This is a genomic window from Actinotalea endophytica (genome assembly GCF_025717005.1).
Taxonomy (GTDB): Bacteria; Actinomycetota; Actinomycetes; order Actinomycetales; family Cellulomonadaceae; genus Actinotalea.
Window position 1 is genome coordinate 56,585 of record NZ_JAOVZU010000008.1, and the last position, 42,717, is coordinate 99,301.

Annotated in this window: 33 protein-coding genes (1 of these 33 running past the window's edge); 14 read left to right on the forward strand and 19 right to left on the reverse strand. The window is 73.4% G+C overall.

The window, feature by feature from the left end; translation table 11 throughout:
- Nucleotides 1–299 carry the 5' portion of an SHOCT domain-containing protein gene (locus OEB99_RS14180; RefSeq protein WP_263577933.1) on the reverse strand. Its footprint begins 88 nt before the window's first position, so 299 of the gene's 387 nt are visible here — the first part of the coding sequence; it begins with the start codon at nt 297–299; its stop codon lies off the left edge, out of view.
- Nucleotides 300–403: 104 nt separating this feature from the next.
- Nucleotides 404–1,063, reverse strand: coding sequence for a phosphoribosylglycinamide formyltransferase (purN, locus tag OEB99_RS14185; RefSeq protein WP_263577934.1), 660 nt, complete (start codon nt 1,061–1,063; stop codon nt 404–406).
- A 61-nt stretch (nt 1,064–1,124) separates the two neighbouring features.
- On the opposite strand from purN, the gene OEB99_RS14190 reads away from it, so the two are divergent.
- Nucleotides 1,125–1,529, forward strand: coding sequence for a hypothetical protein (locus OEB99_RS14190; RefSeq protein ID WP_263577935.1), 405 nt, complete (start codon nt 1,125–1,127; stop codon nt 1,527–1,529).
- 6 nt (nt 1,530–1,535) lie between these two features.
- On the opposite strand, the gene OEB99_RS14195 is transcribed toward OEB99_RS14190, so the two are convergent.
- The 4 genes from OEB99_RS14195 to OEB99_RS14210 all read right to left on the reverse strand — a co-directional run bounded on the left by OEB99_RS14195 (nt 1,536) and on the right by OEB99_RS14210 (nt 7,129).
- A complete protein-coding gene (locus OEB99_RS14195; protein ID WP_263577936.1) occupies nt 1,536–2,900 on the reverse strand; it encodes a cell division protein PerM in 1,365 nt (454 codons plus the stop codon).
- Nucleotides 2,901–3,029: 129 nt separating this feature from the next.
- A complete protein-coding gene (gene sucD / locus OEB99_RS14200; protein ID WP_263577937.1) occupies nt 3,030–3,926 on the reverse strand; it encodes a succinate--CoA ligase subunit alpha in 897 nt (298 codons plus the stop codon).
- Between the two features lie 27 nt (nt 3,927–3,953).
- Nucleotides 3,954–5,120, reverse strand: a complete 1,167-nt coding sequence (gene sucC / locus OEB99_RS14205) for an ADP-forming succinate--CoA ligase subunit beta (RefSeq protein WP_263577938.1) — start codon at nt 5,118–5,120, stop codon at nt 3,954–3,956.
- Nucleotides 5,121–5,626: 506 nt separating this feature from the next.
- Nucleotides 5,627–7,129 carry an MFS transporter gene (locus OEB99_RS14210; protein ID WP_263577939.1) on the reverse strand — a complete coding sequence of 501 codons (1,503 nt, stop codon included), beginning with the start codon at nt 7,127–7,129 and terminating at the stop codon, nt 5,627–5,629.
- Nucleotides 7,130–7,291: 162 nt separating this feature from the next.
- On the opposite strand from OEB99_RS14210, the gene OEB99_RS14215 reads away from it, so the two are divergent.
- Both OEB99_RS14215 and OEB99_RS14220 read left to right on the forward strand, forming a co-directional pair.
- Entirely contained in the window at nt 7,292–7,933 is a 642-nt protein-coding gene (locus OEB99_RS14215; RefSeq protein WP_263577940.1) for a TetR/AcrR family transcriptional regulator, read from the forward strand.
- 42 nt (nt 7,934–7,975) lie between these two features.
- A complete protein-coding gene (locus OEB99_RS14220; protein WP_263577941.1) occupies nt 7,976–9,361 on the forward strand; it encodes a chloride channel protein in 1,386 nt (461 codons plus the stop codon).
- Nucleotides 9,362–9,418: 57 nt separating this feature from the next.
- On the opposite strand, the gene OEB99_RS14225 is transcribed toward OEB99_RS14220, so the two are convergent.
- Complete coding sequence (locus tag OEB99_RS14225; protein ID WP_263577942.1) at nt 9,419–11,986, reverse strand: UvrD-helicase domain-containing protein; 2,568 nt, start codon at nt 11,984–11,986, stop codon at nt 9,419–9,421.
- Between the two features lie 101 nt (nt 11,987–12,087).
- On the opposite strand from OEB99_RS14225, the gene OEB99_RS14230 reads away from it, so the two are divergent.
- The 3 genes from OEB99_RS14230 (at nt 12,088) to OEB99_RS14240 (ending at nt 16,458) form a co-directional block, all read left to right on the forward strand.
- Entirely contained in the window at nt 12,088–12,381 is a 294-nt protein-coding gene (locus OEB99_RS14230; protein ID WP_263577943.1) for a UBP-type zinc finger domain-containing protein, read from the forward strand.
- A gap of 179 nt (nt 12,382–12,560) precedes the next feature.
- Nucleotides 12,561–14,786: a PAS domain S-box protein gene (locus OEB99_RS14235; RefSeq protein WP_263577944.1), complete on the forward strand. Its 2,226-nt coding sequence runs from the start codon at nt 12,561–12,563 to the stop codon at nt 14,784–14,786.
- Nucleotides 14,787–14,796: 10 nt separating this feature from the next.
- Nucleotides 14,797–16,458 (forward strand): FAD-dependent oxidoreductase, encoded by a 1,662-nt coding sequence (locus tag OEB99_RS14240; RefSeq protein WP_263577945.1) that lies wholly within the window; start codon nt 14,797–14,799, stop codon nt 16,456–16,458.
- Between the two features lie 29 nt (nt 16,459–16,487).
- Here the strand turns inward: OEB99_RS14240 and nhaA are convergent, their stop codons facing one another.
- The 3 genes from nhaA to OEB99_RS14255 are packed head-to-tail and all read right to left on the reverse strand — an operon-like array spanning nt 16,488 to nt 20,350.
- Nucleotides 16,488–18,395 (reverse strand): Na+/H+ antiporter NhaA, encoded by a 1,908-nt coding sequence (nhaA, locus tag OEB99_RS14245; protein ID WP_263577946.1) that lies wholly within the window; start codon nt 18,393–18,395, stop codon nt 16,488–16,490.
- A 54-nt stretch (nt 18,396–18,449) separates the two neighbouring features.
- Nucleotides 18,450–19,106, reverse strand: coding sequence for a LuxR C-terminal-related transcriptional regulator (locus tag OEB99_RS14250; protein WP_318011421.1), 657 nt, complete (start codon nt 19,104–19,106; stop codon nt 18,450–18,452).
- Nucleotides 19,103–20,350, reverse strand: a complete 1,248-nt coding sequence (locus OEB99_RS14255; RefSeq protein WP_263577947.1) for a sensor histidine kinase — start codon at nt 20,348–20,350, stop codon at nt 19,103–19,105. Before OEB99_RS14255 ends, OEB99_RS14250 begins: the two co-directional genes overlap by 4 nt.
- A 147-nt stretch (nt 20,351–20,497) precedes the next feature.
- On the opposite strand from OEB99_RS14255, the gene OEB99_RS14260 reads away from it, so the two are divergent.
- Nucleotides 20,498–22,000, forward strand: coding sequence for a PspC domain-containing protein (locus tag OEB99_RS14260; RefSeq protein ID WP_263577948.1), 1,503 nt, complete (start codon nt 20,498–20,500; stop codon nt 21,998–22,000).
- A 1-nt stretch (nt 22,001) separates the two neighbouring features.
- Nucleotides 22,002–22,274: a hypothetical protein gene (locus tag OEB99_RS14265; protein ID WP_263577949.1), complete on the forward strand. Its 273-nt coding sequence runs from the start codon at nt 22,002–22,004 to the stop codon at nt 22,272–22,274.
- A 115-nt stretch (nt 22,275–22,389) separates the two neighbouring features.
- On the opposite strand, the gene OEB99_RS14270 is transcribed toward OEB99_RS14265, so the two are convergent.
- Both OEB99_RS14270 and OEB99_RS14275 read right to left on the reverse strand, forming a co-directional pair.
- Nucleotides 22,390–22,839 carry an aromatic ring-opening dioxygenase LigA gene (locus OEB99_RS14270; protein ID WP_263577950.1) on the reverse strand — a complete coding sequence of 150 codons (450 nt, stop codon included), beginning with the start codon at nt 22,837–22,839 and terminating at the stop codon, nt 22,390–22,392.
- Between the two features lie 191 nt (nt 22,840–23,030).
- On the reverse strand, nt 23,031–24,152 hold the full coding sequence (locus OEB99_RS14275) for a glycosyltransferase family 4 protein (RefSeq protein WP_263577951.1): 1,122 nt from the start codon (nt 24,150–24,152) through the stop codon (nt 23,031–23,033).
- Nucleotides 24,153–24,215: 63 nt separating this feature from the next.
- On the opposite strand from OEB99_RS14275, the gene OEB99_RS14280 reads away from it, so the two are divergent.
- A complete protein-coding gene (locus OEB99_RS14280; RefSeq protein ID WP_263577952.1) occupies nt 24,216–25,715 on the forward strand; it encodes a GGDEF domain-containing protein in 1,500 nt (499 codons plus the stop codon).
- A 20-nt stretch (nt 25,716–25,735) separates the two neighbouring features.
- Here OEB99_RS14280 and OEB99_RS14285 read toward each other — a convergent pair whose 3' ends face one another.
- From OEB99_RS14285 to OEB99_RS14300, 4 genes are all read right to left on the reverse strand, one after another.
- Nucleotides 25,736–27,076 (reverse strand): CotH kinase family protein, encoded by a 1,341-nt coding sequence (locus OEB99_RS14285; protein ID WP_263577953.1) that lies wholly within the window; start codon nt 27,074–27,076, stop codon nt 25,736–25,738.
- A 196-nt stretch (nt 27,077–27,272) separates the two neighbouring features.
- Nucleotides 27,273–28,886, reverse strand: coding sequence for a glutamine-hydrolyzing GMP synthase (gene guaA / locus OEB99_RS14290; RefSeq protein ID WP_489667140.1), 1,614 nt, complete (start codon nt 28,884–28,886; stop codon nt 27,273–27,275).
- Nucleotides 28,887–28,895: 9 nt separating this feature from the next.
- Nucleotides 28,896–29,288: a DUF3817 domain-containing protein gene (locus tag OEB99_RS14295; RefSeq protein ID WP_263577954.1), complete on the reverse strand. Its 393-nt coding sequence runs from the start codon at nt 29,286–29,288 to the stop codon at nt 28,896–28,898.
- Nucleotides 29,289–29,438: 150 nt separating this feature from the next.
- Complete coding sequence (locus OEB99_RS14300; RefSeq protein ID WP_263577955.1) at nt 29,439–29,759, reverse strand: putative quinol monooxygenase; 321 nt, start codon at nt 29,757–29,759, stop codon at nt 29,439–29,441.
- Nucleotides 29,760–29,866: 107 nt separating this feature from the next.
- Between OEB99_RS14300 and OEB99_RS14305 the strand changes: the two genes are divergently transcribed.
- Together OEB99_RS14305 and OEB99_RS14310 are read left to right on the forward strand one after the other, a co-directional pair.
- On the forward strand, nt 29,867–31,714 hold the full coding sequence (locus OEB99_RS14305; protein ID WP_263578106.1) for an ABC transporter ATP-binding protein: 1,848 nt from the start codon (nt 29,867–29,869) through the stop codon (nt 31,712–31,714).
- Nucleotides 31,695–33,428, forward strand: a complete 1,734-nt coding sequence (locus tag OEB99_RS14310; protein ID WP_263577956.1) for an ABC transporter ATP-binding protein — start codon at nt 31,695–31,697, stop codon at nt 33,426–33,428. The genes OEB99_RS14305 and OEB99_RS14310 overlap by 20 nt, the downstream gene beginning before the upstream one ends.
- A 19-nt stretch (nt 33,429–33,447) precedes the next feature.
- Here OEB99_RS14310 and OEB99_RS14315 read toward each other — a convergent pair whose 3' ends face one another.
- The gene (locus OEB99_RS14315) at nt 33,448–34,212 is read right to left on the reverse strand and encodes an SURF1 family protein (protein WP_263577957.1); all 765 of its coding nucleotides are present in this window, start codon (nt 34,210–34,212) and stop codon (nt 33,448–33,450) included.
- A 429-nt stretch (nt 34,213–34,641) separates the two neighbouring features.
- On the opposite strand from OEB99_RS14315, the gene OEB99_RS14320 reads away from it, so the two are divergent.
- The 3 genes from OEB99_RS14320 to OEB99_RS14330 are packed head-to-tail and all read left to right on the forward strand — an operon-like array spanning nt 34,642 to nt 40,460.
- The gene (locus OEB99_RS14320) at nt 34,642–37,107 is read left to right on the forward strand and encodes a phosphoketolase family protein (RefSeq protein WP_411910696.1); all 2,466 of its coding nucleotides are present in this window, start codon (nt 34,642–34,644) and stop codon (nt 37,105–37,107) included.
- A 21-nt stretch (nt 37,108–37,128) separates the two neighbouring features.
- Nucleotides 37,129–39,270, forward strand: coding sequence for a phosphate acetyltransferase (gene pta / locus OEB99_RS14325; RefSeq protein WP_263577959.1), 2,142 nt, complete (start codon nt 37,129–37,131; stop codon nt 39,268–39,270).
- The gene (locus OEB99_RS14330) at nt 39,267–40,460 is read left to right on the forward strand and encodes an acetate/propionate family kinase (RefSeq protein WP_263577960.1); all 1,194 of its coding nucleotides are present in this window, start codon (nt 39,267–39,269) and stop codon (nt 40,458–40,460) included. The genes pta and OEB99_RS14330 overlap by 4 nt, the downstream gene beginning before the upstream one ends.
- 103 nt (nt 40,461–40,563) lie before the next feature.
- On the opposite strand, the gene ptsP is transcribed toward OEB99_RS14330, so the two are convergent.
- The gene (ptsP, locus tag OEB99_RS14335) at nt 40,564–42,252 is read right to left on the reverse strand and encodes a phosphoenolpyruvate--protein phosphotransferase (RefSeq protein WP_263577961.1); all 1,689 of its coding nucleotides are present in this window, start codon (nt 42,250–42,252) and stop codon (nt 40,564–40,566) included.
- A gap of 1 nt (nt 42,253) precedes the next feature.
- Entirely contained in the window at nt 42,254–42,517 is a 264-nt protein-coding gene (locus OEB99_RS14340) for an HPr family phosphocarrier protein (protein ID WP_263577962.1), read from the reverse strand.
- Nucleotides 42,518–42,717: the final 200 nt, after the last annotated feature.

The window sequence follows — 42,717 nt, forward strand, 5'->3', positions numbered from 1 at the left end:
AGCCGCTCGGTGACGGTGTGCTCGGGTGCGGACGCCGGTGCTCGCTCGGGTGCGAGGAGGTCGCTCTTGAGCAACTTGGCCTGCAGGTCGACGTCGGCCACGGTCGGGTCGATGCCGTGCTGCACGTAGCGCGCACCCCGGCGGATCGCCAGGACGATCACGACGACGAACCCGATCCCGATGATCACGGGGACGGCCGTGAACATCGCGTCCATCCCGGTCGGTGCGAGCGGGTCCACGCCGAAGTCCGTTCCCTCCGGCGGGACGAAGACATCGAGCAACAGCGACCAGCGGGTCATCACGGCGCTCCCCTTGCTCGAGCCCCGACGGGGCCGAGTGCGTCGATGGTAGGGCCGCGCGACGTCCGACGCCCAGGTCCCGCGCGAGACCCGCGGGGCGCGCGTCAACCGCCGATCCGGGCCCGTCGCCCGTCGAGGCCCACCCCGTGCCGGGCCAGCGCCGCGACGGTCTCCACGAGCAGCGTGCGCTCGACGACCTTGATCCGCTCGTGCAGCGTCGCCTCGTCGTCGTCAGGCAGGACGTCGACCGCACGCTGGGCGAGGATCGGACCGGTGTCGACGCCGTCGTCGACCAGGTGCACCGTGCAGCCGGTCACCCGGACACCGTGCGCCAGGGCGTCGCGCACCGCGTGCGCGCCCGGGAACGACGGCAGCAGCGCGGGGTGCGTGTTGACCACGCGTCCGGCGTGCTCGGCCAGGAACCCGGGCCCGAGGATCCGCATGAAGCCCGCGCACACCACCCAGGCGGGGTCGACCGCGGAGACCGCGCGGGCCAGGCCCGCGTCCCACGCCGCACGGTCCGGGAAGTCCGCGGGCCGGACCACGACCGTCGCGATCCCGGCCGCCCGCGCGACCTCCAGGCCGCCGGCCTCGGGCTTGTCGCTGATGACCGCGACCACCCGCGCCGGGAAGTCCGCGTCCTGCTGCGCGGCGAGCAGCGCCGCGAGGTTCGACCCGGCCCCGGAGATCAGCACGACGAGGCGCGCGGTGCGCGGCACGGTGGCCGGCCGCGGGGCCGGCGGCTGCGGGTCGTCGTGGCTCACGGGCCGAGGCTAGCGGGCGCGGGTGCGAGACTGTGCCGCGCGGACCGGGAGGAGGTGACGGGTGGACGGCCCGGACGAACACGTCGTCGTCGCCTCGCGACGCATCCAGCACTTCGCCGTGCTCGCGCTCGCCGGCCTGGTGACCGTGCAGCTCCCGTTGCCCTGGGCGTTCGCGGCGCCGGCCTTCTCGATCGTGGCCGTGGTGGTCGGCGTGCGCGCGGTGGCTGCGGCGCGCAAGGCCCGGATGCGTGGTCTGGTCATGGTGGCCGTGTCGACCGGGATCGGCCTCGCGGCGGTCATCGTGATGAGCTTCGCGAGCGTCGTGGCCCTGTGGCCCCTCCAGCTCGAGCTGCAGGAGTGCGAGCGCGGTGCCCTGACGATCTCGGCCGAGCACCAGTGCAGGGCCGACTTCCAGCAGGGCGTCGAGGAGCGCCTCACGGAGCTGCTCGGCTCCCCGTCCGGCTGAACCGGCTCAGGCGTCGACCTCGACGGTGCCCTCCGACTCGCCCGGCTCCGCGCCGCGCAACCGGCGCCAGCCGCGCCCAGCGGCTCGTCGCACCGCGTCCCGGACCAGCGGGGACGCCGGCACCGCGACCAGCAGACCGGCCAGCAGCAGAACCGCGCCGTCCATCGCCACCAGCAACGCCGGTGGTCCGACCACCGTGAATCGCCCGGGGCCCACCGGGCCGCCGGACGCGGCGGCCAGCAGGCCGAGCACCACGGCGCCGACCAGGGCCGCCACCACGGCCGAGGCGAGCGGCTGCCAGGCGGCGTCCTCGTCGATGGAGCGGTGCAGCCACAGCGCGAGGAGCACGCCGACGGCCACCACCACGGCGGGCACCCACACCAGGGGCCCACCGGCCTGGGTGGGCAGCGAGCCGAGCAGCGGGAGGGCCGGCAGCGGCCCACCGGCCAGCTCCGACGGCGAGAACAAGGTGCCCGCGCCGACCGAGAACCCCGTCCCGACCAGCCAGGTCACCGCCCAGATCACGAGGTTCGGCACCAGGGTCAGCTGGGCGAGCCCGAGCATCGCACCGCCGAACGCGTCGACGCCGAGCGCTGCGACCACGTCGCCGGTCGTCGCACGCCCGGCCAGCGTCCAGGTCAGCACCACCGCGCTCGCGGCGGCGACCAGGAGCGCCGGCGCGATCAGCCCCGCGCGCACCGCGACCCGGAGCCAGCGCGGCAGGGGGGCCGCGCGGCGGGCGAACCAGGCGAGGACGGTGCCCCGCCGGGCGATGCCGAGCCCGAGCCCGACCGCGGAGATCGCGGTCGCCCCGACCAGGGTGCGCACCACGGCACCGGTTCCGACGCCCATCGGCCCGGTCTGGCCCACGGAGAGCAGCGCGACCACGACCACCGCGAGGTGGCCAGCGATCGCGGCCGGCCACGCGGCGACGACCGGGTGCGCCGAGCGCCGCGCCGACGCGTACGCGGCGAACCCGACGAGCCAGGTCAGGCCGAGCGGTACGAGGGCGACCCGGGCGCCGTCGGCGGCCAGCTCACCGCCCTGGCCCAGCAGCCACAGCGCCGCTCCCACCGCGACCGATCGCGGCCAGCCGATCGCGTCGTTCGACGGGTCGGCCGAGGTCGCGACGTAGGCAGCCATGGCGGGCACGACGACCACGAGCAGGGACAGCACGGCGCCCTGGACACCGGCGAACAGCCCGGACGTCCAGTGCGGTGCTCCGTCGGTGACGCGTGCGGCCAGGCCCCCGGCCCGGCGACGCGCTCCGTCGACCGCTGCGCGGGTCCGCCAGCCCCGCCGGCGCGGCGCCGTGGCGGGCACCTCGGTGACCGGCCGGGCAGGCCGGATCACGGGCGGGGTCTGGGTCACCCGGTCATCGTCTCCGGATCAGGCCCGGATCCCCGGCAGGCGGCGGGGCGTGTCCGCCACGAACGACGGCGCGGACCCTGCCCCGAGGGGCGGGGTCCGCGCCGGTGGGGGGGCGGGGTGGCCGGGGGGTCAGACGCGCGCGCTGTGGAGGGCCCGCCTGAGCTGAGCGGTCTCGCTCGGTGTGCGGCCGACGGTGACCCCAGCGGCCTCGAGGGCCTCCTTCTTGGCCTGCGCGGTGCCGGACGAGCCGGACACGATCGCGCCGGCGTGGCCCATCGTCTTGCCCTCGGGTGCGGTGAAGCCGGCCACGTAGCCGACCACCGGCTTGGTCACGTTCGCCTGGATGAACGCGGCCGCCCGCTCCTCGGCGTCGCCACCGATCTCGCCGATCATCACGATCGCGTCGGTGTCCGGGTCGGCCTCGAAGGCGGCCAGGGCGTCGATGTGCGTCGTGCCGATGATCGGGTCGCCGCCGATCCCGATGCAGGTCGAGAAGCCGAAGTCCCGGAGCTCGTACATCATCTGGTAGGTCAGCGTGCCGGACTTCGAGACCAGCCCGATCCGCCCGGGGCCGGTGATGTCCGCCGGGGTGATGCCCACGTTGGACTTCCCGGGGCTGATGACGCCGGGGCAGTTCGGGCCGATCAGCCGCACGCCCTTGGCCTGCGCGGCGGTGAAGAACTCGGCCGTGTCGGCCACCGGGATGCCCTCGGTGATGATCACCGTCAGCGGCATGCCGGCGTCGATCGCCTCGAGCACCGCGGCCTTGGCGAAGGCCGGCGGGACGAAGATCACGGACACGTCGGCACCCGTCGCGGCCATCGCCTCGGCCACCGAGCCGAACACCGGGATGTCCGTGTCGCCGTCCGGCGTCGGGAAGGTCTGGGTGGTGCCGGCCTTGCGAGGGTTCACGCCACCGACGATCCGGGTGCCCGCAGCGAGCATCCGGGTGGTGTGCTTGGTCCCCTCGGACCCGGTCATGCCCTGGACGATGACCTTGGAGGCCTCGGTCAGGAAGATCGCCATCGTTCGGTTCCTTCTCTCGTCTCGGGCTCAGGCGTTCGCGAGCTCGGCCGCGCGGTCGGCGCCGCCGTCCATGGTCTCGGCCAGGGTGACCATCGGGTGCGCGGCCTCGGTGAGGATCCGCCGACCCTCGACCACGTTGTTGCCGTCCAGGCGCACCACGAGCGGCTTGGTGGCCTCGTCACCGAGGATGCCGAGAGCCGACACGATGCCGTTGGCCACTGCGTCGCACGCGGTGATGCCGCCGAACACGTTGACGAACACGGCCTTGACCTGGGGGTCGTTGAGGATGACGTCCAGCCCGGCGGCCATGATCTCGGCCGAGGCGCCGCCGCCGATGTCCAGGAAGTTCGCGGGCCGGACCCCGCCGTGCCGCTCACCGGCCTGCGCGACCACGTCGAGCGTGCTCATCACCAGGCCGGCGCCGTTGCCGATGATCCCGACCTCGCCGTCGAGCTTGACGTAGTTGAGGTCGTGCTCCTTGGCCTTGGCCTCGAGCGGGTCGGTGGCGGCCTTGTCCTCGAGCTCGGCGTGGTCGGCGTGCCGGAACTGGGCGTTGTCGTCGAGGGTGACCTTGCCGTCCAGGGCGATGATCGCCCCGTCGGCGGTCTTGACCAGCGGGTTGACCTCCACGAGCGTCGCGTCCTCGGCGTGGTACACGGTCCACAGCTGCTGGAGCACCTCGGCGACCTTGGGTCCCGTCTCGGCGTCGAAGCCCGCGGTGGCCACGATCTCGGCGGCCTTGGCCGCGTCGATGCCGACCGCCGGGTCGACCGCGACCCGGGCCAGCGCGTCCGGGCGCTCGACCGCGAGCTGCTCGATCTCCATGCCGCCCTCGACGCTGGCCATCGCGAGGTAGCGACGCTCGGCGCGGTCCAGCAGCAGCGAGACGTAGTACTCCTCGGCGATGCTCGCGCCCGCGGCGACCATCACGCGGTGCACGGTGTGGCCCTTGATGTCCATGCCGAGGATCTCGCCGGCCTTCTCGGCGGCCTCGGCCGGTGAGTGCGCGAGCTTCACGCCGCCCGCCTTGCCCCGGCCGCCGGTCTTGACCTGGGCCTTGACGACGACGGTCCCGCCGCCCAGCTTCTCCGCGGCCGCGCCGGCCTCCTCGGGCGTGGTCGCCACCACGCCACCGAGCACGGGCACGCCGTGCTTCTCGAAGAGGTCCCGTGCCTGGTACTCGAACAGGTCCACCCTGTCTGCCCTTCGTTCGCCTCGCCCGACGCCAGCGTCCCTGGCTGCGTGCCGATGGTAGCCCGGCAGGTGGGGAGATTTCTCGACGTCGAGAGACTTTGGTCCCGCAGTGCGCGCGATGCGCGCCGGTGCACGCCCGGCCGGGCAATGCGTTGCCACCGTGCCATCGGCAGCCCTAACTGGACGACCTCATGCGCAGGGTGTCGGCGTGAGCGGACGTGATCGGCCCCGACCCAGCCTCGAGACAGGGGTTTCGGACCGAGATAGGCGCGCAGACGCCCCCATCTCGGCACAAGGCCCCTACCTCGGCGCAGACACCCTGCCTCGAAGGCCCAGCAGCGGGCCTCACACCTGGGCATACCTGGTTGAGCACATCGGCTACGAACGGACGTTCCGAAACACGGCAGCCGAGCCACCGCCGGCCTGGGGGCGGCGTCCTGACCGCGGAGCCGCACGGGGCCCGGGCGATCCGTACGCCCGGGCCCCGCGCGTGCAGCACGCCGCGCTCAGTCCATCGCGGGCACAGCCGCCGGAGCAGCCTCGGAACCGACGGCCGCGGGGGCAGGCTCCGAGCCAACCCTCGCCCGCGTGCGGGGCAGCGTGAACGCGAGCAGCAGCACCGTCGCGGCGATGAACACCGCACCCGCGAAGAACGCCCGGTCCGCCCCGACCACGAACGCGTGCTGGGCGATCTCGGCCGCACTCGCCCCGACCTGCGACGCACCGGCCGCCGCGGAGCTGCCGACCGTCACCAGAATCGCCAGGCCGAGCGAGCCACCGACCTGCTGGGCGACGTTCACCAAGCCCGAGGCCGCACCGGCCTGCGCCGGCTCGACGTCCACCAGCGCCGCGTTGGTGAGCGGGACGAACGCCAGGCCGTTGCCGGTGCCGAACAGCAGCAGCGGCACGAGCACCGCGAGGTACCCGCTGTCCGCGGACAACCGCGACAGCACCAGCAGCGCCGTGGTCGACAACAGCAGGCCGCCGATGATCAGCGGACGCATGCCCACACGGGTCATCAGCGCCGCCGAGACCCTCGACATGGCGAACAGCACCGCGGTCAGCGGCAGGAACGCCAGGCCCGCGTCGAGCGGGCTGTAGCCGAGGACCTCCTGGAGGAACTGGGTGAGGTAGAAGAACATCCCCATCATCCCGGCGACCAGGAGGACGCGGCCGACCAGGGCCGCCGCACGGGTCCGGTGGTCGAACAGCGCGAGCGGCGTGATCGGTGACGCGGTGCGCATCTCCACCGCGACGAACAGGCTGATCAGCGCGATGCCGACGGTGAAGGCGGTCTCGGTGCCGAGGTCGGTCCAGCCGTCGGAGGCGGCCCGGACGAAGCCGTACACCAGGGCCGACACACCGAGCGTCGAGGTCAGCGCACCGGCGAGGTCGAACCGGCCGCGCGTGCGCGGGGTCTCCTCGAGCGCGAACCGGCTGATCGCGATCAGCGCGAGGCCGATCGGCACGTTGACGAAGAACACCCAGCGCCAGGACACCCACTGGGTCAGGGCGCCACCGGCGAGCAGGCCGACGGCCGAGCCGCCGATCGAGACCGCGGAGAACCAGCCGAGGGCACGGGCGCGCTCGCGCCCCTCGGGGAACCGGCCGACTAGCAGCGCGAGCACCGACGGCGCGGCGAACGCGGCGCCGATCCCCTGCACCGCGCGCGCGGCGAGCAGCTGGGCGGAGTCCTGCGCGAGGCCGCCGACCAGCGAGGCGAGCACGAAGACCGCGATGCCGGCCAGCAGCACGCGTCGGCGACCGAGCAGGTCACCGGTGCGGGCGCCGAGCAGCAGCAGGCCGCCGAAGGTCAGCGTGTAGGCGTTGATGACCCAGGACAGCGCGGTCGGGCTGAACCCGAGCGCGGCCTGGATCTCCGGAAGGGCGACGTTCACGATCGTCGCGTCGAGCACCAGCATCAGCTGGGTGGTGAGGATCGCGGCCATCACGAGCCACGGGGCCGCCCGGCGCACCTCGGCGCGGGCTGGGGTCGAGAGTGAGGACACTGAGGCCTCCGAGTCGTAGTATGGGAGCAGAAGTGGAAGGAGCCTCCGGTAAGGAACTATACGGAGGTGCCCTCCGTTTATGCAACAGGAGGAGGCATCCTCCGTTTCAGAGCACGACTCTCGACCACGTCGCGCAGGGCGCGGCGACAGGAGGTGACCGCCGTGGCCAGGCAGGCGACGGCCCGCGGCGACGAGCAGGCGACCGGCAGCGCCGAGGCTGCCGAGACCGCCGCCAAGCCCCGCAAGCTCCGCGCGGACGCGGCCCGCAACCGCGAGAAGGTGATCACCGCGGCCGCCGACGTGTTCGCCGAGGGCGGCACCGACGCCTCGCTCGAGGAGATCGCTCGCCGCGCCGGAGTCGGGGTGGGCACGCTCTACCGGCACTTCCCCACCCGCGCCGCCCTCATCGAGGAGGTCTACCGCGGCGGGGTGACCGCGCTGTGCGCCCGGGCACCCGAGCTGCTCGCGACCCTTCCGCCCGACGAGGCCCTCGAGGAGTGGGTGCTCGGCTTCCAGGCCTACGTCGGCCGCAAGCGGGGCACGGCCACCGCCCTGCGCGCCGCCCTCGGCGACGAGTCGACGGCCGTCTTCGCCGACACCCACGAGCAGCTGCGGCAGGCGAGCAGGATGCTGTTCGACGCCGCGCACGCGGCCGGCAAGATCCGTGGCGACGTCGATCCGATGGAGGTCATGCGCACCGTGAGCGGTGTGTGCAGCGCCGGCGCCGACGCCAAGGACCCGGCGGCCGGTCTGCGGATGCTGCGCCTGGTGCTCGACGGCCTGCGGTACGGCGCCGAAGGCTGACCCACCGGGGCGGCCGCTCACGCTCACCCAGCGCGGCACAGCATGGGGCCCTGCGCCGCGCGGCCCCTGGCGCCGCCGCGCGGCGCACGCCAGGCTGACCCGGGGTGCCCGTCCTCCCCGACGCCCGAGCCGCCCCCGCTCCGGCTTCGTGCCGAGCTCGCCCTGGTCGCGGCCGGCGCCGGCGTCGGCATCGCGGCATCGGCCGCGGCCTACGCGTTCACGGTCCTCGCACACGAGGCCGAGGCCTTCGTCTGGCACACCGTGCCCGGATGGTGGGGAGCCGAGGAGGCACCGTGGTGGTGGGTCCTCGCGCTGCTCGCCATCGGCGGCGCGGCGGTGGCTGCGGCCATCCGGCTGCCGGGGCACGGCGGCCACCACCCGCTCGACCCGTTGTCCTTCGACATCCGGCCGTCGGCGCTGCCGAGCACCCTGCTCGCCGCCCTGGCCACCCTCGCCGCGGGCGCGGTGGTCGGCCCCGAGGCGCCGCTGATGGCGATCGGGACGGCGATCGCCTTCGCCGTGGCCCGCGGGGCGCTCGAAGGCGTGGCACCCGTCCTCGCGATGTGCGGTGCCGCCGCCGCCCTGGGCGTCGTGATCGGCAACCCGATGATCACCGCGATCCTGATCCTCGAAGGCGCAGTGATCAGCGCGCGCGTCGCCCATCGGCGCACCGTGGTGCTCGTGCACCTGCTCCCGGTGCTCGCCGCGCTCGGCGCGGGCTACCTGATCCGGGTCGGGGTCGGCACCTGGACCGGCGTCTCCAGCCATCCGCTCGAGCTCGGCGAGATCGCGCCGTACCCGACTCTCCTCGTTCGCGACCTCCTGCCGACCGTCGCGGTCGCCGTCGTCACCGCGCTGCTGCTGACGATGACCACCCGCGCAGCCGGCCAACTGCGCCGGCGGCTCCCCCCGCGGCTGGCCACCGCGGGCCTGGTGGTCGGCGGCCTGGTCGTCGGCGGCATCGCACTGGTGGTGCGCGCCGCGACCGGCGAGCCGCTGTCGACGGTGCTCTTCTCCGGCCAGAACGACCTCGGCACGGTGCTCGCCATCACGTCGGCCGGCGCACTGCTCCTGGTGGCGCTGGGCAAGACCCTCGCGTACGGCGTGAGCCTCGGCGTCGGCTTCCGCGGCGGCGCGATCTTCCCGGCCATCACGGTCGGTGTGGCCCTGGCCACCGCCGCCCACGCCGTGATGCCCGGCACCTCGGTGGCCCCGCTCGCCGCGGCAGGTGTCGGCGCCGCGGTCGGCGCCGTGCTCGGCCTGCCGTTCACGTCGGCGCTGTTCGGCCTCCTGCTGCTGTCCCCCTCCGGCGAGGCCGTGACCGTCGCCGCGGCCCTCGGTGCGGTGGCCGGCGTCCTGGCCGAGGCGTGGGTGGACGACCGGCTCCGCGTCCAGCCCGAGGACGAGGTCCAGGCGCCGCAGCACTGAGGCCGGCTCGTCCGGCCCTCGGCCGGTGCGATCCCGGGCCGCCGGCCGGGGACCAGGTCAGAGCTTGGTGACCGGTGAGTAGCGCAGCAGGAGGCGCTTGGTGCCCTGGGCGCCGAAGTCGATCTTCGCGGTCGTGTTCGGGCCGCTGCCCTCGATGCCCACGACGCGCCCGAGGCCGTACGAGTCGTGCGTGACGCGGTCCCCCACCTCGAGCGACGGGATCGCCGTGTTCGCCTTCGGGCTCGAGGATCCGGGCGTCGTGCGGGGCGGCGTGCCGGACCGGCTCTGGGTGGACGTCGACCCGGGCGACCGCCCGCCGCCGATCACCGTCCCGCCGTCGTCGTCGCGTCGGCCGTAGCCACCCGAGCCGTAGCCGCCGGAACCACGACCACCCCAGGCCGAGGCGCCGCCACCCCAGCCCGAGCCGCCGGCCCGCAGCGCAGCCATCGACGACTCGCGACGCCGCCAGTCGACGAGCTCGTCCGGGACGTCGTCGAGGAACCGGCTGGCCGGGAACTCGTTCGGCACGCCCCACGCGGTGCGCACCGCCGCGCGCGAGATGTACAGCCGCTGACGCGCCCGGGTCAGCCCGACGTAGGCGAGCCGGCGCTCCTCCTCGAGCTGCGCGGGGTCGGACAGCGAGCGCATGTGCGGGAAGGTGCCGTCCTCCCACCCCGTGACGAACACCACGGGGAACTCCAGGCCCTTCGCGGTGTGCAAGGTCATCAGGGTGACCACGCCCTGGTCCTCGCGCGGTCCGGCCTCGGCGGCGCCGTCCGCGACGTCCTCGGCCGGGATCTGGTCGGAGTCCGCCACCAGCGAGACCCGTTCCAGGAAGTCCGCCAGGTCCCCGTCCGGCTCGGCCTGCTCGAACTCGGTCGCGACCGCGTGCAGCTCGGCGAGGTTCTCCACCCGGGACGCGTCCTGCGGGTCGTCCGACGCGCGCAGCTCCGCCAGGTAGCCGGTGCGGTCCAGCACCTCGCCGAGCACCTCGGCCGGGCCGGCCCCCGAGTCGGCCAGCTCCCGGAGGCCGCCCATCAGCTCGCGGAAGCCGTGCAGCTGGGTCACTCCACGGGTGCCGATCCCCGGCGCCTCGTCGCACCGCTCCAGCGCCTGCCCGAAGGAGATCCGCTCGCGCTCGGCGAACGCCGCGAGCATCGCCTCCGAGCGGTCGCCGATGCCGCGCTTCGGCACGTTCAGCACCCGCCGCAGGTTCACGTCGTCGTCCGGGTTGGCGATCGCGCGCAGGTAGGCGATCGCGTCCTTGATCTCGCGGCGCTCGTAGAACCGCGTGCCGCCGACGACCTTGTACGGCAGGCCCACCCGGATGAGGACCTCCTCGAGCGCCCGAGACTGGGCGTTCGTCCGGTAGAACACCGCGACGTCACCGGGCCGCACACCGTCGGAGTCCCCGAGCCGGTCGATCTCCTCGGCGACGAACCGCGCCTCCTCGTGCTCGTTGTCCGCCACGTAGCCGACGATCTGCGCACCCTGGCCGGAGTCCGTCCACAGCTTCTTCGGCTTGCGGCCGGGATTGCGGGAGATCACCGCGTTCGCCGCGGACAGGATCGTCTGGGTCGAGCGGTAGTTCTGCTCGAGCAGGATGGTCTTGGCGTCCGGGTAGTCCGCCTCGAACTCGAGGATGTTGCGGATCGTCGCGCCGCGGAACGCGTAGATCGACTGGTCCGCGTCGCCGACCACGGTGAGCTCGCCGCGCGGCACCGCGTGCGCGGGGTCCGCCTCCGGCTGTCCCGTGTGCCCGGTGAGCTCGCGGACCAGCACGTACTGGGCGTGGTTGGTGTCCTGGTACTCGTCGACCAGGATCGCGCGGAACCGCCGGCGGTAGTGCTCGGCGACCGCAGGATTCGCCTGCAGCAGGCGGACCGTCGTCATGATCAGGTCGTCGAAGTCCAGCGCGTGCGCCTGGCGCAACCGCTCCTGGTACCGCGTGTAGACCGCGGCGAGCGCCTCGTCGAAGGCGTTGCCGCCGACCGACGCCGCGTACGCCTCGGGGCCGACCAGCTCGTCCTTGAGCGCGGAGATCTTCGACGCGAGACCCTTCGCCGGGAACTTCTTCGGGTCCAGGTCGAGCTCGCGGGTGACCAGCGTGATCAGCCGCTGGGAGTCGGCGGAGTCGTAGATCGAGAACGACGAGCGCAGCCCGAGCGTCGAGGCCTCCCGGCGCAGGATCCGCACGCACGCGGAGTGGAACGTCGAGACCCACATCGCCCGCGCGGCCGGGCCCACCAGGGCCGCGACCCGCTCCCGCATCTCGGCGGCCGCCTTGTTGGTGAACGTGATGGCGAGCACCTGCGACGCGCGCAGCCGGCCGGTGGCCAGCTGGTACGCGATCCGGTGGGTCAGCACCCTCGTCTTGCCGGAGCCGGCCCCGGCGACGATCAGCAGCGGGCTGCCGTGGTGCAGCACCGCCTCGCGCTGCGGCGGGTTGAGGCCCTCCAGCAGCGCGGCGGCACGAGCAGCGCGCTCGGCCTCCCGCTCGGCGCGGCGGTCCTCACCCGGGTCGGCGGCGTCGTCCGCGTCGTGGTCCGGGCGTGGGGGCATGGCGGTCGGCAGGCGCGCGGGGTCGAGGCCACGCAGCGGCAGGTCGTCGAACAGGGTGCTCATCGCACGCCCAGGGTAGGCGCTCGCGGGGACAACGCCGCACCGGTGCGGCGTTCGCCCGCCTCTGCCACGATGGGGCGCGCCCCCTTCCCCTCGGAGGAGCCATGGCGACCTGTACCCACCTCGACGACCTCGAACCCGTGACCCCGTCCAGCCCAGGGTGCGAGGACTGCCTGCGGATCGGCGGCCGCTGGGTGCACCTGCGGATCTGCCAGCACTGCGGTCACGTCGGCTGCTGCGACCAGTCGCCGAACCGGCACGCCCGCGCCCACTGGCACGAGCAGCCCGACCACCCGGTCATCCGCTCGTACGAGCCCGGCGAGGACTGGTGGTGGTGCTACACCGACGAGCTGCTCTTCACCGTCGAGGGCGCACCGCCCGCACCGTCGCACCCCTGACCGCGGCCGTGGTCGCGGCCACGCCGGAAGCCCGCGCGACCCCCGGGGCGAGTCCGGACCCTCCCCGGTCGGTCCCGGCGCCCGTCCGGCCGAGGGGTGTCGCCCGGCGGGCGCAGCACGTACTGTGATCACCCCCGAGCGATCTCCGGCCGTCGCGGCCCGGGGAGGAGGCGCGTCCGGTGCCCGAGCGAGGATGCATCTACCTCGTCGCCGACGACGAGGCGACCAGCCGTGCGCTACGCGCCCTGATCGAGAGCGCCGGGTACTCGGTCCGGACCGTCCCGGGCGACCTCGACGCGGTGCTGCCCGCCCTCGACGACCTGCCCGACCTCCTCGTGGTGCACGCGTACCTCGATGACGACGCGTTCGACCTCGTGACCCGGCTGCGGGCACGCACCGAAGCCCGCGACGTCCCGGTGATCTTCGTCGCCGACGACGAGGACGGGGACACCCGGGTGCGCGGCCTCGAGGAGGGCGACGACGTGATCGTCGCGCCGCTGGAGGAGCGCGAGGTGCTCACCCGCATCGAGCGCCAGGTCACCGTGTCGAAGGTGCGTGCCGCACTGCGCGAGTCGGAGGCACAGTTCCGCTCGGTGATGGAGTCGGCGATCGACGCGATCATCTCCGCCGACTCCGACGGGATCATCCGCAGCTGGAACTCCGCGGCGGCGGCACTGTTCGGCCACACCGAGTCCGAGATGGTCGGGCAGCCGATCGAGCTGATCATCCCCGAGCGGTTCCGGGGCAGCCACCGCGAGGGCGTCCACCGGGTCACGACCGGCGGTCCGACCCACGTGATCGGCCAGACCGTGGAGCTGGCCGCCCTGCGCCGCGACGGCTCCGAGTTCCCCGTCGAGCTCTCGCTCGCGACCTGGTTCCTGGACGACCGGCGCTACTACACCGGGATCATCCGGGACATCAGCGAGCGCAAGCAGGCCGAGCAGAAGTTCCGCTCGGTCACCGAGTCGGCGATCGACGCGATCATCTCGGCCGACCACAACGGCGTGATCATCACCTGGAACTCCGCGGCGACCCGCATCCTCGGCTACTCCGAGGAGGAGGCGGTGGGCCAGCGGCTCGAGCTCGTGATCCCCGAGCGCTACCACGACCTGCACCGCGCCGGCATGGCGCGGTTCACGGCCACCGGCGAACCGCACGTGATAGGCACCACCGTCGAGCTGTCCGCGTGCACCAAGTCCGGTGACGAGATCCCGATCGAGCTGTCGCTGTCCACCTGGACGGTGCGCGAGGACCGGTACTACACCGGGATCATCCGGGACATCGGCGAGCGCAAGGCGGCCGAGGAGGCGCTGCGGCAGAGCGAGCAGGCGCTCCGCGAACGCAGCGAGGAGCTGCGCCGCAAGAACGACGCGCTGCAGGAGACCCTCGACCAGCTGAGCCAGATGCAGGACCAGCTGATCCTGCAGGAGAAGATGGCCTCGCTCGGCAAGCTGAGCGCCGGCATGGCGCACGAGCTGAACAACCCCGCGGCCGCGGCCCAGCGCGGCGCCGCGCAGGCCCTCGCGGTGTTCACCGACCTGCAGGACAACCAGCTGAAGCTCGGCATGCTCGGGCTGGACACGGAGCAGCGCGCGCGGCTGGCCGCCCTCGACCACCTCGCACGCGAGCGGGCGAAGTCGCCGGCCCAGCTCGGCGCGATCGAGCGGAGCGACCGCGAGGCCGCGTTCGACGACTGGCTCGAGGACCACGGCATCGGCGTGATCGGCGACCTCGCACCGGCGCTCGTCGCGCTGGGGTTCCAGCCCGACGAGCTCGTCGCGCACGTCGAGGGATTCGACGGTGACGCGCTCGGGCTCGCGGTGCAGTGGGTGGCCCTGCGGTTCCTGATCTACAGCCTGTTCGCGGAGATCACGGTCGGCACGAACCGGATCGTCGAGCTGGTCACGGCGCTCAAGACGTACACCTACATGGACCAGGCGCCGGTGCAGGACGTCGACGTGCGCGAGGGTCTCGACAACACGTTGATCATCCTGCACAACAAGCTCAAGCGCGGCGTGACCGTCACCCGCGACTACGACGAGCCGCTGCCACGGATCCAGGCGTACGCGAGCGAGCTGAACCAGGTGTGGACCAACCTGATCGACAACGCGATCGACGCGATGGGCGGCACGGGGTCGCTCACGATCCGGGCCCACCAGGACGCCGACGGGGTGCTCGTCGAGATCGAGGACGACGGGCCGGGCATCCCCGCCGAGGTCCGCTCGAAGATCTTCGACCCGTTCTTCACCACCAAGTCGCCCGGCAAGGGCACCGGCCTCGGGCTGAACATCTCGCGGAACATCGTGGTCACCAAGCACGGCGGGTCCCTCGAGGTGGACTCGCAACCGGGGCGGACGCGGTTCCGGATCCGGCTTCCCGTCCGACCGGCGCGTGACGAGGGGTAGAGGAGCTCCGATGGCCAAGCCAGTCGTTCTGACCGTGGACGACGAACCCGAGGTGCTCAACGCGATCGCGCGGGACCTCCAGGCGCGGTACCGCAAGGACTACCGCATCGTGCAGGCCGGCTCGGGCCAGGAGGCGCTCGACGCGGTGCGCGAGCTCAAGCGGCGGGGCGCCGCGCTCGCGCTGCTCATCGTGGACCAGCGGATGCCGGGGATGTCCGGCACCGAGCTCGTGGCCCAGGCGATCACGCTGTACCCGGACGCCAAGCGCGTCCTGCTCACCGCCTACGCCGACACGGACGCGGCGATCACGAGCATCAACACGCTGAACCTCGACTACTACCTGATGAAGCCGTGGGACCCGCCCGAGGAGCGGCTCTACCCGGTGCTCGACGACCTTCTCGACGACTGGCGCGCGAACGTCCCGGCGACCTACCAGGGCATCCGGGTCGCGGGCACGCTGTGGTCCCCGCGCTCGCACACGGTCAAGGACTTCCTGGCCCGCAGCCAGATCCCCTACCGGTGGATGGACGTCGAGAAGGACGCGGCGGCCGCCGCGCTGGTCGAGTCACAGGCCGACGGGCCGATCCGGCTCCCGGTGCTGTACTTCCCGGACGGCTCGACGCTCGTGGACCCCGACGTCCCGCAGCTCGCGGCGAAGGTGGGCCTGCGGGCTCCCGCCCAGCAGCCGTTCTACGACCTGATCATCGTCGGCGCCGGGCCGGCCGGTCTGGCCGCGGCGGTCTACGGCGCGTCCGAGGGGCTGCGCACCGCGGTCGTGGAGCGCGACGTGCCCGGCGGTCAGGCCGGGACGAGCTCGCGGATCGAGAACTACCTGGGCTTCCCGGGCGGGATCAGCGGGGCCGACCTCGCGCGGCGCGCGGCAACCCAGGCGCGACGGCTCGGCGCCGAGCTGCTGGTCGCGCAGGAGGTCACGTCGCTGCGGGTCGAGGACTCGTACAAGGTCGTCACGCTCGACGACGGCAGCGAGCTGCGCTGCCACGCCCTCGTGCTGGCGACCGGGGTCACGGTCCGCACGCTCGACGTCCCGGGCGTCGAGCCGCTCCTCGGCGCCTCGGTGTACTACGGCGCGGCCGCCTCGGAGGCGGTCAGCTACCGCGACAAGCGGGTCGTGGTGGTGGGCGGGGCGAACTCGGCCGGCCAGGGCGCGATGTTCCTGTCCCGGTTCGCCGCCGAGGTCGTCATGCTGATCCGCGGCGAGTCGCTGGACCGGAGCATGTCGCGCTACCTGATCGACCAGATCGAGGCGACCGAGAACATCACGGTCCGTCCGCACGCGGTGGTCGCCGGGTTGACCGGCAGCACCCACCTGGAGCAGCTGACCATCCGGTACCCGCGCGAGGACCGCGAGGAGACGCTGCCGGCGGACGCGCTGTTCGTGTTCATCGGCGCCGTCCCGGGCTCCGGACTCGTCAAGGACGTCGTCGAGCTGGACCGGGCCGGCTTCGTGCTCACCGGTCAGGACCTGCTGGTCGGCGGGCGCCGGCCGCGCGGCTGGACGCTCGACCGCGACCCGTTCCTGCTGGAGACGAGCGTGCCGGGCATCTTCGCCGCGGGCGACGTCCGGCACGACGTGATCCGTCGGGTCGCCTCAGCGGTCGGGCAGGGCGCGGTGGCGGTGAGCCTCGTGCACAAGTACCTCGAGACGGTCTGAGCGCGGGGCGCCGGACCGCGAGCCGCGACTCACGACCCGGCAGGCGCCGAACCGGTGACGCCGCTCGGCTCGGCGGCGGCCCGGCTCTCCTCGAGCTCGGCGATGAGCGTCTCGGCGTCGTAGGGACCGATGTGGCGCGTGCTGCCGACGAAGAACGTCGGGGTTCCGCGCGCCCCGCTGGCCTCCGCGCTCGCGACGTCCGCCCGGATCCGCTCGACCAGCTGCGGGTCGTCGAGGTCCTGCAGGAACCGCGTGACGTCCAGCCCGAGGTCCGCGGCGTACCCGGCCAGGCAGTCGCGTTCGAGCTCGTCCTGGTGCGCGAACAGCAGGTCGTGCATGGCCCAGAACGCACCCTGCGCGCCGGCGGCCTCGGCCGCGGCTGCGGCAAGCTCGGCGCTCGGGTGCACGTCGGGCAGCGGCAGGTGCCGGAAGACGTAGCGCAGGTCCGGCCCGAAGTGCTCCCTGACCTGCGCGGCGACGCCGGTCGCGCGGGCGCAGAACGGGCACTCGAAGTCGCCGTACTCGACGAGGGTCAGGGGCGCATCCGCCGGGCCCATGACGTGGTCGCCGGTCGGGTCGACCGGGCGGTCGAGCACGGTGGGCAACGACGCCGTCCGCTCGCCGTGCAGCACCGCGGCGAGCCGGAACACGAGCCAGCCGAGCCCGGTCGCGAGCACGAGGGCGAGCAGCACGCCGACCGTCGCCTCGTCGCGCAGGGTCGCCGACTCGAACGCGAGGCCGACGATCAGCAGCGACACGGTGAAGCCGATGCCGGACAGCGCAGCCCCGCCGAGCACCTGCCCCGGCCCGACGCCCTGCGGCAGCCGGCCCAGCCCGGCACGCGCGCCGCCGAGCGCGACCGCGCCGATGCCGACGAACTTGCCGATCACCAGGCCGAGCACGACGCCCCAGGTGATCGGCGAGCGGAGCGCGTCGGCGAGCAGCCCGCCGCGCAGGTCCACCCCCGCGTTCGCGAGCGCGAAGACCGGGACGACCACGTAGACCGCCCACGGCAGCAGGACGACCTGGAGCCGCTCGTTCACCGGCACCGCGCGGGCGACGGCCTCCTGCGCGGAACGGCCGACCTCGGGCATCGGCGACTGCCGGAAGGCCGTGAACCAGCGCGCCGCACCCTCGACCTCGGGTCGCCGCGGCCGGTAGGACGGGATGCACAGCCCGGCCGCCATCCCGGCGATCGACGTGTGCACGCCGGACTCGAGCGTGGCCCACCAGATGAGCAGGGCGACGAGCACGTACGGCCAGGTCCGCCAGACCCCGAACCGGCCGAGCAGCACGAGCGCGGCCAGGCCGACGACCGCGAGCACGAGCGCCCAGACCTGCATCCCGTGGGAGTACGCGACGCCGATCACCGTGACGGCGACGATGTCGTCGAAGACCATCAGGGTGAGCAGGAACACCCGCAGCTGGGTGGCCGACGACGGCCCGACCAGGGCGAGCGCACCGAGCAGGAACGCCGTGTCGCTGCCGATCACCACGCCCCAGCCGCGCGCGGCGTCCCCCGAGGAGTTCACCGCCAGGTACAGCACCGCGGGCAGGACCAGACCGCCGACCCCGGCGAGCACGGGCAGCACGAGCCGCCTGCGTTCGGTGAGCTCCCCGACCGAGAGGTCGCGGCGCACCTCGAGCCCGACGACGAAGAAGAAGACCGCCATCATCGCGTCGTTGATCCAGTGGCCGAGCGACATCGAGATCCCCATGTCGCCGAGCGCCACGGAGAGCTCGGTCTCCCACAGCCCGCGGTAGCCCGCGGACCAGGGTGAGTTCGCCCAGAGCAGCGCCAGCGCGGTCACCGCCAGCAGGATCGACGCGCTGCCGGCCTCGGTGCGCATGAAGCGTCGCAGCGGCACGGAGAACTGACCGAGCAGCTGGCGCGGGGCGGTTTGCCCTGAGATTGCCCGTGTCAAGGCGCGGGACATGCGGGCCAGGCTAGCCGAGCACGTCGCACCGGGCGAGACCCGCGAACCGTCGGCTCAGAGCAGGCGGCGCGCCGCCGCCCACCGGGTCAGCTCGTGCCGGCTGGAGAGCTGGAGCTTGCGGAGCACCGCGCTGACGTGGGTCTCCACGGTCTTGATCGAGATGAACAGCTCGCCGGCCACCTCGCGGTAGGAGTACCCGCGCGCGATCAGCCGCATCACCTCGCGCTCGCGCGCCGAGAGCCGGTCGAGCTCGTCGTCACCGGTCGCGACGTCGGCCGACGCGCCGAACGCGTCGAGCACGAAGCCCGCGAGCCGCGGCGAGAACACCGCGTCACCCGACGCGACCCGCCGCACCGCGTTCGACAGGTCCTCGCCGCTGATCGCCTTGGTCACGTAGCCCCGCGCTCCGGCCCGGATCACCGCGACCACGTCCTCGGCGGCGTCGGAGACCGACAGTGCGAGGAAGCGCACGTCGGCCGCGACGTCGGCACAGCGCCGCAGCACCTCGGCGCCGCCGCCGCCGTCCCCGCCGGGCAGGTGCACGTCGAGGAGCACCACGGTGGGCCGCAGCTCGTGCACGACCGCGACCGCGGAGTCGACGTCGTCCGCCTCGCCGACCACCCGGACCCCGGCGTCCAGCGACGCCTTCACCCCGGCCCGGAACATCCGGTGGTCGTCCACCAGCACGGTGTCGATCACGCTCTCGCTCACGCTTCCCTCTCCTCCGCCTGTGCGGCGACCGGCAGCCGCAGCTCGACCTCCGTGCCCCCGGCACGGCGCCGCACCGTCGCGGTACCGCCCTGACGGCGCATCCGGCCGATGATCGACTCTCGCACGCCGAACCGGTCCTCGGGCACCGCGTCCAGGTCGAACCCTTCGCCGCGGTCCTTCACGAACACCTCGATCGCGGTCGGTCCGGCCTCGAGGTACAGCGACACCGGCGGCCGACCGTGCCGGACGGCGTTGACCAGCGCCTCGCGGGTCGCGCGCAGCAGGGCCGCCGTCGCCTCGTCCGGGACGCGGTCGCCCACGACGACCACCTCGACCGGCACGCCGAGGTTGTCCTCGACCTCCGCGACCACCTCGCGCAGCTCGGCGGCGACCGACGTGCCCGGGTCGACCCGGTCGTCGTAGAGCCAGGACCGCAGCTCGCGCTCCTGAGCACGGGCCAGCCGCGCCACCTCGTCGGCGTCTCCCGAGCGCGAGCGGATCAGCGCGAGGGTCTGCAGCACCGAGTCGTGCAGGTGGGCGGCGATGTCGGCTCGCTCGGACTCGCGTGCGCGGGCCAGCCGCTCGTCGGACAGCGCCCGCACCAGCCGCAGCCACCACGGCGCGAGCACGAGCGCCGCCCCCACCAGCACGGCGAGCGCCGCGAGCGCCGAGTTCACCAGGTCCTCGACCGGCACGTCCCGGCCGACCAGCAGGAAGACCCCGACCCCTGCGAGCGCGGTTCCCCCGAGCAGGCGCAGCACGCTGACCGGCACCCGGGACCGGCCCGCACGCGGCTCGCGCTGCACGGCGTCCAGCTGGCTCCAGGCCAGCGCGGTGCCGCCGAGCAGGATCAGCACGGGCAGCAGCCACGTCCCACCGACGTCGAACCCGCGGCGGGACGCGAGCAGCACGGCGGCGGCCCCGAGCAGCAGGATGCCGCCCGCGATCTCCGGCCACGGCAGGCTCCGCTCGGGCACCTGCAGCCGCCGGGCCAGCCGCGCCGACGCGGCGGGTCGGGTGGAGGCGGCCGCCTCGACCGGGTCACCGGCCGGGATGGTCACCCACCAGAAGACGTAGAGGAAGAAGCCCGCGCCGCCGAGCGGGACCAGCAGCACCAGGACCAGGCGCACCGCCACGACCGGCAGGCCGAGGTGGGCCGCGAGGCCTGCGGCGACCCCGCCCAGCACCCGACCGCGCCGCGGCCGGCGCAGCGGCAGTCGCACGGGTCGCTCGGTGGTCTCCACGGCGACCATGGTCACACGCTCCGGGCCCGTGAGCGCCGCCCTCGGGGCCGGATCCGGGGTGGTTCAGGGTGCCGGACCTCAGGATCAGGGTCGCCTCAGGGCAGGTCCCTGATGTCCGCGGCCCGCCCGCCGGGCAGCATGGCTGTCATGGACGAGACCTCGACACAGCCGACCGAGCCCACGCCACGGCGCAGCGGCGCGGACGGCTTCTTCGACTCCGTGCGCGGGATCGGCGTGGTGCGCACCGACGATCGATGGATCGGCGGCGTGGCCGGCGGCATCGCGCGACGGTTCGCGATCGACCCGGTGGTGGTGCGCGGCCTGATCGGCGTGTCGGTGCTGCTCGGCGGCATCGGCCTGGTGCTCTACGGCATCGCGTGGCTGCTGCTGCCCGAGGAGTCCGACGGGCGCATCCACGCCCAGCAGCTGCTGCACGGCGACGTGAACGTCGCGGTGCTCGGCGCGGTCGGCGCCATCGTCCTGGGCCTGAGCGTCCCGGTCTCCGGGAGCCCCTGGTTCTGGGGCGGCGGCGGCAGCGAGCTGGCCGGCTGGTTCCGCGGGCTCGCCTGGCTCGCCGCGGTCGCGATCGTCGTGGTCGTCGTCGTCATGGCGCTGCGCTCGCGCGGTCCCGGCACCGCGCCCCGCACGAGCCTGCCGCGGCCGATGCCCTACCCGCCCGCCGGTGGTCCGGGCCCCTACCCGACCACCCCGCCGCCGGCGACCAGCCGGCCGTTCGACACGACCCAGCCGATCGACACGTCCGAGTCGACGGTCGGCGCACCCACAGGAGGAACCATGAGCACCGACACCGCGGGCGGCCCCGAGGCACCCGCGAGCGCACACCCTACGTCCGGCGCACCCACCTACGGCGTCCCCGCGTACGGCCCGCCCACGTACGGCGGCCCGACCGGCCAGCCCGGTGGCCCCGGAGCCCCCGGCGGCCCCGGCTACCCGTGGAACCCCGCGCCGTGGCCCCCGCCCGGCCCGTCCACCGCTCTGCCGCGGCCGGACCGCACCGGGGGCGGGATCGTCTTCGGCGTCGTGGGCGCCCTGACGCTGCTCACCCTCGCCGGCCTGATGTACGCCGAGCGGACCGGGCTGTACGACGGACCGGTCGCCACGACGACGCTCACCGTCGGCCTGGCGCTGCTCGGTCTGGGCATCGCCTACCAGGGCCTGCGCGGCCGCCGGGCCGGTGGCCTCACCGCGATCGCGATCATCGGGCTGCTGGTCGCCGCGCCGATGACGGCCGCGGCGCGCTGGGACGGCGAGTGGATCGCCTCCGCGGGCCCGGTGGGCGACGTGTCCGCCACCCCGACCTCGGTCACCTCCGCGGAGGAGGGCGTCCGGGTCGGCGCAGGCACCGTGGTGCTGGACCTGACCGAGGTCCCGCTGGGCAGCGACCCGGTGGTCGTCCCGGTCCGGGTCGGCGCCGGAGACCTGACGCTGGTGATCCCGGCCGACGTCGCGGTGGTCGCCGACGTGGCGCTCGGCGCCGGTGAGGTCACCTGGCTGGACGACGAGGCCGTCAGCGGGCTCGGCAACGAGCCGCACACCTACCTGTCGCCCGCGGCCGAGGAGGGCGAGCCGACCCGGATCGAGCTCGACGTCCGCGTCGGCCTGGGCACCGTGACCGTCGAGGAGGACTGAGATGGACGAGATCTACCCGAACGAGCCCAGCACGACCGAGACGAACGGCACCGCTGACGCCGCACCGGCGCCCACGGCCGCTCCCGTCACCGCGACGGGTCTGCGGGTCGGCACCCTGGTCTGGGGGCTGATCGTGGCGGCCGTCGCAGTGGGCATGGTCGCGATCGCGAACGGCGCACTGTTCGACATCGAGCTGGCGATCATCGTGCTGCTGGCCGCCGCAGGACTCGTCCTGCTGGTCGGCTCCGTGGTCCGCGCCCGCAAGCGGGCGTGAGCGTCGGCCGGGTGGAGGGCCCGGCCGACACGACGCAAGGGCGGCCGCCCCGGGGGCTGGGGAGGCCGCCCTTCGTGTCACCCTCGCGGCCCGCCGACCGCGAGGGTGGGGAGGATCAGGCGCTCGCGCTCGCGGTCGCCGGAGCCGAGACCTTGACGGAGGCCAGAGCGGTGACCGCCCAGCCGAGCAGGATCGTCAGCAGACCCATCCCGATCGCGAACGCGGCCACACCGAACGCGACCACGGAGGTGAAGAGCGAGGCACGCAGGAACGACGCGTTCATCGCGGTCGCCCGCAGCGGGTCCTCACGGTCGAGCTCGGCGTAGGTCTTGCCGCCGGTCGCCTCGAGAGCGTGGTGCTTGATGATGTCGGCCTGGTAGTACGCGTCGAGCGGGCCGTTCACGGTCTTGCCGGCGAACGCCGCAGCGTCCTCGGCGACCGTGATGTTCTCGTCCGCGAGCTGGCTGGAGACCAGGCCCCAGGTCACGCCGCCCGCGATGATCATCAGCAGGCCCGCGACCATCGCGACGATTCCTACGATCTTGACTGCCTTCGTGTTGCCCATGTCCATCCCTTCCCGATGTCCGGGCCCCTGCCCGGGAGCCGCTTGCCACGGCGTCTACAGGAAGAATGGTGGACCCTCGACGCCCATATGTGGGCCAGAAGTCCGGGTGTCCTAGGACCCAGGCCTTTGGTCCCGCATCATGGGACGACTCGATCTCGCTGAGCGGTCATCTCGGGACAGGCCGGGCGGGCTCAGCGGCCCGCGATCTCCTGAGCACGCCGGTACTCGGCCTCGGCGTGCTCGAGGACCCGGGTCCAGGTGAACGGCGGGCGCGCCGAACGCGCCTGCGCCTGCAGCCGCGCGCGCAGGTCCGGCTCGCGCACCAGGCGCACCACCGCGCGCGCCATGGCCGCGTCGTCGTCCACCAGGAGACCGTCCTCCTCGTGCGTGACGAACTCCGCCACGCCCGTACCGCGGTGCGCGACCACCACGAGCCCGGACGTGCGCGCCTCGAGCGCCGCGATGCCGAACGCCTCGAGCACCGCAGGGGCGAGGAAGACGTGCGCCTCGCGGTACGCCTCGCGCAGCGACTCCCGCGGCACCGCACCGTGCAGCGTGACCACGTCCTCGAGCCCGCGGCGCCGCACCGACCGTGCCATCCGGGCCTGCATCGGGCCGGCGCCGTACACGTCCACGCGCAGCGACCCCTCGGGCAGCTGGCTCACCGCGTCCTCGACCACGGCGATCAGCGCCGAACCCCGCTTGCGCGGCGCGAGGCGCATCGTCGCGACCACGTGCAGGGCGCCGTCGCTCGCGGGCAGGCCGTGCGGGGCCCACCGTTCCAGGTCCATCCCGTTCGGGACCACCGAGACCGGGGCGTCGAACACCGAGGCGACCCGCTCCGCGGCCGCGCTGCTCACGGCGGACAGCGCCATCGGCGCGTGGCCCCACCGGCTGTGCCGGGCGGCCACGCGCATCGCCGGGACCGTCCCGTCCAGCATGCAGTGCCAGGTCACCGCGACCGGGGCCCCGGCGTCCAGTGCGACCCGCACGCCGTCGAACGCGAACGGCGAGACCACACCCGCGTGCACGTGCACGACGTCCGGGTCGATCTCGGCGAGCAGCGCGCGCATCCGTGGCGGTGCGGCCGGGTTCACCGGGAGGTCGAACGGCATGTGGGTGCCCAGCCGGTGCACCGTCACGCCGTCGTCATCGGTGCGCACCCCACCGCGCTCGCCGTCCTCGCCCGGGGTCGCCGTGAGCACGTGCACCTCGTGGCCGGCAGCCGCCTGGGTCCGCGCGAGGTCCCTGACCTGCGTCTCGATGCCTCCGGTACGCGGCGCGTAGCAGTCGGAGACGTGGACGATGCGCACCGAACCAGGCTAACGGACCCGCCGATCGTGCCGATGGTCAGGTCGGCGAGCGAGAGGAGGACCATGGTCGGCCGACCTGGTCTGCTGCACGGCGGGTTCGTCGTGCTCACCGGCACGCTGGTGACCGTGTTCCTGCTCGGCGGGCTGGCGAGCAACGTCGCCGTCCTGCTGTCCAGCCTCGTGCCCACGGTGGTCTTCGCCGTCCAGCTCCGCACCGGGAAGGCGCCGGATCGGGTGGCCTGGGGGCTCCTGCTCGGCGGGCTCTCGCTGCTGGTCGTGCACAACGCCACCTCGGTGGTCACCGTGGCGACGACCGGCGACCGGGCGAGCGGCGCGGCCCATGTCGCGACCCTGATGATCGGGTACCTGCTGATCCTCACCGGTGGCCTGCTCGCCACCGTGCCGCTGGCCCGGACCGACCCCGGCGGCATGATCGACGCCACCATCATCGGGCTCGCCACGACCAGTCTGGTGTGGACCACCCTCGTCCAGCCCCACCAGATGGCCGTCGGCATCTCGCCCGGCGGACAGCTCAGCCAGCTCGTCCTGCTGCTGCTGGTCAGTGCGATGGTCGGGACGGTGCTCCGGGCGATCGCGACCGCAGCCGACGCGCGCCCCGCGCTGGTCTACCTCACCGTGGCGATCCTCGGCGCCTTCGCAGGCACGCTCAGCGACGGCCTGACCGAGAACCCGGCGACCGGCGAGCGCGCGTGGTGGATCGGTGCGTGCTGGGTGATCGCGAACGTCGCGACGGCCGCCGGGATCTCGCACCCCAGTGCCCCCGACATCGCCGTGCAACCCTCGACAGGTCGCCTGTCGACCCGCCGCCTGGCGTTCCTCGGTGCAGCGCTCGCGCTCAACCCGGTGATCACCGCCGTCGACTACGCCATGGGCCGCGAACCCGACGCCGCCCTGCTCAGCCTGGGCTCGCTGCTCGTGCTGCCGCTGGTGATCGCCAGGATCGTGATCCTCGCGCGGATGCACGCGAGCGCCGAGGAGCGGCTCCGCGAGCTCGCGACGGTCGACGAGCTCACCGGCCTGCCGAACCGACGGGCCCTGTCCGAGCGGCTCGAGGCGCTGATCGCCAGGACCTCGCTCGGGTACTCCCCCGGGGCGGCGGTGCTGTTCCTCGACCTGGACGACTTCAAGGCCGTGAACGACGGGCACGGCCACCGCCTCGGCGACCGCCTGCTCGTCGAGGTGGCGCGACGGCTGCGCCGCACGGTCCGGGCCAACGACCTGGTCGCGAGGTTCGGCGGCGACGAGTTCGTCCTCGTGCTCGAGGGCAGCCCGGACGGTTCGCGGGCCGCGGGTCTCGCGGCGATCGAACGCGCTCTCGAGGCGCCCGTCCACCTCGACGCCCTGGTCGTCACGGTTCGCGCGAGCATCGGCTCTGCCGTGATCCGGCCCGGACAGCCGACCACCGCCGAGCAGGTGGTGTCGGCCGCCGACGCGTCGATGTACCGGGTCAAGCGGGCCCGCCGGTCCGGCGGTCTGGTCACCCAACGGACCGCCGCGAACGCCCCGGACGCCGCCCCCGACCGGTCCCCGTCCTCGGTCTGACGGATCCGGCCGAACGGCCCTCAGTCCAGCGCGGCGCGCACCGCGTCGACCTCGGCGGCGACGGTCGCGGCGTCCACCAGGTCACCGGCCTGGTCGGTCAGCAGCGTCTGCCAGTCGTCGAGCAGCCCGTCGGCCACCCCCGAGGTGACGAGCTCGGCCGTGAGCCGGTCCAGCTCGGCGTCGACCGCGGCGACCGCGTCGGGGTCCGACAGGAACCGCTCGGTCAGCACGTTGCCGCCCCGCCCGGGCCCCGCGCCGCCCGCGGGGCGGCCGCCGGCGGCCTGACCTGCCGCCCCACCCGCGGCCTGTCCGGGAGCCCGGTCCGGTGCCTGACCGGCACCCTGACCCGCACCGGGACCCCCCTGGCCACCGACGTTGGCCGTGCCGAAGCTGAGGTTCTGGTCCCAGGAGACCACCGTCATCAGGCCGGTGTCGGGGTCCCACTGGAGGTAGGAGTTGTTGCCGGGGCCGTCGATGTCGTCGGCGTTGCCCACCAGCTCCTGGACGGCCAGGTAGGTGACCAGGGAGTCGACGTCGACGTGCTCGTCGAGCTCGGCGGCGAACGTCGCGTCGTCCGACTCGTTCAGCCACGCCAGGAACTCGATCAGCGGGTCGAGCGTCTCCGGCTCGCCGGCCTCCTGGTCGAAGATGTCGTCGTACGCAGCGGGGTCGTCCCCGCGGTAGGAGTAGTCGCCACCGGCCTGCGCCTTGTACAGCAGGCTCTCGGACGTGAAGGTGCGAGCGGCCCACACGTCGTCCGGGTTCTCGATCACCAGCCGCAGCGCCGCGTCGCCGTTCACCGAGAACGCGACCTCGGTCGGGGCCTCGGACGCGAGGCCCGCGGCCGCGATGAGCTGGAGCGCGACGGCCTCGTTCACCGCGGTGCTGGTCGAGCTGGCCCGCACCACGAGGGACGTCACGCCGTCCAGCGACTGGCCGTCCACGTACTTGTCCAGCCGGATCAGCCACGGCAGGTCCTCGCCGGGCGTGTCGGCCGTCACGACCCGCAGCGTCGAGTTGCCCTTGAGCCGCATGCCGACGTCGGTGAAGGTCTCGCCGTCGATCGTCACCGTCGCGCTGAGCCAGTCCTTCTCACCGGTCGCCAGGTACGTCGCGATCACGTCGTCGAGGTCGGCCTGGTCGAGCTCGACCTCGATCGTGTGCAGCTGCGAGGTGTCGAAGAACCCGGTCGTCGTCGCAGTGCTGCCCGCCGCCGTGCCCGTCGCGCTGGCGGACGGCGCAGCCGTGGCGGCCGAAGACGCCTCTCCGGAGCTCGCGCACCCGGCGAGGGCGAGCGCGAGCGCGACCACGACCGCAACCGCGGCTGCGCGCGCTGCGGACGCACGGCGACGTACGCTCATCGGACCTCCTCGATCGGGCGCCCCCTAGGAAAGCCGCCCGGTCTCGGGCCCGGCTCGGTGCCCGCTGTGGGTCCGCTGTGCAGCAGGCCGCACCCGGCCTCGGGCTACCCGGTGCCGTCCGCGTCCCGGACGAGGGTCCGTCCGCCTCGCCGACTCAGCCTCGCCGAGTCAGCGTTGCCGGTTCAGCGTCGCCGGCTCACTCCCACTCGATGGTGCCCGGCGGCTTGCTCGTCACGTCGAGCACCACGCGGTTCACCTCGGCGACCTCGTTGGTGATCCGGGTCGAGATGCGCGCCAGGACCTCGTACGGCACGCGGGTCCAGTCCGCCGTCATCGCGTCCTCGGAGCTGACCGGCCGGAGCACCACGGGGTGGCCGTAGGTGCGTCCGTCGCCCTGCACGCCCACCGAGCGGATGTCGGCGAGCAGCACCACCGGGCACTGCCAGATGTCCCGGTCCAGGCCGGCGGCGGTCAGCTCGGTCCGGGCGATCAGGTCGGCGGCACGCAGCACCTCGAGCCGCTCCGCGGTGACCTCGCCGATGATCCGGATGCCGAGGCCGGGCCCCGGGAAGGGCTGGCGCCAGACGATCGCCTCGGGCAGACCGAGCTCGAGGCCGACCGCGCGCACCTCGTCCTTGAACAGCCGGCGCAGCGGCTCGACGAGCTCGAACTGCAGGTCGTCCGGCAGGCCGCCCACGTTGTGGTGGGACTTGATGTTGGCCGCACCCTCGCCACCGCCGGACTCCACGACGTCCGGGTACAGCGTGCCCTGCACGAGGTAGCGGACCTCCTCGCCGTGCTCGCCGGACTCGGCGACGATGTCCCTGGCGGCCTGCTCGAAGACCCGGATGAACTCCCGGCCGATGATCTTGCGCTTGGTCTCCGGGTCCGACACCCCGGCGAGCGCGTCGAGGAACCGCTCGCGCGCGTCGACCGTGACCAGCCGGACCCCGGTGGAGGCCACGAAGTCCCGCTCGACCTGCTCGACCTCACCCGCACGCAGCAGGCCGTGGTCGACGAACACGCAGGTCAGCTGGTCGCCCACGGCGCGCTGCACGAGCGCGGCGGCGACCGCCGAGTCGACCCCGCCGGACAGGGCGCAGATCACCCGGGCGTCGCCGACCTGGTCGCCGATCGACTCCACCTGGTCGGCGACCACGTTGCCCGGCGTCCAGGTGGGCGTCAGCCCGGCGCCGAGGTAGAGGAAGTTCTCCAGTGCGCGCTGGCCGAGCGGCGAGTGCTTGACCTCGGGGTGCCACTGCATGCCGAACAGACCGCGCTCGACGTCCTCGAACGCGGCGACCGGCGAGCCCTGCGAGGTGGCGAGCACCTGGAAACCGTCAGGCGCGGCCTGCACCGCGTCGCCATGGCTCATCCACACCGACTGCTCGACCGGCGACCCGGTGAGCAGGGCGCCCGGCGCGTCGATGCTGACGTGCGTGCCGCCGTACTCGCGCGTCCCGGTACGGGCGACCGTGCCGCCGAGCGCCCGTGCCATCGCCTGGAAGCCGTAGCAGATGCCCAGCACGGGCACCCCGGCGTCGAACAGCTCGGCGTCGACCGACGGCGCACCGTCGGCGTAGACGCTGGCCGGCCCGCCGGACAGGATCACCGCCGCGGGCCTGCGCGCGAGCATCTGCTCGACGCTCCAGGTGTGCGGCACGATCTCGGAGTACACGTGCGCCTCGCGCACACGGCGCGCGATCAGCTGGGCGTACTGCGCGCCGAAGTCGACGACCAGCACCGGACCGGCCGGGCCGGTGTCGGTGGGACGGGGCTGCGCGGGCTGGGGCTCGGTGCTCGGGCTCACGCAGGGAGTCTAGTGAGCGGCCTCCGCGCCGGACCGCACCGTCCGGCCACCGGCGGCGGTCCCGGTGGCGATCTGCGCGTCCGCGTCGGCGTGCACGCGCTTCTCCAGGACGAACGACATCACCGGGACGACGCCGGCGAGCGCCATCGTGACGAGCCGCCCGAAGCCCCAGCGCACGGTGGACCATAGGTCGAGCACGGTGACGAGGTAGAGCACGTAGATCCAGCCGTGGGCGTACGGGATCCAGGAGATCGCGCCGATGATCGCGTCGTCGGCGTGCACGACGTACCTGAGGATCACTTCGACGACGAGCAGCAGCAGCATGGTCCCGGTGATGTAGGCCATCACCCGGTACCGGGTCAGGGCCCCGCGGGCCTTCGCAGTCCAGTCCTTCGCCGCCATCCTCGTCCCTGCTCCTCCGTCACGTCCGGTCGCCGCGGACCATCCTCGCGCACGCCGGGCCGTCGCGCCGGTCAGGGCGCGGGGAGGGCGCAGCGCAGGGCGTCAGGATCGGACCGGGGCACCGCCGAACGCGCTCGTCGCGGGTCGGGCTCAGGGCATCGCGAAGGCGTCGTCGCCCGGCGAGACGTTCGCGTACTTCACGGACGTGCGCGGGCGGGCCATCATCGGCGCGACCGCGTCCCGCCAGGTCGCGTAGTGCCCGGTCTCCTTGTGCGCGGCGGCCGCGGCGTCGTCCCGGTAGACCTCGACGAGCACGACGTGCGTCGGGTCCGCCCGGTCGGTCAGGACGTCGAAGCGCAGGATCCCGGGCTCGAGGCGGCTCGCGCTCGCGTTGGCGGCGGTCGCGGCGTGGAAGGCCTCGACCTGGTCCGCGGCGACGGCGATGTCCACGTGCACCACGAGCAGGCTCATGCGGCGACCCTACGCCGCGGGCGGGCGTGCCGACCGGTCCGTGGGCGGCCGGAAAAGCCGTCGCTCGCTGTCGGTGGCGCGGCCTAGCGTGGACGCTCGTGCGACAGATGCCCTACACCGACCCGGGACGGCCCCCGCTGGCCTCGGCCTCGGCGTACCTGTGGTGGGTCGCGCGCGGCCAGGCCGGGCTCGTGGCCCGCTGCGTGGCGTGGTCGACGGCGGCCTTCGTCTCCGCCGCCGTCCTGCCGTACCTGCTCGGCCGGGCGATCGACACCGGCCTGGACCACGGCGCGGACGCCGCGCTGTGGCGTCCGGTGCTGCTGCTGCTCGGCGTGGGGGTGTTCGGTGCGGTCGCCAACGTGATCGAGCACCGGCGCCTGGTCGAGGGCTGGATCCGCTCGGCGTTCCGCTCGTCGCAGCTGCTCGGGCACCACGTGACCCGGACCGGCGACGCGGTGACCGCGGAGCTGCCGACCGGCGAGGTCGTCGCGACCGTCGCCTCGGACTCGCTGCGGGTCGGCGAGGTGTTCTGGATCGTCCCGCGCCTGGTCGGCGCGATCGCCGCGTACGCGGTCGTCGCGGTGCTGATGCTGCAGGCCTCGGTCGCGCTCGGCGTCGCGGTGCTGGTGGGCCTGCCCGCCGTGGCGGCGATCCTCGCCCTCGTGGTCAAGCCGCTGTCGTCACGCGAGGCCGCCCAGCGCGCCGCCGCCGGTCGGCTCACGACATTCGGCGCCGACACGGTGTCCGGGCTGCGGATCCTGCGCGGGATCGGCGGCGAGGAGGTCTTCGCCGAGCGCTACCGCGAGCAGTCCCAGAAGGTCCGCCGGGCCGGGGTGCGGGTCGCCCAGACCGAGTCGGTCCTGGACGCGCTCAAGGCGCTGCTCCCCGGGCTCTTCCTGGCCGGCGTGGTCTGGTACGGCGCGCACCTCGCGCTCGCCGGCACCATCACCCCGGGCGAGCTGGTGACCTTCTTCGGCTACGCCGCGTTCCTGACCCAGCCGCTCGACGTCGCGACCGAGGCGCTGCGCATCCTGACCCGCGCCGTGGTCGGCGTGCGCCGGATCCTGCGGGTCCTCAGCGTGCCGCCCACCGGGGCCGACACCCGCGAGCACCCGCTGGACCTCGCGTCCCGCGACACGGCCCAGCCGGCGCCGTCGCTGAGCGATGAGGAGTCCGGCCTCGAGGTGCCCGCCGGCCGTCTGACCGCGCTGGTGAGCCACGACCCGGACGAGTCCGCGGCGGTCGCGCTGCGGCTCGGACTGCTCGGCGCGGGCCACGACGCGACCCGGGTGCGTCTCGACGGCGTGCCGCTGGCCCACCTCGGGCTCGCGGAGGTGCGCAGGCGCGTGGTGGTCGCCGAGTCCACGCCGCACCTGTTCACCGGCAGCCTGCGCGACGAGCTCGACGTGCGCGGCGGCACGGACGACGCGGCGCGCCTGGCGGCGCTGCACGTCGCCGACGCCCACGACGTGCTCGACTCGGTGCCCGACGGGCTGGACGGCCATGTCACCGAGAAGGGCCGATCGCTGTCCGGCGGTCAGCGCCAGCGCCTGGCCCTGGCCAGGGCGCTGCTCACCGAGGCCGAGGTGCTCGTGCTCGTCGAGCCGACCAGCGCGGTCGACGCGCACACCGAGGCTCGGATCGCCGAGCGGCTCGCCGCCGCCCGGACCGGCCGGACCACGGTGGTCGTCACCGCGAGCCCGCTCGTGCTCGACCACGTCGACCACGTCGCGCTGCTCGACGGCGGCCGCGTGGTGGCCGAGGGCGGCCACCGCGAGCTGATGGACCGCGGCGACCTCGCGTCCCGCCGCTACCGCAGCGTCGTGTCGCGCGCGGCCGCCGACGACGCGGAGGCCGAACGAGCCCTGGACACCGCGCGAACTCTGGACACCGCGCGAACCCTGGACGAAGACCACACCCGAGAGGAGGACGACCGTGCGACTGCCCATCGCTGACCCCACGATGCTGCGTGAGCACACCGCCGCGCTGCTGCGCCGGCACGGTCGCGCCCTGGCCCTGGTGCTCGTCCTGCACGTGCTCGCGGCGCTCGCCGGCCTTGCCGGGCCGTGGCTGCTCGGCCGGATCGTCGACGCGGTCGGCTCGGGGACCACGACGGGGTTCGTGGACCGTGCCGCCCTCTGGCTGGTCGGTGCCGTGATCGCCCAGACGATCCTGATCCGGTACGCGCAGCGCTCGTCGCGGATCCTCGGCGAGACGGTCTTCGCCGAGCTCCGCGAGGAGTTCGTCACGACCGTGACGCGCCTGCCGCTGTCCGTGGTCGAGCGCGCCGGGACCGGTGACCTCGTCGGGCGGACCACCAACGACATCGACCGCGCGCAGCACTCGGTGCGCTTCGGCGTGCCGCGGATCCTGGTGACCTCGGCCACGGTCGCGCTGACCCTGGTGGCGGCCCTGGTGATCGACTGGCGCGTCTCCCTGGGGCTCCTGGTCGGGGTCCCGACCCTCGTCGCGACCACTCGCTGGTACCTGCGGCGCGCGACCCCGGCGTACCTGCGCGAGTCGGCTGCCTACGCGACCCTCAACGGCACGATCAGCGAGTCGGTGGAGGGCGCGCGCACGATCGACGCGCTCGGGCTCGGCCGGCGCCGCCGCGACCGGATCGACGACGACCAGCGCGAGGCGTTCGCCGCCGAGAGCGCCACGCTCAACCTGCGCACCGTGCTCTTCCCGGGTGTGGACGTCTCGTTCGTGCTGCCGATCGTCGCGGTGCTGCTGTGGGGCGCCTACCTGGTGCAGGCCGGGCTGACCACGGTCGGCGCGGTGACCACGATCGCGGTGTACGCGCTGCAGATCCGGCACCCGATCGGCGAGCTGATCTACTGGCTCGACGAGATCCAGGTCGGCGCGACCTCGCTCGCCCGGATCGTCGGGGTCCGCTCGGTCGAGCCGGACCGCACCGTCGGCCCCGACCGCCCCGCGGGCGAGCAGGTCGACGCGCGCGACCTGCGCTACGCCTACCGCGAGGGCCACGACGTGCTGCACGGCATCGACCTGAGCCTGCGGGTCGGCGAGCGGCTCGCCGTCGTCGGCCCCTCGGGCGCCGGCAAGTCGACGCTCGGCCGGATGCTCGCCGGCATCCACCCGCCGACCGGCGGCACCGTGACCGTGGACGGGGTCCGGCTCGTCGACCTCCCGCTCGAGGACCTGCGCGGACACGTCGCCCTGGTGACCCAGGAGCACCACGTCTTCGTCGGGACGCTCGCGGAGAACCTCCGGCTGGCCGACCCCGACGCGGACGAGGCCCAGCTCCGGCACGCACTCGCCTCGGTCGACGCGCTCGACTGGGCCGAGTCGCTGCCGGACGGGCTCGCGACCGAGGTGGGCTCGGGTGGGGTCACCCTCACGCCCGGCCAGGCCCAGCAGATCGCGCTCGCACGGCTGGTGCTGCTCGACCCGCACACCCTCGTGCTGGACGAGGCGACCTCGCTGCTCGACCCGCGCGCCGCACGGCACCTGGAGCAGTCGCTGTCCCGGGTGCTCGACGGGCGGACGGTCGTGGCGATCGCGCACCGGCTGTACACCGCGCACGACGCCGACCGGGTCGCCGTGGTCGACGACGGCCGGATCTCCGAGATCGGCCCGCACGACGACCTGGTGGCCGCAGGCGGCGAGTACGCCGCGCTGTGGCGCTCCTGGCAGCAGGACTAGCGGTTCCCGGTCGCGGGCCTCAGCCGACGGGATCGGGCGCGACGGCATCACGTTGCGCCCGGTCCCGGGCCTCGTCACCCACCATGCGCCACCACAGCGCCACGGCGAAGAGGCCGAACAACCACCACTGCAACGCGTAGCCGAGGTTGCGCCAGTCGATGCCGGAGCTCAGCCGGCCCGGCGCGGGGAGCATCGTGAGGCCGTCCTGTTGCGGTGCCTCGAGCACCAGGTAGGCGGTGTAGGTCGGGCCGCCCCAGCGGTTGACCAGCTCGGCCGGCGAGATCGCGTCGGTCGTGTCGCCGTCGAACCCGGCACCGACCGCCTCGCCGGCCTGGAGCCACCCGGTCAGCTCGACCTCACCGGTCGGCGCCGGGGCCACGTCGGCCGCGCTCGGCGCCCAGCCGCGCACGACCGCGAGCACCGCGCCGGTGTCGGCCACCCGGAACGGGGCCAGCGCGAGCACGCCGGGCTCCCCGTCCTGGTAGCGGCCCACCACGATCAGCTGGTCCACCTCGAACTGCCCGGACGTGGTCACGTGCCGCGCGACCAGGTCGCTGGTGAACGTGGTCTGCGGCTCGAGCACGTCGGTGAGGTCCGCGGCAGGCGCTGCGGCGGCCTCCTGGGCCTCGGCCTGCGCCGCGGCCTCGCCACGCTGCAGCGCGCGGTCGAGCTGCCAGATCCCGAGCCTGGCGAACACCGCCCCGGCCGCGACCAGCACCAGCAGCATCACGAGCATCCGCGGGCTGCGAGCCGCACGGAGCTTCGCGTGCAGGGTGGGCGTCACGCAGCAACCGTAATCGTCGCGCGACGGGTTCGCCCCGCCCGCGCCACGGCGCTCCCGCTCGGCCCCCGACGCGCTCGGCCGTCCTGCTCGGCCGTGCTCTCGCTCCGCCCCCGACGCGCTCGCCCGTCCTGCTCGGCCGTGCTCTCGCTCCGCCCCCGACGCGCTCGCCCGGCCCTGGTCGACCCGCGCTCGCCCTCCGCCCCCGACGTGCTCGCCCGTGCTCCTCGGCGGCGCTCGCCCCGCCACCGCCAAGGGGTGCCGCGGAGCCCCCGGGTGTGGTGGAGTGAAGGGGCACGATCACAGCCCACCGAGAGGCCTTTGCCTGCCCGTCCCTTGCCCGCCAGGGGTCAAACGTCCCATGTTTGCCACGGTCGTGGCGCAAGACTTTGTCTGACCATGGCAGGGCCTCGGTAGCACAGGAGTCTGATGATGACCGCAGTGCCCTCCACCGCCTGGCAACGCTCCACGTCGGCGGTGAGCGACGACGTCCTCGAACGGATCGACGCCTGGTGGCGAGCCGCCAACTACCTGTCCGTGGGCCAGATCTACCTGCTGAACAACCCGCTGCTCCGCGAGCCGCTCTCCCGGGACGACGTCAAGCCGAGGCTGCTCGGCCACTGGGGCACCACACCGGGCCTGACCTTCCTCTACGCGCACCTGAACCGCGCGATCGCCGAGCGGTCCCAGGAGGTCATCTACCTCACCGGACCCGGGCACGGCGGGCCGGGACTGGTCGCTGCGGCGTACCTGGACGGCACCTACTCCGAGGTCTACTCCGACATCACCCAGGACGCCGAGGGCCTGCGCCGCCTGTTCCGGCAGTTCTCGTTCCCGGGCGGGATCCCGAGCCACGTCGCACCCGAGACGCCCGGGTCGATCCACGAGGGCGGCGAGCTGGGCTACGTGCTCTCGCACGCCTACGGCGCGGCCTTCGACAACCCCGACCTCCTGGTCGCGGCGGTCGTCGGCGACGGTGAGGCCGAGACCGGTCCGCTGGCGACGTCCTGGCACTCGACGAAGTTCGTGAACCCGGCCCAGGACGGCGTCGTGCTGCCGATCCTGCACCTCAACGGCTACAAGATCGCCAACCCGACCGTGCTCGCCAGGATCAGCGAGGAGGAGCTGACCTCGCTGATGGTGGGCTTCGGTCACAAGCCGTACGTCTTCACGGCAGGCTTCGACGACGAGGACGCGGTCTCGATCCACCGACGGTTCGCGGCGCTGCTCGACGAGGTGCTCGACGAGATCGCCGCCATCAAGGAGCGCGCGCGGGCCGGCGACCTGACCCGCCCGATGTGGCCGATGATCGTCTTCCGCACGCCGAAGGGCTGGACCGGCCCGGCGTACATCGACGGCAAGAAGACCACCGGGTCCTGGCGCGCCCATCAGGTGCCGCTGGCCAGCGCGAGGGACTCCGACGAGCACCTCCAGGTCCTGATGGACTGGCTGCAGAGCTACCGGCCGGAGGAGCTGTTCGACGCCGAGGGCCGCGTGGTCCCCGGGATCGCCGCGCTCGCTCCCGCAGGCACCCTGCGGATGAGCGCCAACCCGCACGCCAACGGCGGCGAGCTGCTGCACGACCTACGCCTGCCGGACTTCCGCGCCTATGCCGTCGACGTCCCGACCCCGGGCGGCTCGATCAGCGAGGCTCCGCGCGAGCTGGGCCGCTTCCTCACCGACGTGATCCGGCTGAACCCGACCAACTTCCGGATCTTCGGCCCGGACGAGACCGCCTCGAACCGGCTCCAGGCCGTCTTCGACGTGACCGACAAGCAGTGGAACGCCGCGTTCGAGGGTCCCGAGGTCGACGAGCACCTGGCCCGCGCCGGCCGCGTGCTGGAGATGCTGTCCGAGCACCAGTGCCAGGGCTGGCTCGAGGGCTACCTGCTGACCGGTCGGCACGGCCTGTTCAACTGCTACGAGGCGTTCATCCACATCGTCGACTCCATGGTGAACCAGCACGCGAAGTGGCTGAAGGTCACCGCGGACATCCCGTGGCGCCGGCCGATCGCGTCGCTGAACTACCTGCTGTCCAGCCACGTGTGGCGCCAGGACCACAACGGTTTCTCGCATCAGGACCCCGGCTTCATCGACCACGTGGTCAACAAGAAGGCGGAGATCGTCCGGGTGTACCTGCCGCCGGACGCGAACACCTTGCTGTCCACCTACGACCACTGCCTGCGCAGCCGCGACTACATCAACATCGTGGTCTCCGGGAAGCAGCCCGCGCCCAACTGGCTGGCGATGGACGAGGCGGTCGCGCACTGCACCCGCGGGCTCGGCATCTGGGAGTGGGCCGGCACCGAGCAGCGCGGCGAGGAGCCGGACGTCGTGCTGGGCTGCGCGGGCGACGTCCCGACCCTGGAGACCCTCGCGGCGGCGGATCTGCTGCGGCGCCACCTGCCCGACCTCAAGGTCCGGGTCATCAACGTCGTGGACCTCATGCGGCTGCAGGACGAGAAGGAGCACCCGCACGGTCTGTCCGACCGCGACTTCGACACGCTCTTCACGACCGACAAGCCGGTCATCTTCGCGTACCACGGCTACCCGTGGCTGATCCACCGCCTGACCTACCGTCGGCGCGGCCACGGCAACGTGCACGTACGCGGGTACAAGGAGGAGGGCACCACCACGACCCCGTTCGACATGGTGATGCTCAACGACCTCGACCGCTACCACCTGGTGATCGACGTGATCGACCGGGTGCCCGGCCTGGGGGCGCGTGCAGCGGCCCTGCGCCAGGAGATGGTCGACGCGAGGATCCGGGCGCGGCAGTGGACCCGCGAGCACGGAGAAGACCTTCCCGAGGTGCGTGACTGGGTGTGGCCGGGTGCCGTGGGTACCGCGGCCGAGGAGCTCTCGGCCACCGCAGCGACCGGCGGGGACAACGAGTAGTCGACGACGACGGAGAGAGCAGTGGCACGCAGCATCTACATCACCTCCCCCGAGGGGGACACCGGGAAGTCCACCGTGGCTCTCGGCCTGGTGGACCTCCTGACCAGGACGGTCACCCGGGTCGGGGTCTTCCGCCCGGTCGCCAGATCGGTCGCCCAGCGCGACTACGTGCTCGAGCTGCTGCTCGCGCGCGACGGCGTCGACCTCGACTACGACACGTGCGTCGGGGTCACCTATGACGAGCTGCACGCCGACCCCGAGGCGGCGCTGTCCCGGATCGTGGCCCGCTACCACGAGGTCGAGCGCGTCAGCGACGTCGTGGTCGTGGTCGGCACGGACTACACCGACGTCGCCGGGCCCACCGAGCTGGCCTACAACGCCCGCATCGCGGTGAACCTCGGCGCCCCGGTGCTGCTCGTGGTGCGCGGCGCGGGCCGACGCCCGGACGAGGTGCACTCGGTCGCAGAGGTCGCCCTGGCCGAGCTCCGGACGCAGCACGCCGAGGTGCTCGGCGTCGTGGCGAACCGCTGCCCGGCAACCCTGCTGGAGGAGATGCGCGCCGCGCTCGGCGACGCTCTGCCGACGTTCGCGATCCCGGACGACCAGCTCCTCATGGCGCCGACCGTCCGCGCCCTGATGGACGCCGTGGACGGCCGCCTGGTCGCCGGTGACGAAGAGCTCCTCTCCCGCGAGGCGCTCGACGTGCTGGTCGGCGCGATGTCGATCGAGCACCTGCTGGGGAAGCTCACCGACGGCTCGGTGATCATCACCCCGGGTGACCGCTCCGACGTCCTCGTAGGCCTGCTGATGGCGCACGCGGCCGACGGCTTCCCGTCGCTGGCGGGCATCATCCTCAACGGAGGCTTCTACCCGCCGCAGGAGGTCGGCCGTCTGGTCGAGGCCCTCGGTCAGCGGCTGCCGATCATCCGCTCGGACTACGGCACCTTCCGTGCGGCGAGTGCCGCCGCCGGGACCCGCGGCCGGCTCTCCGCCGAGTCGCAGCGCAAGATCGACACCGCCCTGGCCCTCTTCGAGACGCACGTCGACGGCGAGGCGCTGCTCGAGCGGATGGACGTCTCGCGGCCGACCGTGATCACGCCGCTGATGTTCGAGTGGGAGCTGCTCGCCCGGGCACGCTCGGACAAGAAGCACATCGTGCTGCCGGAGGGCGACGACGACCGCATCCTGCGTGCCGCGAGCACGCTGCTGCGCCGCGAGGTCGCCGAGCTCACGATCCTCGGCAACGAGACCGCGATCCGGGCCCGTGCCAACGAGCTCGGCCTGGACATCTCGGCCGCGCAGGTGATCGACCCGAAGGACGGCGAGCTGCACGAGCGGTTCGCGCACGAGTACGCCGAGCTGCGCAAGCACAAGGGCATGACGGTCGACCGGGCTCGTGAGATCGTCGGCTCGGTCTCCTACTTCGGCACGATGATGGTCCAGCTCGGGCTGGCCGACGGCATGGTGTCCGGCGCGGTCCACACCACGGCGCACACCATCAAGCCGTCCTTCGAGATCGTCAAGACCCAGCCCGGGACGTCCATCGTCTCGAGCGTGTTCTTCATGTGCCTCGAGGACCGCGTCCTGGTCTACGGCGACTGCGCCGTGAACCCGGACCCGACGGCCGAGCAGCTCGCGGACATCGCGATCTCGTCGGCGGACACCGCCGCGCAGTTCGGCATCGCGCCCCGCATCGCGATGCTGTCCTACTCGACGGGCGAGTCGGGGACCGGTGCCGACGTGGAGAAGGTCCGCACCGCGACCGCGCTGGTGCGCGAGCGCCGGCCGGACCTCGAGGTCGACGGACCGATCCAGTACGACGCCGCCGTCGACGCCTCGGTCGCCAAGACCAAGATGCCCGACTCCGCCGTGGCCGGGCGCGCCACGGTGTTCATCTTCCCGGACCTCAACACCGGCAACAACACCTACAAGGCCGTGCAGCGCTCGGCCGGCGCGGTGGCCGTGGGCCCGGTGTTGCAGGGTCTGCGCAAGCCGGTCAACGACCTCTCGCGCGGCGCTCTGGTTCAGGACATCGTCAACACCGTCGCGATCACCGCGATCCAGGCCCAGGCCCTAGCCTCGGTCCCGGCCGCGAGCGTGCAGGACTCTGCGACCGCCGACGTCACCCCGGCCGGAACGGCCGTCACTGGAGGGATCTCGTGAGCACCCACGTCCTTGTCGTCAACTCGGGTTCGTCGTCGATCAAGTACCAGCTGATCGACGTCGAGACGTCCGAGTCCCTCGCCGCCGGCATCGTCGAGCGGATCGGCCTCGAGATGGGTAAGGCCAAGCACGAGGGGCCGGACGGCACCACCACGATCGAGCGTGAGATCCCGGACCACACCGCGGGCATGGCGATCATGATGGCCCTGTTCGAGGAGCACGGGCCGGAGATCGACCCCGCGCACCTCGCGGCGGTGGGTCACCGCGTGGTCCAGGGCGGTGCGATCTTCTCCGGTCCCGCCGTGATCGACGACGAGGTGCTCCAGCAGATCAGCGACCTGTCGCCGCTCGCGCCGCTGCACAACCCCGCGCACGTCGCGGGCATCGTCGCGGCCCGGTCGACGTTCGGCGACGTGCCGCACGTCGCGGTGTTCGACACCTCGTTCCACCAGGGCATGCCGCCGGAGTCCTACACCTACGCGCTGGACCGGGAGGTCGCCGACAAGTACGCGATCCGCCGCTACGGCGCGCACGGCACGTCGCACCTGTACGTCTCGCAGACGACCGCCGAGTACCTGGGGCGGCCGTACGACGAGCTCAACACGATCGTGCTGCACCTCGGCAACGGCGCGTCGGCCAGCGCGGTGCGCGGCGGGGTGTGCTTCGACACCTCGATGGGCCTGACGCCGCTGGCGGGTCTGGTGATGGGCTCGCGCACGGGCGACATCGACCCCGCGGTGATCTTCCACCTGCGCCGCGTGGCCGGGATGTCGACCGACGAGCTCGACGACCTGTTCAACCGCCGGTCGGGCATGCTCGGCATGTGCGGCCTGCAGGACATGCGGGACGTGCACGCAGCGGTCGAGGCCGGCGACGAGGCGGCCCGCACGGCGCTGCAGGTCTACTACCACCGGATCAAGGGCTACGTGGGCAACTACTACGCCCAGCTGGGTCACGTCGACGCGATCGCCTTCACGGCCGGCATCGGCGAGAACGACGACATCGTGCGGCTCAACTCGCTCGCGGGCCTGGAGCGCCTGGGCATCGTGGTGGACCCGGAGCGGAACGCGGGTCGCAAGAAGGAGATCACCGTGATCTCCCCGGACGACGCCGAGGTCACCGTTCTGGTGGTGCCGACCAACGAGGAGCTCGAGATCGCGCGCCAGGCCGTGGAGCTGCTCGCCGTCTGAGCTCCGTCCGAGCCCTACGCATGACGGTGGGCCCCGCGCGAGCGCGCGGGGCCCCCCGGGATGCACGGCCGCGGTGCGGCCCGGACGTCCTGCTCTCGCGCTCCTAGTCGAGCGCGAGGACGTCGCGGACGTGCGGCTCGACGTGCGCCAGGGCTGCCGCGCGTGCCTCGGCCGCCGACGGAGCGCTCCGCGCCGCCTGCGCCATCGCCTGGCAGGTCTCCATGGTGTGCTGCCGCAGCGCGAAGCGCACCGCAGGGATCGAGGCGGGCGACATCGACAGGGATGTCACGCCCATCCCGGTCAGGACCAGCGCCATGATCGGGTCGGCCGCGGACTCCCCGCAGACGCCCACGGGCTTGCCGACCTCGGCCCCGACCTCCGCGGTACCCGCGACGAGGTCGAGGATCGCCGGCTGCCACATGTCCAGCAGGTCGACCAGCTCACCGCGCAACCGGTCGGTGGCCATCGTGTACTGAGCCAGGTCGTTCGTGCCGATCGAGACGAAGTCGACGACAGCGAGCACGTCACGCGCCCGCAGCGCGATCGCCGGGACCTCGATCATCACCCCGACCGTGTCCAGACCGGCCTCGCGAGCCGCAGCGGCGAAGTCCGCCGCCTCCCCCACGGTCGCGATCATCGGCGCCATCACCCACGGGCGGCCCCCGGTGCTCGCCTGGGCCTGGGCGATCGCGGCCAGCTGGGTGGTCAGCAGCTCGGGCGCGGTACGCACCAGGCGGTAGCCCCGCACGCCGAGCGCCGGGTTCTCCTCGCCGGGCTGGGTCACGAACGCCAGGGGCTTGTCCGCACCGGCGTCGAGCGTCCGGATCACGACCTTGCGGCCGCCGAGCGCCGCGAGCGCCCGGCCGTAGTTCGCGGCCTGCTCGTCCTGCGCCGGCGCGGTCTGCGCGTCGAGGAACAGCACCTCGGTGCGGAACAGCCCGACACCCTGCACGGCCGCGTCGGTGAGCCGCTCGGCATCCGCCGCGGTCCCGATGTTCGCCAGCAGCTGGACGCCGTGCCCGTCGGCGGTCGCCCCGTCACCGGTGTCCTCGCCCAGCGCCGCCAGCGCCTCGCGCCGCGCCACGACGGCCGCGACCACCGCGTCGTCCGGGTCGACGGTCACCGTGCCGTGCGCCGCGTCGACCGCGACCACGTCACCGTCGACCAGGGCCGACGCCTCGCCGGCACGCACCACGCACGGCAGCCCGAGCTGCCCCGCGATGATCGCCGTGTGCGACGTCGGGCCGCCCTTCTCGATCACGATCCCCAGCACGTTGTCGAGATCGAGCACGGCCGTGTCCGCCGGCGACAGGTCCTCGGCGACGACCACCGACGGACGCTCCAGCGCCGGCACCCCCGGCTCGGGCAACCCCATCAGCGCAGCGACCACACGGTCCCGCACCGACGCCAGGTCGGTGGCCCGCTCCGCCATGTACCCGCCGACGGCGGTGAACATCTCGATGAACTCGCCGGCGACCTGCCAGACCGCCAACGCCGGGTCGGTGCCCCCACGCACCCGCTCCACCGCCTGCGACCCCAGCGCGGGGTCGGACGCCATCAGGGCCGTCGCCGACAGCACGTCCTTCAGCGTCCCCGACGCCGCATCTGCGCGAGCCTGAAGGCTCGCCGCGACCTGCGAGAAGACCTCCGTCAGGCGGGTCGCGGCCTCCTCCGGATCGCTCGGCGCAGGCGCCGCGGCAGACACCACGGGAACCGGGTGAGCCCGGGCGACCGGCCCGACCACCGCTCCTCGGCCGACGCCGACCCCGCTGATCACCCGCGCCTGCGACATCTCACTGCTCCGCGTCGAGGTCCGTGGCCAGCAGCTCGACGAGGCCGTCCAGGGCGGCCTCGTCCTCGCTCACGAGGACGACCTCCTCGCCGAACTTCACGCCCATCCCCATCACGAACAGGATGCTCGACGCATCGACTCCCGGCTTGCCCGGGCGGGCGATGGTCACCTTCGCCCCGCTCGCGGCCACTGCCTGGGTGAACAGCATCGCCGGGCGTGCGTGCAACCCGACCTTCGACGCCACAGCGACAGTGCGCTCGGCCATGGGTACCTCCGATGTCATGAACAGCGACCCTGTGGTCACCAACGTAGTGCCTCTCGCCGCGGCTGGACGGGGCAGGGCTCGGGAACACGGAGCACCGGCCAGGACGGCCCGTGCGCCGGAAGAGACGGGGCGGGGGGGGGGGGGGGGGCCCCCCCCCCCCCCCGGGGGGGGGGGGGGGGGGGCGCCCCCCCCCCCCGCGC

Bases quoted from the DNA above. Each gene is read 5' to 3' on its own strand.
- OEB99_RS14280 (WP_263577952.1), top strand. From the start codon at position 24,216: ATGGTCGGCCGACCTGGTCTGCTGCACGGCGGGTTCGTCGTGCTCACC.
- OEB99_RS14305 (WP_263578106.1), top strand. From the start codon at position 29,867: ATGCCCTACACCGACCCGGGACGGCCCCCGCTGGCCTCGGCCTCGGCG.
- OEB99_RS14265 (WP_263577949.1), top strand. From the start codon at position 22,002: ATGGACGAGATCTACCCGAACGAGCCCAGCACGACCGAGACGAACGGC.
- OEB99_RS14295 (WP_263577954.1), bottom strand. From the start codon at position 29,288: ATGGCGGCGAAGGACTGGACTGCGAAGGCCCGCGGGGCCCTGACCCGG.
- sucD (WP_263577937.1), bottom strand. From the start codon at position 3,926: ATGGCGATCTTCCTGACCGAGGCCTCCAAGGTCATCGTCCAGGGCATG.
- OEB99_RS14300 (WP_263577955.1), bottom strand. From the start codon at position 29,759: ATGAGCCTGCTCGTGGTGCACGTGGACATCGCCGTCGCCGCGGACCAG.
- OEB99_RS14320 (WP_411910696.1), top strand. From the start codon at position 34,642: ATGACCGCAGTGCCCTCCACCGCCTGGCAACGCTCCACGTCGGCGGTG.
- OEB99_RS14230 (WP_263577943.1), top strand. From the start codon at position 12,088: ATGGCGACCTGTACCCACCTCGACGACCTCGAACCCGTGACCCCGTCC.
- ptsP (WP_263577961.1), bottom strand. From the start codon at position 42,252: ATGTCGCAGGCGCGGGTGATCAGCGGGGTCGGCGTCGGCCGAGGAGCG.
- OEB99_RS14285 (WP_263577953.1), bottom strand. From the start codon at position 27,076: ATGAGCGTACGTCGCCGTGCGTCCGCAGCGCGCGCAGCCGCGGTTGCG.
- OEB99_RS14240 (WP_263577945.1), top strand. From the start codon at position 14,797: ATGGCCAAGCCAGTCGTTCTGACCGTGGACGACGAACCCGAGGTGCTC.
- OEB99_RS14260 (WP_263577948.1), top strand. From the start codon at position 20,498: ATGGACGAGACCTCGACACAGCCGACCGAGCCCACGCCACGGCGCAGC.
- OEB99_RS14270 (WP_263577950.1), bottom strand. From the start codon at position 22,839: ATGGGCAACACGAAGGCAGTCAAGATCGTAGGAATCGTCGCGATGGTC.
- OEB99_RS14225 (WP_263577942.1), bottom strand. From the start codon at position 11,986: ATGAGCACCCTGTTCGACGACCTGCCGCTGCGTGGCCTCGACCCCGCG.
- OEB99_RS14340 (WP_263577962.1), bottom strand. From the start codon at position 42,517: ATGGCCGAGCGCACTGTCGCTGTGGCGTCGAAGGTCGGGTTGCACGCA.
- OEB99_RS14220 (WP_263577941.1), top strand. From the start codon at position 7,976: ATGGGGCCCTGCGCCGCGCGGCCCCTGGCGCCGCCGCGCGGCGCACGC.
- nhaA (WP_263577946.1), bottom strand. From the start codon at position 18,395: ATGTCCCGCGCCTTGACACGGGCAATCTCAGGGCAAACCGCCCCGCGC.